The organism is Ferrovibrio sp., assembly GCF_046297595.1.
In the GTDB taxonomy this organism is placed as follows: Bacteria; Pseudomonadota; Alphaproteobacteria; order Ferrovibrionales; family Ferrovibrionaceae; genus Ferrovibrio.
Map to the genome: position 1 here is coordinate 57672 of NZ_JBKBHT010000007.1, position 56136 is coordinate 113807.

General features: G+C 57.9%; 59 protein-coding genes (2 of these 59 running past the window's edge). 37 read left to right on the forward strand and 22 right to left on the reverse strand.

What is annotated here, in order from left to right; translation table 11 throughout:
* Positions 1-99, reverse strand: the beginning of a protein-coding gene (locus ACK4FJ_RS16900) for a class II aldolase/adducin family protein (RefSeq protein WP_409767905.1). 867 nt of this gene lie to the left of the window's left edge; 99 of the gene's 966 nt are visible here — the first part of the coding sequence; it begins with the start codon at positions 97-99; the stop codon falls past the left edge of the window.
* On the opposite strand from ACK4FJ_RS16900, the gene ACK4FJ_RS16905 reads away from it, so the two are divergent.
* Both ACK4FJ_RS16905 and ACK4FJ_RS16910 read left to right on the forward strand, forming a co-directional pair.
* Complete coding sequence (locus ACK4FJ_RS16905; RefSeq protein WP_409767906.1) at positions 98-721, forward strand: GntR family transcriptional regulator; 624 nt, start codon at positions 98-100, stop codon at positions 719-721. The two genes, ACK4FJ_RS16900 and ACK4FJ_RS16905, sit on opposite strands and share 2 nt — an antisense overlap.
* A gap of 16 nt (positions 722-737) precedes the next feature.
* Positions 738-1766, forward strand: coding sequence for a histone deacetylase family protein (locus tag ACK4FJ_RS16910; protein ID WP_409767907.1), 1029 nt, complete (start codon positions 738-740; stop codon positions 1764-1766).
* Between the two features lie 198 nt (positions 1767-1964).
* Here ACK4FJ_RS16910 and ACK4FJ_RS16915 read toward each other — a convergent pair whose 3' ends face one another.
* Positions 1965-2966 carry an ABC transporter ATP-binding protein gene (locus ACK4FJ_RS16915; RefSeq protein WP_409767908.1) on the reverse strand — a complete coding sequence of 334 codons (1002 nt, stop codon included), beginning with the start codon at positions 2964-2966 and terminating at the stop codon, positions 1965-1967.
* Positions 2967-3137: 171 nt separating this feature from the next.
* Here ACK4FJ_RS16915 and ACK4FJ_RS16920 point away from each other — a divergent pair, with 171 nt between their 5' ends.
* From ACK4FJ_RS16920 to ACK4FJ_RS16960, 9 genes are read left to right on the forward strand one after another with little or no spacing between them, the layout of a single operon-like run.
* The gene (locus ACK4FJ_RS16920; RefSeq protein ID WP_409767909.1) at positions 3138-3605 is read left to right on the forward strand and encodes a hypothetical protein; all 468 of its coding nucleotides are present in this window, start codon (positions 3138-3140) and stop codon (positions 3603-3605) included.
* A 38-nt stretch (positions 3606-3643) separates the two neighbouring features.
* Complete coding sequence (locus ACK4FJ_RS16925; protein WP_409767910.1) at positions 3644-4369, forward strand: conjugal transfer protein TraL; 726 nt, start codon at positions 3644-3646, stop codon at positions 4367-4369.
* 14 nt (positions 4370-4383) lie between these two features.
* A complete protein-coding gene (locus ACK4FJ_RS16930) occupies positions 4384-4986 on the forward strand; it encodes a hypothetical protein (protein ID WP_409767911.1) in 603 nt (200 codons plus the stop codon).
* A gap of 15 nt (positions 4987-5001) precedes the next feature.
* The gene (locus ACK4FJ_RS16935) at positions 5002-5229 is read left to right on the forward strand and encodes a hypothetical protein (RefSeq protein WP_409767912.1); all 228 of its coding nucleotides are present in this window, start codon (positions 5002-5004) and stop codon (positions 5227-5229) included.
* On the forward strand, positions 5226-5636 hold the full coding sequence (locus ACK4FJ_RS16940) for a hypothetical protein (RefSeq protein WP_409767913.1): 411 nt from the start codon (positions 5226-5228) through the stop codon (positions 5634-5636). Before ACK4FJ_RS16935 ends, ACK4FJ_RS16940 begins: the two co-directional genes overlap by 4 nt.
* Before the next feature lie 26 nt (positions 5637-5662).
* Positions 5663-5986 (forward strand): TrbC/VirB2 family protein, encoded by a 324-nt coding sequence (locus ACK4FJ_RS16945; RefSeq protein ID WP_409767914.1) that lies wholly within the window; start codon positions 5663-5665, stop codon positions 5984-5986.
* Between the two features lie 2 nt (positions 5987-5988).
* Positions 5989-6306, forward strand: coding sequence for a hypothetical protein (locus ACK4FJ_RS16950; protein ID WP_409767915.1), 318 nt, complete (start codon positions 5989-5991; stop codon positions 6304-6306).
* 17 nt (positions 6307-6323) lie between these two features.
* A complete protein-coding gene (locus ACK4FJ_RS16955) occupies positions 6324-8687 on the forward strand; it encodes a VirB4 family type IV secretion system protein (RefSeq protein ID WP_409767916.1) in 2364 nt (787 codons plus the stop codon).
* Positions 8669-9412 carry a hypothetical protein gene (locus ACK4FJ_RS16960; protein WP_409767917.1) on the forward strand — a complete coding sequence of 248 codons (744 nt, stop codon included), beginning with the start codon at positions 8669-8671 and terminating at the stop codon, positions 9410-9412. Before ACK4FJ_RS16955 ends, ACK4FJ_RS16960 begins: the two co-directional genes overlap by 19 nt.
* A gap of 14 nt (positions 9413-9426) precedes the next feature.
* Here ACK4FJ_RS16960 and ACK4FJ_RS16965 read toward each other — a convergent pair whose 3' ends face one another.
* Both ACK4FJ_RS16965 and ACK4FJ_RS16970 read right to left on the reverse strand, forming a co-directional pair.
* A complete protein-coding gene (locus ACK4FJ_RS16965) occupies positions 9427-9888 on the reverse strand; it encodes a hypothetical protein (RefSeq protein WP_409767918.1) in 462 nt (153 codons plus the stop codon).
* 21 nt (positions 9889-9909) lie between these two features.
* The gene (locus ACK4FJ_RS16970; protein WP_409767919.1) at positions 9910-10404 is read right to left on the reverse strand and encodes a hypothetical protein; all 495 of its coding nucleotides are present in this window, start codon (positions 10402-10404) and stop codon (positions 9910-9912) included.
* Here ACK4FJ_RS16970 and ACK4FJ_RS16975 point away from each other — a divergent pair.
* The 17 genes from ACK4FJ_RS16975 to traI all read left to right on the forward strand — a co-directional run bounded on the left by ACK4FJ_RS16975 (position 10376) and on the right by traI (position 27199).
* Entirely contained in the window at positions 10376-11449 is a 1074-nt protein-coding gene (locus ACK4FJ_RS16975) for a hypothetical protein (RefSeq protein WP_409767920.1), read from the forward strand. The two genes, ACK4FJ_RS16970 and ACK4FJ_RS16975, sit on opposite strands and share 29 nt — an antisense overlap.
* A 15-nt stretch (positions 11450-11464) precedes the next feature.
* Complete coding sequence (locus ACK4FJ_RS16980; protein WP_409767921.1) at positions 11465-11710, forward strand: hypothetical protein; 246 nt, start codon at positions 11465-11467, stop codon at positions 11708-11710.
* Positions 11698-12441, forward strand: coding sequence for a VirB8/TrbF family protein (locus ACK4FJ_RS16985; protein ID WP_409767922.1), 744 nt, complete (start codon positions 11698-11700; stop codon positions 12439-12441). Before ACK4FJ_RS16980 ends, ACK4FJ_RS16985 begins: the two co-directional genes overlap by 13 nt.
* Positions 12438-13700, forward strand: a complete 1263-nt coding sequence (locus tag ACK4FJ_RS16990; protein ID WP_409767923.1) for a TrbG/VirB9 family P-type conjugative transfer protein — start codon at positions 12438-12440, stop codon at positions 13698-13700. The genes ACK4FJ_RS16985 and ACK4FJ_RS16990 overlap by 4 nt, the downstream gene beginning before the upstream one ends.
* Positions 13701-13873: 173 nt before the next feature.
* Positions 13874-14821, forward strand: a complete 948-nt coding sequence (locus ACK4FJ_RS16995; protein ID WP_409767924.1) for a TrbI/VirB10 family protein — start codon at positions 13874-13876, stop codon at positions 14819-14821.
* Between the two features lie 15 nt (positions 14822-14836).
* Positions 14837-16960, forward strand: a complete 2124-nt coding sequence (locus tag ACK4FJ_RS17000; RefSeq protein ID WP_409767925.1) for a hypothetical protein — start codon at positions 14837-14839, stop codon at positions 16958-16960.
* Positions 16961-16974: 14 nt separating this feature from the next.
* Complete coding sequence (locus ACK4FJ_RS17005) at positions 16975-17958, forward strand: ATPase, T2SS/T4P/T4SS family (RefSeq protein ID WP_409767926.1); 984 nt, start codon at positions 16975-16977, stop codon at positions 17956-17958.
* A complete protein-coding gene (locus tag ACK4FJ_RS17010; protein WP_409767927.1) occupies positions 17955-18629 on the forward strand; it encodes a hypothetical protein in 675 nt (224 codons plus the stop codon). Before ACK4FJ_RS17005 ends, ACK4FJ_RS17010 begins: the two co-directional genes overlap by 4 nt.
* Entirely contained in the window at positions 18623-20431 is a 1809-nt protein-coding gene (locus ACK4FJ_RS17015) for a type IV secretory system conjugative DNA transfer family protein (RefSeq protein WP_409767928.1), read from the forward strand. Before ACK4FJ_RS17010 ends, ACK4FJ_RS17015 begins: the two co-directional genes overlap by 7 nt.
* A gap of 44 nt (positions 20432-20475) precedes the next feature.
* Complete coding sequence (locus tag ACK4FJ_RS17020) at positions 20476-20634, forward strand: hypothetical protein (protein WP_409767929.1); 159 nt, start codon at positions 20476-20478, stop codon at positions 20632-20634.
* Positions 20631-22811, forward strand: a complete 2181-nt coding sequence (locus ACK4FJ_RS17025) for a zincin-like metallopeptidase domain-containing protein (RefSeq protein ID WP_409767930.1) — start codon at positions 20631-20633, stop codon at positions 22809-22811. The genes ACK4FJ_RS17020 and ACK4FJ_RS17025 overlap by 4 nt, the downstream gene beginning before the upstream one ends.
* Entirely contained in the window at positions 22808-23320 is a 513-nt protein-coding gene (locus tag ACK4FJ_RS17030; protein ID WP_409767931.1) for a helix-turn-helix domain-containing protein, read from the forward strand. Before ACK4FJ_RS17025 ends, ACK4FJ_RS17030 begins: the two co-directional genes overlap by 4 nt.
* Positions 23317-24522: a DUF1173 domain-containing protein gene (locus ACK4FJ_RS17035; RefSeq protein ID WP_409767932.1), complete on the forward strand. Its 1206-nt coding sequence runs from the start codon at positions 23317-23319 to the stop codon at positions 24520-24522. The genes ACK4FJ_RS17030 and ACK4FJ_RS17035 overlap by 4 nt, the downstream gene beginning before the upstream one ends.
* Positions 24523-24679: 157 nt before the next feature.
* On the forward strand, positions 24680-24880 hold the full coding sequence (locus ACK4FJ_RS17040) for a hypothetical protein (protein ID WP_409767933.1): 201 nt from the start codon (positions 24680-24682) through the stop codon (positions 24878-24880).
* Positions 24880-25137: a hypothetical protein gene (locus tag ACK4FJ_RS17045; protein WP_409767934.1), complete on the forward strand. Its 258-nt coding sequence runs from the start codon at positions 24880-24882 to the stop codon at positions 25135-25137. The genes ACK4FJ_RS17040 and ACK4FJ_RS17045 overlap by 1 nt, the downstream gene beginning before the upstream one ends.
* Positions 25124-25708, forward strand: a complete 585-nt coding sequence (locus tag ACK4FJ_RS17050; protein ID WP_409767935.1) for a hypothetical protein — start codon at positions 25124-25126, stop codon at positions 25706-25708. Before ACK4FJ_RS17045 ends, ACK4FJ_RS17050 begins: the two co-directional genes overlap by 14 nt.
* Before the next feature lie 15 nt (positions 25709-25723).
* On the forward strand, positions 25724-27199 hold the full coding sequence (gene traI, locus ACK4FJ_RS17055; RefSeq protein WP_409767936.1) for a TraI/MobA(P) family conjugative relaxase: 1476 nt from the start codon (positions 25724-25726) through the stop codon (positions 27197-27199).
* Positions 27200-27254: 55 nt separating this feature from the next.
* Here the strand turns inward: traI and ACK4FJ_RS17060 are convergent, their stop codons facing one another.
* The 8 genes from ACK4FJ_RS17060 to ACK4FJ_RS17095 form a co-directional block, all read right to left on the reverse strand.
* Complete coding sequence (locus ACK4FJ_RS17060; RefSeq protein WP_409767937.1) at positions 27255-27935, reverse strand: winged helix-turn-helix domain-containing protein; 681 nt, start codon at positions 27933-27935, stop codon at positions 27255-27257.
* 19 nt (positions 27936-27954) lie between these two features.
* A complete protein-coding gene (gene phoB, locus ACK4FJ_RS17065) occupies positions 27955-28677 on the reverse strand; it encodes a phosphate regulon transcriptional regulator PhoB (RefSeq protein WP_409767938.1) in 723 nt (240 codons plus the stop codon).
* The gene (gene phoU / locus ACK4FJ_RS17070) at positions 28674-29393 is read right to left on the reverse strand and encodes a phosphate signaling complex protein PhoU (protein ID WP_409767939.1); all 720 of its coding nucleotides are present in this window, start codon (positions 29391-29393) and stop codon (positions 28674-28676) included. The genes phoB and phoU overlap by 4 nt, the downstream gene beginning before the upstream one ends.
* A gap of 20 nt (positions 29394-29413) precedes the next feature.
* Positions 29414-30244, reverse strand: coding sequence for a phosphate ABC transporter ATP-binding protein PstB (gene pstB / locus ACK4FJ_RS17075; RefSeq protein ID WP_409767940.1), 831 nt, complete (start codon positions 30242-30244; stop codon positions 29414-29416).
* A gap of 19 nt (positions 30245-30263) precedes the next feature.
* Positions 30264-32000 (reverse strand): phosphate ABC transporter permease PstA, encoded by a 1737-nt coding sequence (pstA, locus tag ACK4FJ_RS17080; RefSeq protein ID WP_409767941.1) that lies wholly within the window; start codon positions 31998-32000, stop codon positions 30264-30266.
* Between the two features lie 10 nt (positions 32001-32010).
* Complete coding sequence (locus ACK4FJ_RS17085) at positions 32011-34635, reverse strand: ABC transporter permease subunit (RefSeq protein WP_409767942.1); 2625 nt, start codon at positions 34633-34635, stop codon at positions 32011-32013.
* A gap of 83 nt (positions 34636-34718) precedes the next feature.
* Positions 34719-35705 carry a PstS family phosphate ABC transporter substrate-binding protein gene (locus ACK4FJ_RS17090; protein ID WP_409767943.1) on the reverse strand — a complete coding sequence of 329 codons (987 nt, stop codon included), beginning with the start codon at positions 35703-35705 and terminating at the stop codon, positions 34719-34721.
* 259 nt (positions 35706-35964) lie between these two features.
* Positions 35965-36237, reverse strand: coding sequence for a hypothetical protein (locus ACK4FJ_RS17095; RefSeq protein WP_409767944.1), 273 nt, complete (start codon positions 36235-36237; stop codon positions 35965-35967).
* A 267-nt stretch (positions 36238-36504) separates the two neighbouring features.
* Here ACK4FJ_RS17095 and ACK4FJ_RS17100 point away from each other — a divergent pair, with 267 nt between their 5' ends.
* Positions 36505-37554, forward strand: coding sequence for an ArsO family NAD(P)H-dependent flavin-containing monooxygenase (locus ACK4FJ_RS17100; RefSeq protein WP_409767945.1), 1050 nt, complete (start codon positions 36505-36507; stop codon positions 37552-37554).
* Positions 37555-37580: 26 nt separating this feature from the next.
* Here the strand turns inward: ACK4FJ_RS17100 and phnE (ACK4FJ_RS17105) are convergent, their stop codons facing one another.
* The 8 genes from phnE (ACK4FJ_RS17105) to ACK4FJ_RS17140 all read right to left on the reverse strand — a co-directional run bounded on the left by phnE (ACK4FJ_RS17105) (position 37581) and on the right by ACK4FJ_RS17140 (position 46112).
* Positions 37581-38474 carry a phosphonate ABC transporter, permease protein PhnE gene (gene phnE / locus ACK4FJ_RS17105; protein WP_409767946.1) on the reverse strand — a complete coding sequence of 298 codons (894 nt, stop codon included), beginning with the start codon at positions 38472-38474 and terminating at the stop codon, positions 37581-37583.
* The gene (gene phnE / locus ACK4FJ_RS17110; protein ID WP_409767947.1) at positions 38471-39355 is read right to left on the reverse strand and encodes a phosphonate ABC transporter, permease protein PhnE; all 885 of its coding nucleotides are present in this window, start codon (positions 39353-39355) and stop codon (positions 38471-38473) included. Before phnE (ACK4FJ_RS17110) ends, phnE (ACK4FJ_RS17105) begins: the two co-directional genes overlap by 4 nt.
* 7 nt (positions 39356-39362) lie before the next feature.
* Entirely contained in the window at positions 39363-40313 is a 951-nt protein-coding gene (phnD, locus tag ACK4FJ_RS17115; protein WP_409767948.1) for a phosphate/phosphite/phosphonate ABC transporter substrate-binding protein, read from the reverse strand.
* A 46-nt stretch (positions 40314-40359) separates the two neighbouring features.
* Positions 40360-41130, reverse strand: coding sequence for a phosphonate ABC transporter ATP-binding protein (gene phnC / locus ACK4FJ_RS17120; protein ID WP_409767949.1), 771 nt, complete (start codon positions 41128-41130; stop codon positions 40360-40362).
* Positions 41131-41350: 220 nt separating this feature from the next.
* The gene (locus tag ACK4FJ_RS17125) at positions 41351-43051 is read right to left on the reverse strand and encodes a putative 2-aminoethylphosphonate ABC transporter permease subunit (protein ID WP_409767950.1); all 1701 of its coding nucleotides are present in this window, start codon (positions 43049-43051) and stop codon (positions 41351-41353) included.
* Positions 43038-44117: a putative 2-aminoethylphosphonate ABC transporter ATP-binding protein gene (locus ACK4FJ_RS17130; protein WP_409767951.1), complete on the reverse strand. Its 1080-nt coding sequence runs from the start codon at positions 44115-44117 to the stop codon at positions 43038-43040. The genes ACK4FJ_RS17125 and ACK4FJ_RS17130 overlap by 14 nt, the downstream gene beginning before the upstream one ends.
* A gap of 52 nt (positions 44118-44169) precedes the next feature.
* On the reverse strand, positions 44170-45189 hold the full coding sequence (locus ACK4FJ_RS17135; protein ID WP_409767952.1) for a putative 2-aminoethylphosphonate ABC transporter substrate-binding protein: 1020 nt from the start codon (positions 45187-45189) through the stop codon (positions 44170-44172).
* Between the two features lie 245 nt (positions 45190-45434).
* A complete protein-coding gene (locus tag ACK4FJ_RS17140) occupies positions 45435-46112 on the reverse strand; it encodes a helix-turn-helix domain-containing protein (RefSeq protein ID WP_409767953.1) in 678 nt (225 codons plus the stop codon).
* 215 nt (positions 46113-46327) lie between these two features.
* Between ACK4FJ_RS17140 and phnD (ACK4FJ_RS17145) the strand changes: the two genes are divergently transcribed.
* From phnD (ACK4FJ_RS17145) to phnE (ACK4FJ_RS17160), 4 genes are read left to right on the forward strand one after another with little or no spacing between them, the layout of a single operon-like run.
* Complete coding sequence (gene phnD / locus ACK4FJ_RS17145) at positions 46328-47302, forward strand: phosphate/phosphite/phosphonate ABC transporter substrate-binding protein (RefSeq protein WP_409767954.1); 975 nt, start codon at positions 46328-46330, stop codon at positions 47300-47302.
* A gap of 12 nt (positions 47303-47314) precedes the next feature.
* Entirely contained in the window at positions 47315-48178 is an 864-nt protein-coding gene (gene phnC / locus ACK4FJ_RS17150) for a phosphonate ABC transporter ATP-binding protein (protein WP_409767955.1), read from the forward strand.
* A complete protein-coding gene (gene phnE / locus ACK4FJ_RS17155) occupies positions 48175-48978 on the forward strand; it encodes a phosphonate ABC transporter, permease protein PhnE (RefSeq protein ID WP_409767956.1) in 804 nt (267 codons plus the stop codon). Before phnC (ACK4FJ_RS17150) ends, phnE (ACK4FJ_RS17155) begins: the two co-directional genes overlap by 4 nt.
* Positions 48978-49796 (forward strand): phosphonate ABC transporter, permease protein PhnE, encoded by an 819-nt coding sequence (gene phnE / locus ACK4FJ_RS17160; RefSeq protein ID WP_409767957.1) that lies wholly within the window; start codon positions 48978-48980, stop codon positions 49794-49796. The genes phnE (ACK4FJ_RS17155) and phnE (ACK4FJ_RS17160) overlap by 1 nt, the downstream gene beginning before the upstream one ends.
* A 325-nt stretch (positions 49797-50121) precedes the next feature.
* On the opposite strand, the gene ACK4FJ_RS17165 is transcribed toward phnE (ACK4FJ_RS17160), so the two are convergent.
* Positions 50122-50541: a LexA family protein gene (locus ACK4FJ_RS17165; RefSeq protein WP_409767958.1), complete on the reverse strand. Its 420-nt coding sequence runs from the start codon at positions 50539-50541 to the stop codon at positions 50122-50124.
* A 525-nt stretch (positions 50542-51066) separates the two neighbouring features.
* Here ACK4FJ_RS17165 and ACK4FJ_RS17170 point away from each other — a divergent pair.
* The 3 genes from ACK4FJ_RS17170 (at position 51067) to ACK4FJ_RS17180 (ending at position 55377) form a co-directional block, all read left to right on the forward strand.
* Positions 51067-52710: a recombinase family protein gene (locus tag ACK4FJ_RS17170; RefSeq protein ID WP_409767959.1), complete on the forward strand. Its 1644-nt coding sequence runs from the start codon at positions 51067-51069 to the stop codon at positions 52708-52710.
* Between the two features lie 307 nt (positions 52711-53017).
* On the forward strand, positions 53018-54508 hold the full coding sequence (locus ACK4FJ_RS17175; protein WP_409767960.1) for a SulP family inorganic anion transporter: 1491 nt from the start codon (positions 53018-53020) through the stop codon (positions 54506-54508).
* Between the two features lie 14 nt (positions 54509-54522).
* Positions 54523-55377 (forward strand): universal stress protein, encoded by an 855-nt coding sequence (locus ACK4FJ_RS17180; protein ID WP_409767961.1) that lies wholly within the window; start codon positions 54523-54525, stop codon positions 55375-55377.
* Between the two features lie 238 nt (positions 55378-55615).
* Here ACK4FJ_RS17180 and ACK4FJ_RS17185 read toward each other — a convergent pair whose 3' ends face one another.
* Positions 55616-55804, reverse strand: a complete 189-nt coding sequence (locus ACK4FJ_RS17185; protein WP_409767962.1) for a hypothetical protein — start codon at positions 55802-55804, stop codon at positions 55616-55618.
* A 146-nt stretch (positions 55805-55950) separates the two neighbouring features.
* Between ACK4FJ_RS17185 and ACK4FJ_RS17190 the strand changes: the two genes are divergently transcribed.
* Positions 55951-56136, forward strand: partial view of a TraR/DksA family transcriptional regulator gene (locus tag ACK4FJ_RS17190; RefSeq protein WP_409767963.1) — the 5' portion only. 147 nt of this gene lie beyond the right edge of the window; the window shows 186 of its 333 coding nt (coding positions 1-186); its start codon is at positions 55951-55953; its stop codon lies off the right edge, out of view.

Sequence of the window (56136 nt, forward strand, 5' to 3'; positions counted from 1 at the left end):
ACTAGATGAATCAAGGACATAATCGATGCGTCTCGCCTCAAAACCGGTCGGATTACCCGCCGTCACGAACCAGGATCTGGTCAGCCAGATCGCGGCCATGCTTACCGACGCCATCATTGTCGGCCGTCTGCCACCTGGCGCCAAAGTGGCCGAGGCCGCCATCGCCCGTGAGCTCGGGGTCAGCCGCGCACCGGTGCGCGAAGCCGGTCGCCTGCTGGAAAGCCAGGGCCTGCTGGTTGCGATCCCCAGCCGCGGATTCTTTGTGCGCACCCACGCGCCGGAGGAAATCGACGACCTTTACGATCTGCGCATTTGCATCGAGAAACATGCCGCCGCACTGACGGCGCAACGCCTGACGCCGGAAGGCCGTGCCGCTCTGCGACGGCAACTGGACGTGCTGTACGAAACCGCCGCCATCAATGACCCGGCCCGGCAGGTTGAGGAAGATTATCGCTTCCACCGTCTAATCTGCGAAATGTCGGGCAACCGCCGCTTGCTCAAGCTGTTTGACGATCTAGCCTCAGAATTGCGGATCGTGATTGGCCTGATAGGCCGGCTGTATGACGATCCGCATCGCATCGCGGAGACACATGAGCCTCTGTTGGCCGCGATTGAAAGCGGCGACATAGCCCGCATCCATGGCAGCGTGGAATACCATCTTGGCGATGCCTGGCGCGGCGTCTCCAATCTGGTGCGTACCCTGCCGCCGAAACAGCCTTAGCCAATGGAGACAACCCGTGAAAGCGGTCTACAGCGACGCCCATCAAAGCCATGATCCGGAATTCTTCCTTGTGCGCGGCAAGGTACGCAAGACCACCGAGCAGCCCGAACGCGCCGCCCGCCTGCTGACGGGCCTCGATGCAGGCAAGCACAGCATAATTCCAGCGCAAAGCTTCGGCCCTGGTCCACGTGCACGCGTGCATAGCCCCGATTATCTGGCTTTCCTCGCCGATGGCTACGCCGAATGGAAAGCGCTAGGCGATGCCGGCAGCGAGATGATTCCCAATATTCATGGCATGCGCAGCCAAATGTTGAGTTATCCTACCGGCATCGTCGGAAAACTAGGCTGGCATACCGCCGACACCGCCTGCCCGATCGGCGCCGGCACTTTTGCCGCGGCTTGTGTCGCTGCCGATGTCGCCACAACCGCTGCGCAGATGGTGCTGGATGGCGAAGACAGTATCTACGCGTTATGCCGTCCGCCTGGCCATCACGCCTACCGCGACATGGCAGGCGGCTTCTGTTATCTCAACAACAGCGCGATTGCGGCGGCGCACCTGCGGCAGAAATTCGAGCGCGTCGCCATTCTCGATGTCGATGTGCATCACGGCAATGGCACTCAGGGCATATTCTATGAGCGCGCAGATGTGCTGACCGTGTCGCTGCACGCCGATCCGTCCAGCTATTACCCCTTCTTCGTCGGTTACGACCATGAGCGCGGCGCCGGCCCCGGCCTCGGCGCCAACCTGAATATTCCGCTGCCCCTCGGCACCGGTGATGCCGATTACCTGCAGGCACTGGAAAGAGCGGTGCGGACCATTCGGGCCTTTGCGCCAGGTGCCTTGGTGGTGGCACTTGGGCTGGATGCTTCTGAGGCAGATCCCCTGCAGGGTCTAAAGGTGACGACCGCAGGCTTTGAGCGGATTGGTCAAGCTCTGGCCAGAATCGGCCTACCCACCGTTCTGGTGCAGGAAGGCGGCTATCTTTCGGACATCCTCGGGGTCAATCTGGCAGCAGTGCTAAAGGGGTATGAAGCCACGCGCTAAACCACGATACAGCGCCTGCCCCGTTGCCCAACCGGCCCCCACCGGATTCAAAATGCTCTATCCCGCTCCCCTGCCTGCCCCTCTAATGTCTGGATAAGACTCTAGGCTCTGGTCAAAAACAACGCCGAAGATGGAGCAACCAGTCCCCACAACATACTGTCCGGCACAAGTGCAACAGTACATAAAAACTAGCCGAGTTCAGACCCTAACGCAGCGCACCAGGTGCCCTGCCGCAACCGTCTTGGCCAGCGGCTGGCTAGTCAGGCAGGATGCCTCGGAATGTCGGCAGCGCGGCGCAAATGCGCAGCCCGGCGGCAGGTCGGCAAGATCAGGCGGTGCACCCGGAATCGCCTCCAGCCGCGCCGCCGCCATGGCACCATGAGCGCGCGAGGCTAGCAGGCCCTGGGTATAGGGATGACTGGGATTGCGAATCACGTCCCGCACTAACCCGGTCTCGACAATGCGCCCGGCATACATCACCGCCACACGGTCGGCTACCTCGACAGCGACTCCGATATCGTGGGTAACCAGAATCACCGACAGGCCAAGCTCTCGCTGCAACTCGCGCAGCAGCAGCAGTATCTGGATTTGAACGGTGGCATCCAGCGCCGTGGTCGGCTCATCGGCCAACAGCACTTCGGGGTTGCAGGCCAATGCCAGGGCGATCATGGCGCGCTGGCGCATGCCCCCGGACATTTCATGCGGAAAAGCATCCAGCCGCCGCTCTGGCGACGGAATCCGCACGCGCCGCAATAATGCCAGGGCACGAGCGCGGGCAGCCTGCCGTGACACGGATTCATGGCGAAGAATGGTTTCCGTGATCTGGTCGCCCACCGTGTAAACCGGATCGAGGGCAAGCAGCGGTTCCTGGAAGATCATCGAAACGCGGCGCCCGCGGAAATCGGCCAGCGCCCGTCCGGACAGGGTCATCAGATCCTCACCGGCAACCTGCATCGCACCAGCGATTTGCGTGCGCTTCTCCGGATGCAGACGCAGCAGTGATCGCAGCGTAACACTTTTGCCGGAGCCTGACTCGCCCAGCAGCGCCAGAACCTCGCCGCGCTCAAGCCGCAGGTCGACACCACTCACAGCATGTACCGGTCTGCGCCCACCGGTGAACGTGACTGTCAGGTTACGAATGTCGACGATCGGTGCGGCAACAGCCGAAGCTTCCCCCATAACTCCGGTAGCCGCGCTCACGATGCAGCCTCCGGAAGCACCGCCGACTGCAGGGCCGGAGCGTGACTGTGGCCGGAGCCAAGGTGATTCTCGGTCTTCTCTAAGCGGGAAGATCGAACAACACCCCCCCGCTGCCGTCTAAGTAGAACATGATTCGCGCTTTCCGGTCAATCGTTTATCGGGGGACCGGTCATGAGCAGTCTGGCTTGGGGGAGGGCAAAGCGCGAGATTCTTGCGCTTAGGCCAGAGATTGCCACCCTCATCAAAAGTGGGGCCACGCTTGTCGAGGCCTACAAGATTCTCTGTGGTGCCGGCCGTCTCACGGTAGGCGAGAGCACCTTCTTCCGCCACGCGGCGGTTATTCGGGATGAGACTCTGGCCGAGCCTAAGCAGGCAAAACCGCCAGTCGAACTCACAGCCGAAGTCCTTGCCTGGCTCGCAGCGGCCCCGAAGCCGGCCCAGGCAGCACCCTCACAACAATCGAACGCCGATGAACCCGCTGCTGCCACCCAGGCTGTGGCGCGCATCGATTCGCCCTCAAAGCCGGCCCGGCCGGCTGGAGCTGCCCCGGCAAGCCCAACACGGCTGCCGGTAGGGGCAGGCACGGAACCCGAGGTTCTGAAGTTCAAGGGCCTCAAGTCAGGTGGGGACCACTGGTGACAACGAACAACAAACGGCAACCAAGGAGACGACAGATTATGAAGCAAGTTCATCTGATCCTGCAGGGAAAGGGCGGCGTCGGCAAAAGCCTGGTCGCCTCTCTGATCACCCAGCACTTCCTGGCCAAGGGACTGGCTCCGATCTGCTACGACACGGATCCGGTAAATCAGACCTATGCCGGCTACAAAGATTTTGGAGCCATCCGTCTTGAGCTGATGCGCGATGGCAACATCGATCAGCGCCAATTTGACCAGCTGATCGAAGCGATCATCAACGCCAAGGACGATGCCACATTCATCGTCGACAACGGCGCTGCGACCTTCGTTCCGCTCTGCGCCTATATGTTCGAGAACGACGTTGCTGGCTTCTTCAAAGAGCATGGCCTGCAGCTGGTCATCCATTCGGTTCTCACTGGCGGTCAGGCCCAGGCCGACACCATGGATGGCCTTGCCTCTCTCCTGGATCACTTCAAATCAGTCCCCGTCGTTGTTTGGCTGAACGAGTTCTTCGGCCGCATCGAGCGCGACGGCCGGAAGTTCGAGGACAGCAAACTGTTCCGCGACAACCAGGAACAGATCCAAGCCCTGATCCGCATTCCTGAAGTCCGCAAGGAAACCTTCGGCGCCGACATGGATCAGATGCTCCGTCAGAAGCTGACGTTCAAGGAAGTCAAAGAGGCCGCTGGCTTCACGGTGATGGCAAAGCAGCGCCTCGCGATGACCTGGCGGACAATCGACGGCCAGATCGCCGCAGCGAACCTCTGAGTTAGGCGGGGACAATGGAAGTGATCGAAAAAGAAAAACCATATCTGCAGACCGTGTCAGCCGGTGGGTTGGACTTCAAGTTTTCCAGCCGCAGCAGCAACCAAGAAATCAACGCACATACCAAAGGCGTCGATGGCCTGCCGTTAATCCTGTCCATTTCGCACTACTACATTGGTGAAGAATTGCTTGCCTCGGCCTGTCATTTCTTAAGCGAGGAGCATGGACCAAGTGGCTATACGCCGATGCTGAGGTTGACCGCAGCTCGGGGGACTGACCTTCAACAAGTTGCAGATCGACTGGTTGCCGTCAAATTCGAGCGTGTCCGGCATCTCGGCACCGATTGGTTGCTCAGCTCAACAGGGCATGCTGCGGCGCTGGATGGTCAGGGTGAAATGATCACTGTTTCACCCGGTCTGATTGACGACAGCTGGAGCTGGGAACGAGAGAGCCTAGCACTGGAAGCATTCAATCAGGCAACCAGCAGCTTTTACCGGCTGCAGGGCATGAATTGCCCCAATCGGGAAGCTGCAATGATCCAGGCACTCGCGGCTAAAGAAAAGCTTCGTAGCTCCAGTGTGGCTCTCGCACTGGCCATCGGCCTTACCGTGATTTCGTGACGGGAGGGCATAGCGATGAGTGATGCCTCCAAGTTCAAGGAACTTACCCTGGCAGCATTAAGTCCCGCCAGCCGGAAGGCCATCGATCAACAAATCTCGATGTACAGCCTCTCCACCACCATGGAAGCCGTCGGCCTGCTCCGCAAAGTCCAGGTCGCCTATGGCAAAGGCTCATGGCCGAACATCGATGACTTCCTGTCGCGCCTGGACGCGCAAGGCACAACCGTTGGGGTCGAGCCATGACGGACCAAGCTGCCTTTGAGCCGATATCGAAGCAGGAGGTTCGCACTCTGCTTCTAGCTGAGCATGGCGTGGCAGTCGGTGAGGACGATCCGATTCTCATGTCTGTGACGCTGCACACCGCATTCATGGGTGATCTGGCGCGGTCCCTGGAAGCACATCGCAAATCCCAGAATGACATCTTCGAGCAGGCCGTGGTCGGTGTGGTGGAGTCTGTAACGCAGTCCGCTAACAAACTGCGCGATGCCTTGCTCGATGGTGCAGTCCGCAGCGTCCTTAACGGTGTGGCTCAACAGTCGGAAGCACTTGGTACGCTGCAGAGCAAAACCAAGTCTCAGCTGATCGCCCAGGCTGTTCTCACTGCTCTGAATTGGGCAGCCGTCATCGCCTTCTTCTTCATCCTGAAATAGCAACAACAAGCCGGGGGAACCCACAAATGCGTAAATCGACTGAATACCTGCCGTCGTTGATCCTTCTGGCCGGGATGGCATTCGTCATGTTCGTGGCACCGCAAATCGCGCTTGCTGCAGATGACTCCTGGGTGGAACCAGGCGTTGAAGCTGCCGGCAACATCGAAGCCGGCCTGGTTACGTTAGGAGCCGTGCTGGTGGGTATCGGCGTTATCGTCGCCGGCATTATCGCGGTAGTGATGGGCAAACTGGAGTGGCCCCGGCTCATCTACTGCATCATCGGCGGTATCTTGATCATGGCCGGTCCGGCGATCATTCGCGGCCTGATCAACCTGAGCAAAGTGGCCTGACCATGAAGGCCACGAGTTTTGTTTTCACCGGCGTACAGAAGCCCATGACACTCTTTGGGCTTCCGCCGAAGGTGATGTTCCTGGTGATCGCAGCAATGGGATGCTCTTTTGGCATCCTGGTTGCGGTCGGTTTGGCTCCCCTGGCAGTGCCAGCCTCTGTTGTGCTTGTCGTCGTTCTCTGGACATGGCTATGGCGCAAGAACAACCGCGATTGGCATTTCGGCAACTACCTGTTCTCTACGCCAAGGTTTTGGGCGTCTAGGGGACAGGCAGCTTTCTTTCTCGCCGGCCGCAGCTCGCGTCACGACAGGATAGTGTGATGTGGGGTGAGGTATTTATGACCAGCCTTGCAGCGCTATCGGTGGGGGCGCTGGTAGAGCCTTCGACACGCAAGCTGTTCCTTGGCGATATCAATCAGGACTGGATTGCGAACGAGCTGGAGATCGATGAAATCGATCCCGACCTGCAGGGCGTCCGCCTGAAAAATGGCGGACAGTTTCGCGTTTATCAGATTCGGGGAACCAGCTATGACGCCAAGGTCATAACGCAGCAAGAGCAGATGCTGCTCGGCCGCGCGGCCCTGCATCATGCCCTGGGCAAGCTAGGTATCCAGCACTGGATATTCGGCGTTAAGCGCCAACGCGATATCGGCTTCGAAGCAATCTGGCCCAGCAAGACGCTATCTGAAATTGGCGACGCTGAACGTCGGGTCTTTCAGTCCGCCTATTTCGTCAACTGGTATGTCGTGGTCGGCGGTCGAACCAAAACAGCCCTGGTCGAAGCCTGCGATAAAGTTACCTCGATGATGGAGCAGTATAAGCCAACGCTCCTGTCATCCCCGGAATCATCGGAAGAACCTTGCCCACTGACCTGCTTCGTCAGCTACCTGGTCTCAGGTGAGTATCGGGACGATCTGACGCGCCACTCTGGCAGCATGTCCGGCTGCATTCCTGCCGCAGATTTGATCATTACGACAGATGGAACGATTACCACTCGTGTCCCAGCACTTAAGATCCACCGGACTATTGCTATCCGGGATTGGCCGGAGAATTTATCCGGCCAGATCTTCGCCGATATCCTAGCGATTCAGGGCGATCTCGAAATTGTGCAGATGTGCGAGCCTTGGGATCGTGACGAAGCAATAGCGCTCTATTCACGCCGCAAGAAGGAACTGGAAAGCTCGTTCATCAAAAACGATGAACTGCTTGCCCAAGTCATTGCGACGCTCGCTCTGCTTGCCTCAGGCAATACCACTGTATTTTCGACCCAACTGCAGATCACAGCCCGTGGATCCAGCGCCTCTGAGCTGGACCGACTTGTAAGCGATATCTGCAAGTCCCTTGGCGGTCGTCGGATCGAATATTCGGTTGAAACCAAAGGCGCAGGGCTTTGCTGGTTTGCGCGCATTCCGTCTTTGAAACCGCGCCGGATATCAAGTTCCACCAGCCTGCTTCGCCCGCTGATTCTGCGTGAGCAAAACATCGCAGCAATCTGGCCCTTTCACCATTCCTTCACCGGGCAACCTACCAGCCCGCTTGGCGATCGGCCGGTTCGCTATTTCCGGACGCCTTCAGGCCAGGCCTATGCTTTTCAGTTTCATGTTTCCTCTAAGCCACAATCCAAGGGCCACTTCCTCTGCTTTGGCCCGACAGGTGGCGGTAAAACAACACTCGTCATCCACATACTGAGCGGGTTTGCCAAATTCTCAGGCGTCCGTGGATTCGTTTTCGATTCCAAGGAAGGTGCCCGCTACATGATTGAGGCCATGGGCGGTCTCTATCAGGGCTATGACGAACTCCAGCTCAATCCGCTCGATGTTGGCGACGATACTGCCAAAAATCGCCAACGCATCTACACCATCCGTAAGGCGCTCGCTGGTTCGTATGAGCGCGGTGAAAAGGATGACGAGATCCTGGCTCATGCCGTCGAACTCGCATTCAAAACTGAAACGCCTAACCGGACGCTCAATACGATCTTTGAGTTTGCGTTCCCGCGTGGAATGCCGCTGCGCCGTGCGATTGCCCCTTGGGTCGTGGACGGTAAAGGATCCAGAGGCATCCGATCCCACCTTATGAATGCACCAACCGACAGCCTGGGCAGCTTCCTAGCTTCTTCGCATCTGGTGGGTATCAACATGAACGAAGCGCTCGATGACCCAGCCACAGGGCCCGGCGTCGTAACGCACATTTCGTCCGCCATCGGCCTTTCAGCCGCAAGAAACTCCAAGGGTTTCGGCATCTACATCGATGAGGCGGCGAAGCTGCTGCAGAACGATGGCTTCAAGGCCCTGGCAATCGAAATGTTCCGTGAATACCGCAAGCTCGATGGCTTCGTGGGCTTGGGCTTCCAGGATCCGAAGGCATTGTTCGACTCTGGCGTCAGCGATGCCATCCTGGACAACACCGCAACCCTGATCTTCCTGCCGAACAGCCAGGCCCGCCGCGACAGCCTGGAGCGGTTCAACCTGAATGAAGAGCAAATCGGCTTCATTCTGGGTGCCGGCAACACGAAGGAAGGCCAACGCCAGGCTCTTATCGTCCAGCGTGACGCAACAACGGGTCTGGACGAGAGCGGCATCATCGATGTGAACCTCGCGATCCTGGGGAACGCGCTGCGGTTCTATCGCTCCGGCCCGGAAGCTAACCGCGTCATCGCTGATCTTAAAAACCAATGGGGGGCCGAATGGCTAAACCATCTGTGAAGTCCGTCGCAGCAGCTCTGCTGCTTTCTGCTGTCGTGTCAGCCGCAACGCCGGCACGTGCCCTAGACGCCGTTATCGACCAGGCAGCGATTGCGAAGCTGGCCGAACAGCTCACCAAAATGCAGCAACAGATCGATGCGTTAACCGCAATCATGAACGCCACGCGTCAGCAGGCCAACGCCATCGGGAAGATGGGCCAAATCTCGATCCCGATGCTGAATCTGCAACGAGTGGCAAGCAGGCTTCGGCAGGATTCAGAATGCCTCATGCCTAATTTCGACAAGCTGATGCCCGGCGTCGATATGGATGACGTTTCCTGGGGTTCCATTTGCCATGCTTCCAATGGCTACCGGACCACAATGTGGCTGGATCCCAAGAAAATGAAAGGCCAGTCATTTGACAAGCAGGATGAAATGCGTCGTGCGGTCGAGGCGCGCCGAATCAATATAGCTGTGGACGCAGCCGCGAAAGGCAACGGCCAAGCTGATATGGCCATTCGCGGCGGAGAGGACATGAACAAAGCTGCATCAGATTTGGAGACCGCCGTACTGGCCGCGAAGGAAAGCAATGAGTGGCTTGCAACAATCGCCCAAGGCCAAGTCGTTATCGCCAGGGCGCATATTCAGCAAACACAGATTCTCGCTCAACTTCTCAAGGTTCAGTCCACTTACATGGCTCTGACTGCATTGCCGCCGCAAAGCGTTCTGGCTGCAGAAGAGGAATGATCCGAGTGAGCGCGTCAATCTACAATGCGATTCCGCAGCATCCGTGCGATCTTTATCGCCGCTCTATCCTCATTGGGATCGAGGTCGAGCAATATACCTTCGACGACTTTGTTGCCACCAATAGGACGGTTCTTGTCCTTTTTTCGGCTTCGCTTCTTAGCCATGTCGAGCCCAGGCTGACTACCCAAGCGATTCCATTCAACAATGGCCGGCTCGGCTTCGCCTTCTCGAAACAAGTAAACCACCAATGGAAAAAGCGGGAAGAACAGAATGATTGGCAGCACTGTCATGGGTATGTGGATTATCCCCAACAGAACTCCCTTCAGCTTCGGACTTCTGGACAGTGCCCTTTCAATCCTAGCCAACACGAGTTTTCTCAACCGTGCATATGGCAAGAGGACGAGCAGGGCCCCAACCAGGTAAGCCAATACTGCCCAGGCCGGGTCTGCGAGCAACAGGATGATCCTGTCGAACATCTCCGCGCCCCAGTATGGCATTTAGTTTCCAACTCGCCACTGCTGCCAGTCCGGCAGATCATTGCACTGGCCTGTGAAGATGTTGCTTCTTCGTATTGCTGCGCAGGCATTGCTTGCCTGTTCCAGGCCGTTCCACTTCCTGATCCTACTGGGAGCAGCTCTCCAGTAACCCCAAAGTTCGTCCCACTTGTACGCCATCAAGTACAGGTCGTGGCATCGCTTAATCGTCTCTGCATTCTGTTCTTTATCGAGATCGCTCATAGCTGCTTTGCGATCCACATCAAGTCTCTTCGCCCACCGCTCGTACTCATTCCCGGCAGGGCAATTTGCCTTCCGATAGTTTTTGAGCTGTTCGTCGCTTTTCAGGGCTGTCCAATTCGCTTTGGCCGAGGCGAAATCGAAGAAGCTGTCTCGATAGACATTGTGGCCATAGCGCCAGTCCTGAGCGCTCACCGACGCCGTTCCCAATACAGCCAGGATAACGCCAATGAATAAGGAATGCTTCACCTGCGCCATCGTTGCCGAGTATGTCGACCTCGCAAATGGATACACCCAAGAGCTGAGTACGGCTCTGGTCAGCGCCATGCAAACTGCCTTTCTTGCATACATTGGAATCTGGGTAATCGTTCACGGTTATCGGATGATTCTGCTCAAGGCAACAGTATCTGACCTGGGCAAAGAAAGCATCTATGTGTTCATTTCGGCGTTGCTTCTTTTTGGCTCCGGACCCGGCTTAGTCAACGTCATTTTCATAGCTGCTTTGAAGATGATGGGCGCTGCAGCAGCTACGGCGCTTCTTGTTGCCAACAAGAATATCGATGGTGCACCGGAACCCTCTACTGAGACGCTCGGCGCTGGCATGACCGAGCTTGTACGGGTTGCGGAGGACGGAGTGGTTTCCGTTATCCAGATGGCTTTCAAAATCGCCACGACAGTCGGGTGGACGAACTGGCTACCTGTACTCTTCGCGATTGTTTTGATTGTCCCGTATTTTCTAGTCCTGATCGTCTACTTCTCACAGGTCGTTGTATCGATCTTTCGTATTACGATGTTAGCCACCCTTAGCCCATTCATGATGCTTGGCTTCGGCTTTGGGTGGGGCCGTGAGATCGCGACGAAGGGCATTCGTACCGTAATCTCGTCGTTCATGGTGCTCTTTGGAAGCACTCTTGCCCTAGGCGTCATGCTTTACGGGGTTACTCGTCTTGGCCTTGACGATATGCCTCTTGATCAAGCCGCCGACTTCGCTCGCATAAACAACGCAAAATTTGTCGTAGCAGTCGCTTTGGGCTGGCTCGGAACCGCCTTTATGACGGAAGCGACGAGCATTGCCAATTCCATCACCGGCTCTCAGCTCACAAACCAGGCGGCTGCAATTATCACGACAGGTGCCGCGGCGACCGGGGCGGCCATGTTCAAATTTGGCCGCCAGGGATTGTCCATGATTCCGAACATCGGAATGAACTCGCAAACCGGTGAACTCAAGTTCAACGGCCAGAGCATCGGCGATCACGTCCAGGCGCTGCTGCAAAAGGCCACCAAGCAAACCCCCAAGCCGTAAGCCAGGAGAACTGCGTTGAACACATTATCCCTTATCCACGCCGCGCCACGTAAGGCAGGGATCCTGCGGAAGGCAATCTCGGCATTGTCTGGCGGGTTCGCTGTCGGCCTGATCCTGATCCTCCTGGTCGGCTGCACCGTTTCAGGCAAGAGCGTCGAAATGCCTGCCAATGACGGCAGCGGCAGTGATCTCATGCGGAAAAGCCCCTGCGCCTGTTCCGAGATCGATTTTAACAGCAGGGGCTTCGTATGGGCCTCCTGAAGTTCACACTGCCTCCACTCCGGAAGCGGGCGCTCGGCACGGCAGCCGGGGTCGGCACTGCCGTATCCACTGATCAGCACCAATCAGTGAATGAAGCGGATCCATATAGCTTTCAGGTAGCCCATCGCCGGTTGGCCTGGCTGCTTAGGATTTCGGCGGGCACCAACATCGCGCTGCTGTTTACCATTGTCGTTCTGGCCAATGCCATCGCGACGATGCTTCCCCTGAAGTCAACGGAAGTAGCATTGGTCCGTTCCTACGATTCCAACGATAAAATCTATCGTATCGAGCCCATCGCGAAAAACGTCTACGGCTTCGATGTGGCCATGGAAGGCATTGCGAAGCGGTATGTCCGCGAATGCCTGGAAATTGACTCGGTTACCCAAGTCGAGCGCATGCGGTTCTGTTCGCGCGTGGCAGATGGCAAGCATTTCGAGCGATTTACCAAGGACCGTAAGGCCGAGGTCGAGAAAGAGATCAAGGGCGGTCTGACGCGCTCAATCATGATCGAAACCGCCGAGCGCATCGAGGCAGTCGGCAATACCTACAAGTATTCCGTCGAGCTTCTGCAGATCGATAAGCGCAATGGCGTCTTGGTCGAGCAAAGGAAGCTGCGCGCATACCTCAACATCACTACCCGACCGCATCGGGTCCATCCCGTCGACAAGTACGAAAACCCGCATGGTTTTACCGTGCTGGACATGTCTCTCAAGGAGAGGGCTAACGCATGAAATACTTAGTTCTGATTGCTGCTCTGGTGTGCCTGGCGGCCGGCATGTTCGGGCTATTCGTAGACGACCTGTATCTCATGCGCTGGTGCCTACTGGTCGGCTTCGTTCCACTCTCTCTCATGGCGTACCAGCTGCACCGGTCGGAGAAGCGGGCTGCCGATTACCGCCGCCCCGAGCCGCTGTTCGCATTGGACTTTGCGGTTTTCTGGGTTGTCGTCGCCGTTGGCGTGTTGGTGGCTGCTGCATCGGCCACAGCACAGACGGCGGTTGGCGGTCCGCGTGTGCTCGGCGGATCCTCGTCAGGAGTTCCGACGCCGGCACCGATAGGGCCGGTCACGGCCGTCCCGGTCCCGGATTCCATGGTGCGCCAGGCGGCCGACCAGGCTGAGGGCAAGTTTACTGCAATGAAGCGTGGCGCGGTTGGCGGCCAGGTTCAGGAAGCCTGGGACAGCGACAAAGCCAAGGGCACCTTCAAAGCGCAGATGTGCAACGACTGCGAATATAAGGTCCGCCTGCGCGAATACATGGTCTCCCTGATCGAGCTGCCGACAGGTGAGCAGATCGAGAATTGGGACAACGGCGATACTGAGAACTTCGAAGTCGTAAAGCGTGGTGATCGTCGGATCGCCGTTCGGCCACAGGGCTTCGGCATCGATACCAACCTTATCGTTTACGGCAAATCCGGGCAGACCTATCCGATCTACCTTCGCACGGAGAGCATCAACAGTAGGAACGTCCCGGACCTGCGATTCGTGATCGAGGGGCATGTTCGCATCGTCAAGCCGGCACCGCTGGCGAGCGAAGCCGAACCCACGAAGGACTCTATCGACCAGGACACGACAGAACCTGCAGGAACCGGGACCAGCAAACCACGCAATCAGAGCAGTTCCAAAACACCATCGCCGGCCGCACTGGCGGATGCGGCCAAGGCCGTCAGCAGCTCGCAAAAGAAGCCGGACTTTGTTCAAACGGCTGCCTTCAGCCCCGACAAGCTGCGGGGTTGGGGCCATTACAGCCTGCGCGGTAGCAATGAGCTGAAGCCGGAGACCGTCTTTAGGGATGATTATTTCACTTACATCCGGTTTGGCGATAAGTGGAAGGATATCGAGCTTCCAACCGCCTATATCGTCGTTGACGGCATCGATGAGACCGTCAACACCCGTGTTAACGGGACAACTCTGGTCGTTGAAAGCACGCAGCGCCTCATCACGCTGAAATCCGGCCTGAGCTTCATCTGCATCGAATACAGGGGCGTCTGATGGCCCTCTGTGACGTTCTAGTGGCCCTTGGCTTGACGTTCGGTGGCATGTGTGGACCGCAAGCGCCGGATCGGCAACCGGCGCTGCCGGCCGACGACCAGGCAGCGTGGAATTTTAAGCCCGCGCCGCCCGCGCCGCCGCCGCCTCCTCCAGCGCCGGCAATGCCGCCTGTCGTGATCGAGCGCACTGTGTCGGCACCGCAGCCACCCGCACCGGCCCCGGTCGTGACACCTCCGCCAAATCCTTATCGCCTGGCCTTGGCGTCAACACTGGCCAGGCGTGCCTCTGGCGGCTTCCAGCTGGCTCCGCACACTGCCGCTGAATCGATCATCACGTCCGGCATGCCCAACGCCGGCATTCAGAATGTCAACCTGTCGCCACCACCACCCCAGATCCAGGAGAAATACCATCACGACGGCAGGATCTCAGGCCTTCCGGTCGACAGTTCGCGGATCCTCACGACCGACCGCTATATCAGCGTCATTTTCGAGACCGGCGTTAATAGCCAAATCGAGAGCAAGAACGGTGGCCAGGTCATCCTTCAGGTGAGCCGGGACGTGTTCGGCTATCACGGCCGCAATCTCCTGGTTCCGAAAGGCTCCCGCATGGTCTGCGACTACAGCAGCCCGCGCCGGCAGGGTGATTCCAGGCTGTCATTCAACTGCGCCCGGATCCTCATGGCCGAATACCGCTCGGAGATTCTGCAGCTCGCAGCGCCAGTGGCTGACGTACAGGGCCGAGGCGGCGTTACCGGCGATGTAGATAACCGCTTTTGGGAGCGTTATGGCACGGCGTTCATTCTCGCCGGCCTCTCTGCCAGCGTGCGCCTGGCTACTGCAGTCGGAACGCAAACCACCACCACGACTGCCACCACGACATCTGGAAGCACCACCTCGGCCATTGCCGATAAGGGCTCCCAGGAGCTGAGCCAGAAGCTGGGCGAGATCGCCGCCTCCGATCTGGAGCGCAACATCAACCTCATGCCGATCATCACAATTTCGCAGGGTACACGGGCGCAGATCCGGCCTGCCCAGGACTGGTACATCCGCCGAATCGAGGATGGCCCTGCTCCGCCACCAGCCGACCTGGCCAGCTCGGCCGCCAAACCTTCAAGCAAGTAAGCAAAGGGGTAGACCATGACTAGAATTGTCATCAACTGCATTGCCGCCATCGTTCTGACGATCATTGGAACATTGGCGATCGGGGCGCACGCCCAAACCAAGCCTGTTTCCGCTCTGCCGGAGGCACCTTCTCTGGCTGAGAAGGTGGAGATCCTGACTAAGGCTAGGACCGCCATCGATGTTCCGCTTAACGAACCGCGCGCCATCGATCTGTCACTGCTGAACGTGCCAGGGATCGAGCGGACATTGACTGATGGTGTTACTGCCAAGGGCTACACCCGATATGTCGACGTGAACAGCAAGAAAATCGGCCAGGTCGTCCTGGTCGGTGTGGAGAAGAACGGCCGCCAGGAAGCTCTGAACTCGACCGATTTCACCGCCCAATTCGATATGGCAAAGCCGCAGCTGGATCCTGCGGCCGACGTGCTGGTGAAGGGTGATCGTGCTCAGCTCCGGGTAGCCCTGGAGAAACTTGCCGCCGCCAAGCAGGAGGAGAAAAGGGAAGAGCCGGCCAAGGCAACTCAGCAGGCCGCCGCTCCGCAGTCGAATAGCGGCCAGCGCCAGAACGACCTTGCCGGCAACTATCAGACGCCTTCTGCAGTTTCAGTGGCACCAGCGCCGGAGGAATCCGTGCGCGTTTCATCGGATGGTTGCCCGATACGCGTCGACCTGGCGCAGCTGCGGGCTGTCCAGCAGAACAAGTCGATTACCTCAAAGGGCGGCACGGTCCAGTCAGAGACCGAATGCAGTGATTCCAGTAAGGGGTTCCCGCTGCTGCGCAGCTACAGCGTTTGCAGCGATCAGATCGATCTGGAAGCCCGGAAATCCCAGGCGCGATTCAAGCTCTATTATGTTGATGAGGGCGGCGCGACCAAAGAAGTCACCGACTGCACTCCGGATTCCGACAAGATTTTTCCTATTGTTGAGAAGTACGACTCCTGCACTGTCTCGCTTGATTATGTAGGCAAGCTGGCGACGCCCAGAGCGACGCTAGTCTACATGGATGCCAGCAACCGTGAGGTTCAGGTTCGTGGTTGTGAGGCTTCAGAGGCAAAACCAGCCGTTCAGCTGGTGGCGACAACGAACGGCTGCTCAATCCGCCACGATTTCGCCAACTCGAAAAGCTTCCAGCAAGGAACGCATCATTACACACTGGAAGGCGTCACCTATCAGGCCGGCGCTTGCGCGGACAATGGCACTGAGTATCCGCAAACCAAAGTCTACACGGATGCCGGTGGTGCCTATATCTGCCAACCCGTCATCGATCAGAACGCCAGCACCGTTGCCTTACAGAGCAGGCTGCGGATCACCGTCGGCTCTCTCAGCCAGTTCATCACTGATTGCACGCCCGACACTTCGACTTTGGCGGTCCAGTCTACGACTGACGGTTGCACAGATCCGTCACTGTGGCAGCACGATATGGCGGCAGCGCGATCCTACGGGCAAGAGCGGTTCTTCTTCCTCGACAATGGCAGCCGGAAGTATCTCGGCCAGTGTCAGAACTCGCAGTCTGTTTACGTCCATAAGGTACAGATCACCGGTTATCAGAACCATGATGGCCAGCTCTATAGTTTTGCACAAACGACCGTCTACATCGAACCTTTATCTGGGCGGTTTGATATCAAGGTGAGCGAGGTTCTGCCGGGCGCTGTGCAGATTCCCTACGAGCTGCAGGGCACCAGCACCGCTCTAACCGGAACCTCGACATACCAAGGATGCGATGCGCTTCGCGAGACCAATAAGGTTGAGCAGTGGAAGCGCCCGGACAACACAATCTACAACAAGATTATCGGCGCCGGCACACCGGTTGGTCCAGTCGATGTATGCGTGACCACACTCATAGATAACAGGCGGCTCACGACCGGATATTCCTACCAACTGTTCCACACCGTTGGAGACAGCAACCAGCAAGACTACTGGTATCAGCGAATGTGGGTGACTGGCTTAATCCAAAAGCACCAGCTCAAAAACACCGAGACAGGCCAGATCGTGGGCAACACCTGTTCGTTCGATTCAGGCGGTTGGTACTCTGGCAACGGCGCAATCATGGATAGCCAGCAGCTTAACTGGCATTGGACTAACATCGGGGCTCCCGGACCTGCGGTGCAGCAGATGTTCCTGCCACCCTGCCCGTACTGAGCCTGGTCAGCGCCATGAATGCTTCCGTTCATGGGTCTGACCTGATGCTGCGCCGGCTGCTAGAGCCGCTGGCGCAGCATTACTCAGATCCCAGCACTATTGAGATTCGGATGGTCCGGCAGGAAGTCGTAACGACTGACCGGCGCGGCGATGGTAAGCGGCAGATTGAATGCCCTGAGCTATCGCTGTCGGTGATCGAAACGATCTGCAAGGCTCTCGGCAACTGGCATGGCTTGGTATTCGATCCAGATACTAAGCCGAAACTGTCGACGGTCCTGCCTGGTGGTCACCGCTTCGAGTGTTTGGTTGGTCCTTCCGTCCAAACCGGCCTTTCCCTGGCTATCCGCTGCAAGCATCCGTTTAGCCCCAGCTGGCAACAGCTGGGGGTGAATGATGCTGTGAGGAATTATCTCATCGGCGCTGTCAGCTCCGAAAAGAACATCATTGTTTCGGGTGCAACAAATACTGGCAAAACGACCCTTCTTAATAAGCTCCTGGAATGCATCCCGGAGGATCGACGCGTTATCGGCGTCGAAGATACGCCTGAGCTGCATCTGGGCAGGTTCTGGGATAGGGTTGGTTTAATCGCCGCCCGCGAGGAAGGCACAGGTGCGGGCATGATCACCTGGCGGCAGATCTACGACCATCTGATGCGCGCCACACCCGATCACCCCATCCTGGGCGAGATCTCCACCCAGAATGCATTTGTCGCACTGGCAATCCTCAACAGCGGTATGACGGGCTTCATGTGCTCGATCCATGCCGAAAGCACGCACCAGGCGATCAACCGGAAATTTGAGCAGAACATCGCCTGGTCAGGCAATCACATGCCGAAAGTACCGGAGTTTCTGCGTGAGCTGGTCGACGTGGTTGTGCAGATCAAGCGCAGCGCCGACGGCTGGCGGCGCATCACCGACATTTACGAGCCCAGAAACGACCGGTTCGTGCTGCAGGACGGAGAAATCGTCCTGCACGATCCAGACAGGAACGCCGCATGATCCAGAACGCCTTTGCCTGGCAGTCGTGCCCGGTTGATCCCAAGATTCTGCCTCTGGTCGATGCCATGAATGCAACCGGCTTGATTCGCACCTGGGCATCGTGCCAAGGCCACCTGACCGGCACTAGCTGTCCGTATGTCGCGTTTTTCTGCGATGTCCCTGTTGCCGAGACGCTTGCGGAAAATCTCTGGACCCTCCGCCGATCTAGTCGCCTCAATTTCAATTGGCACATCGAAGGCGGCTTCAATTATCAACATCGGCTGATCTACAGCCTAAGGTCGCACGAACTTTCGCACGCCAACGGTATGGCGAAGGTTCTTTGGAATTATGCGGTTCTACGCTCCAGAATTGACGAAGACCTTAAACGCCTCGCAGAAGAACTGCTGAACGGACGAATTCTGGCCAGGAATAGGCCACCACCAAAGAAAGGCCAGCATTCCGACGACCACTGCGAAGAAGAGGATCTTGTTCCAGCGCGCCTTGAAGTTTTTTCGGCCGGTAGGATCAGGTGTTTTGCATTTCGGGCAAGCCTCTTCAGCATCCCTGGCAACGAGATGCTGACACGCACGGCAGGGGACAAGCATAGCGGACACACTGAATCTCCCATAAGTGGCGACAGAACCATCATACCAAACCCAGTCTCGATTCGAGAAGGAACGGCATCATGCTGATCCTTCGTTTTGTCGTATTCCCGTTTTTGCTCTTTGCCACAATTGCCGCCATTTTGTTGCAATGGCACTGGGCGGTGGGCTTCTACGCCTTTGATTCGCGTTGGTGGCTTTGGTCGTTAAAGACCATTATGGCGACGGGTGGCCTTCCATCCGAGCTGCTTTACCCAGTTTGGTGGACCGGGGCTGCCGGCATCGTTCTCATGGGCGCTGCTGCTGCCATCTCATCCCGCGCTGGATCGAAAACGCTCCATGGCGGCCGTGATGCCCGGAATACCCATGGCTCCGCCAGGTGGGCGAATGTGGGCGATGCCAGACGAGCCGCCCTGCTTGGCTCAGTTGGTGCCGTGGTAGGTGGCTGGAAAGGCAATCTGCGGGTCCGCCCCCTGCACCATAACGGTCCAGAGCATATTCTGGCTTATGCGCCGACCAGGTCGGGCAAAGGCGTCGGCCTGGTCGTCCCCACCCTGCTCTCCTGGCTCGAAAGTGCCTTAGTGCTGGATATCAAGGGCGAGAATTACGCCCTGACTGCCGGTTGGCGAAACGCTATCGGCCACCGCGTCCTGCGCTTCGACCCCGCCGCCCTGAGCGGCTCAGCCAGGTACAACCCGCTTGCCGAGGTCCGCATCGGATCGCCGTACCAGGTGGCCGACGCCCAGAACATCGCCAGCATGATCGTGGATCCCGAGGGCAAGGGCCTAAAAGACTTCTGGATGAAGGAGGGTTGGGGCTGGCTCACGGCTGCCATCCTCCATGTGCTGTATGTTGTTCATCGCGATAGCGGCGGTGAGAAAATCGCCACGCTCGCAGATGTCCATGAATTTATGTCCGTTGGCGGTGACCAAATTGAAGTCGCCGGCAGCGATGGCGATGCCAGCTTTAAAGCGCTGCTTGACGACATGACGCAGTATGAGCACGGCGACGCCGTCGCAGACAGGGTCGTGAGAGCTGCGGCAAGCGGCATGAAAAAACGCGCACCGAATGAACGCAGCGGCGTGCATTCGTCAGCAAAGGTAGACCTGTCGCTCTACGCCGATCCGATTGTTGCCCGGAATACCTCGATCTGTGACTTCCGCATCGCGGATCTGATGAACAGCGACAAGCCTGTTTCGCTCTACCTCGTGATCCCGCCGAAAGACATTAAGCGCCTGCGGCCGCTTTACCGGCTTATGCTGAACCAGATCCTCAACCGGCTCATGCCGGAATTAACGTTTAGTGCTGGCCAGCCAACTAAACATTATCGGTACCGCCTGCTCCTCATGCTCGATGAGTTCACGTCGCTTGGAAAACTAGACATTTTCCAGGAAGCGCTGGCGTACATGGCCGGCTATGGCCTCAAGGCATTCATCATCGTCCAGGATATTGCCCAGCTGCAGAGTCAGGACGCATACGGAAAAGATGAAGCGATCACCAGCAACTGCCATATCCGTGTGGCCTATGCGCCCAACAAGTACGACACAGCCAAGGCCCTGTCGGAATTGACGGGTAAAACCACGCTGGTACAGCGAAAGCGGTCCAGATCCTCAAAGGCTGGCGAGCTGACCGGCAATATCTCGGAAAGCATCTCTGAGGTCGGACGCAATCTGATGACGCCCGATGAGTGCATGAGTCTGCCCGGCCTTCGCAAAGGCCGGTTTGGCCGTGTTGTGCCCGGCGACATGCTGATTTTCGTAGCTGGCCAACCAGCCATCTATGGCCGGCAGTTTCTATTTTTCAAGAACCGCACGCTAAGGCAGCGGTCATCGATTCCCGCACCGTCCAATGCAACCAACGAAGGAGAAAATGCATGTCAGGTGGCAGCGTGAGCAACCCTCTACCTCCCAAAGAGCTACGGAATGTAGAGGCAGCTATGGTCGCCCAGGCAGCTTCCCAGGGCTTCGTCGTGGCCGTCGATCCCGAACTGGCCATGGTCATGGGCGCTTTCCGTGATGAAGCGCTCGATGGCCAAGCGGCGGATGACAGCCGCCTGGCAGCCGTCGCCGGCGACGACCAGGGAGGCGGCGAATGAGCAAGGATAAATCCACTCAGCGGCCGTCCTGGCGCGACGAAGTCGCAGACGAAATCTACAAGCAGATTGAGGCAGGCACCGCACCCTGGCAGAAGCCCTGGAAACCGGGGATCGTCGCGGACCGAGCATTCAATCCGGCGACCAATAAGCCATACCAGGGCATCAACCGACTCTGGCTGGAAATGAAGGGTTATTCAGATCCTCGCTGGTTGACCTACAATCAAGCCGAGGCTCTTGGTGCCCAGGTTCGCAAGGGCGAGCGCGCCACCACCATCGAATACTGGAAATGGTCGGAGCGTGAGCCCGTTCGTGACGACGCCGGCAATCCGGTTCTGGATGCCCGAGGCGAACAGTTCTACCGCGACTTACAGCTCACCAGGCCATCGGTATTTTACGCCAAGGTGTTCAACGCCGAACAGGTCGAGGGAATGCCGCCTTACGTGGCAAACCAGCTATTTTTCGACCCGATTGTTTCAGCTGACGGCATCCTGCAGGAATCTGGCGTCAAGCTTCTCAATGATCAAAGCGATAGGGCGTTCTACAGCCCCATGTCAGATCAGATGCATTTGCCGCCCATGTCGGCTTTCGATACTGCCTATGACTACTACGCCACGGCCCTCCACGAGCTGGGCCACGCTACTGGTCACCGCTCCCGGATGGATCGCGAATCTGGACCGTTCGGATCGGAAGTCTATGCGCGCGAGGAATTAAGGGCGGAGATCTCCAGCTACATGGTGGCTCGTCAGCTTGCAATCGGCCATTTCCCCGAGCGGCACGCCTCCTATGCCGCCTCCTGGCTAAAAGTGCTCAAAGACGACCGGAACGCTCTGTTCCAGGCTGCCCGTGATGCGGATCGTATTGCGACCTGGATCCTCGATCCCAGCAAACGCCAGGAAATCGAGCAAGAAATGCAGGCGCAGAGAAAGGCGACGAAGATGGAAGAACAGCAGCTCGAAGCGCCCGAGCCGGCGCATACCCTGCAGCGGCAGCCGAAGATTTGGCTGCAGGTACCATTCAAGGAAAAGGAGGCCGCCAAGGCGGCTGGTGCCAGGTGGGATGGCATCAATAAGAGCTGGTATGTCCATGAAGGACAGGACATTGAAGCCGTCAAGCAATGGCGAACTGGCAATGTACCTGCACGCCTCACGGCACCGTCGCCGGCAGAGCAATTCGGCGCATTCCTTCGCGAGCATGGCGTTGTGCTCAAGAATACCCCCGTCATGGATGGATCCTGGCACCGGGCACCGCTGGAGGATGATAAGCCAGGCGTACTGACGGCTTCTTATCGTGGCTTCCCAGACGGCCGCGCTAACGGGCAGCTCAAGAACTTCAAAACCAATCAGCTGCACAAGTGGGTTTCAGATATTGAAGTGCCAGGCCCGGCTGAGCGTGAGAACCTGAAGGTTGAAGCAAAGAACCGCAGCGAGCAGCGGGGCAAAGAGTTGATTCGCCAGCACGAGTTGGCCGCACATAACGCAGTGGATATTTGGGAACGCGCCTTCCCAGAAGAGCGGGCACCCATCCTCGGCCTCAGCAACACCTACCTGGTATCCAAGGGCGTCAAGAACCATGGCCTTAAGTACAATGAGCGTGGCGAGTTTCTTGTACCCGGCCGTGATGTCAACGGCGAGCTGCATACGCTTCAAAAGATCGCCAGTGACGGAACCAAGCTGTTTTTGAAAGGCGGCCGCCAGAAAGGGGTTATGTTTTTAATAGACCCAGACAAGAAACTCGGCCGCGACACAGCCATCATCTGCGAAGGTTACGCAACCGGTGCCACATTGCATGAACGGTCAGGAAAGCCAGTCGTCGTCGCATTCAATGCCGGGAACATTCTTTCTGTTAGCCAAGCATTGAGAGACAGGTATCCCGACGGCAAGTTTGCGATTGCAGCGGATAATGACCACAAGTTGGAAAGTCGGCCGATGGGGAACGTCGGCGTTCTTAAAGCCCAGGAAGCGGCCGAGGCTATTGGAGCGCAGGTACTGATCCCACCGCTCACGCCTCAGGAAAAGGTTAAGGGGCTAACTGACTGGAACGATCTGCTGGATGAACGTGGGGAGAAGGCCGTCGAGGCCGAACTGAAGAAGCAGCTGGGCCAATCACCGGACAAACAGAAGCAACCGGGGCTGTTCCAAAAGGCCACGCAGCTCGTCCGCGAGGGCATCGGGCTATGAATGCGCTGATCGGGCGGCCGGCTTCGTCGGCCGCCCCTTCCCTTTCTGAAAAGCAAGCCTGCGTGCTGCAGATCATCGCCTATGCCTCGCGCATATTCGAGGTGTCGCACTCCCAGCTCGTCGGCCGCGACAGGAGCACGCCGGCATTCCACGCTAGGGCCGCAGCGATTCATGTTGCTCGAAGGGTTACCGGCCTTAGCTTTCCTGCTCTTGGCGAGTTGTTCGGTGACCGCGACCATACGACCATCATGTATGCCGAAAGCCAGATCGAGATTCTCAAACTGCGATCACCACGATTTCAGCGTCGGCTCGGCCGGCTTCTCGACATTTCAGAGGCCGTCGCCGGCAACGCCGGCATTCTGGCTTTAGCGGACGACAACGCAGAGCAGGTGTTTTCCGACCTGGCTGTTGCATTTGCCAAGGCCAGGCGGATGGACGCAAACCGAGCGGCCGATCTAATCGCCGCCCTGGTCGTCGCTATCCCTCACAAAAACGAGACCCCACGATGATGTATCTGGTTGGCAATACTCGGCTGCGCTCGGATGATCCCAGCATCGACCAGGCCTTGGCTGCAGTTCGTGGTTCTAAGACCAGGCCGCGTTGCCTATGCGTCGCTACCGGCGTCGAAATGTACGTCGCCCGGATCCAGGGAAAGCACGTCATCAAGCGGATGCCGGACTCCGGCGGGTCTCACCACCCTTCGTGTGATTCCTACGAACCGCCTGCAGAGCTGTCCGGACTGGGCCAGGTGATTGGTTCGGCCATCCAGGAAAGCCCAGACACAGGCATAACAGCCCTCAAATTCGATTTTTCACTTTCCAAGACTGGCGGCCGTGCCGCGCCGGTTCCCGGCGACGGCGAGGCCGACAGTGTCAAGACCGATGGCAGCAAGCTCACGCTGCGCGGTGTACTTCACTATTTGTGGGAGCAAGCCGGCTTTAATCGCTGGTCGCCCTCGATGGCGGGCAAGCGGAGCTGGTTCGTGATCCGCAAATATCTCCTGCAGGCTGCCGCTGAGAAATCGGCAAAGGGCGTCAACCTAGTCGACATCTTGTATATGCCGGAAGCCTTTAACGCTGAACGTCACGCCGACGCTACCGCACGCCGCATTGCCTATTTTGGCAAGGTGGCCAGCCCGACAAAGGGAACCAGGCGGCTGATGATGGTGATTGGGGAGGTTAAGGAGCTGTCCCCCAGCCGATACGGCCACAAGATCGTCCTCAAACACCTTCCTGACTGCCATTTCATGCTCAACGACGACATACACAAGCGGCTGGTGAAGCGGTTCGCGGTCGAGCTGGGACTGTGGGACGGCATCGAGGGCACGAAGCTGCTGGTAATCGCCACATTCAGCGTTGGGCAAACCGGCATTGCTTCTGTCGAGGAAGCTGCCCTGATGACCGTTACGGATAGCTGGCTCCCGTTTGACAGCGTTTATGAGAAAATGGTGCTGGACGGCCTGGCTGCCAGCGGTAGGCGCTTTATGAAGGGCCTGCGGTACAATCTGCCATCTTCCAAGCCTCTGGCTTGCGCGGTGGCGATAGACACGCAACCGGCTCCAACTGCGCTGTACGTCGTGCCGCCAGGCTCCAGCGACGAGTATTCGGCCGAGGTGTCCACCCTCGCCCAGGATAGCAAGCTGGCGTCCTGGATCTGGTCAGCAAGCTCCGGCGAAATGCCGGCGTTGCCGTCCAACCAGGTCAGCGCTTAACGCGCCGGCAGCAGGGTCAGAGAATGCCGCTCAAGAATCGCGTGCTGGCGAAATTCTACCCCACTCCGCATGACAAGGCCGATCTGGAAGCCCTGGCCAAGCGCACAGGCAGTCATTCTCTGAGTTGGTCTGTAGGCTTACGTCAGGCCGGCAGCCCATGGCAGCGAACGACAAGCATCTGATCGTCCGCGATCTGTTGAGGATCAATGCCGATTTGGCCCGTCTTGGGAATCTTATGAAGCTAATTCTCGATGATGAGAGCCTAGTCCTACCCGACGGTATGGATTTTCGCGGCCTCTTTGATAGCATCCGCGAAACACAGATTCTGCTTAAATCGAAAGTCAGGGAGCTGAACTAATGGCTGAGTATTCCGAAACTGATCTGAATCGTTTTGCTCGGAATGATGAGCTTCTACCGCTGGTGCTCGACGCTGCGCGTCGTGGCGATGAAGCTGAGGAAGATCGACTGATGCGCCAGATGATCTACCCCGCAGAGTCGCTGCTCTGGCTGAAGGACTTTCTGGGAGCCGACCAGGTGCGGGCCATGGGCCTGCGTACCGATGAAGCCGACCGCCAGTTCGGCAAGGGCTGGCTGGATCGCCATGTCGACGCCTGATACCGACCAGGGGCTTCTGGTCCGCCTGGCTAAGAGCATGGTGAATGAGCGCGCCGCCTATATTGGCCGCGAGCGCAGCAAGGAAGCAAAGCAGTACCGTCTCAGCCAGGACATGCTTCTGCAGGCCACAAAGGCTATCGGCAAGTCGGGCGATGTCGACCTGATCCTTTCTGCAGAGGCCGGCTTCCTTAAGAACGATGCGCGTTTTTACAGCAACAGCCCCTCGATGCGTTCCAGCTTGGCAGCTGCTCTGACCGAGCTGGGCCAGGCGCAGAAAATGCTGCCTTTGGTAAAAGACCCGGATTTGTACCTCGCCATCGATGCCAGCCACGGAAACGCCAAGAGCCGAATTGGCGGCGTGCCGCGCGATGCAGCCCGGCAGTTCTTTCAGTCGCACAACGCGCGCCTGCTGAATGCCGACAAGTCACGGCTGACGGACACAGAAAAGCAGATCCTCGATGCACGACGGCACAATATTCGTGTTGCCGCCCTCGCCTACACCGCTCAACAAGAGCAAGCCTTGGGTGTCGGCCTTGTCGCCCAGGTCCGCGAACGCGTCCTGTCGATGTGATCTGTAGCCGCTGCCGTGATTCCCAAGCGTATCGATATCGAGCCTGAAAACGACGATTTCGCCGGCCTGGCGAATTACATCGCTGCTGCCAAGGATGAAGGCGAAAAGCTGGAATCCTTTTGGATTGAGAACTGCAATGCCGGCGACGGCCTCGATGACCTAGATCTGGCCATTGCTGAGGTCAAGGCGACGCAAGCACTTAATCAGCGCACAAAGATCGGCAAAACCTACCACCTAATGATCTCATTCCGGGACGAGCATCCGCCGCTCGATGTCCTGAAGGATATTGAGAGCGAGTTTGCCAAAGCTCTCGGCTATGCCGACCACCAGCGCGTTATCGGCACGCATGTGAATACTGATAACTTCCACATGCACATTGCGATCAACAAGATCCATCCTGACACCTTGAAGGCGCATACACCGCTGCGTGATTTCCAGACGCTGGAAGCTGTCAGCCGTGAGATGGAAATGAAGCATGGCCTCAAGGTCGATCTCGGCCGCGCTGACAAGCTGCAGTCCGAACGGCGGCCGCAGCGCGCCCTGGATAAAGAGGCGCACACCTGGGAGCAGAGTTTCGACGGCTATGTGCGCGAGAATAAAGCCGAGCTGATGGCCGCCCTCGATCAGTCGTCGACCTGGCAGGATCTGCATGACGGCATGGCGCGTTTCAGCCTTCAGCTGCAGCCTTACGGCAATGGCCTGGTGATTGCTGACGCGAATGGGAAGCATCGTGTAAAAGCCAGCTCGATTGACCGCCTTCTGTCGATGAAATCTCTCGAAACTCGGCTAGGTCAATTTCGGCCGCCAGTTGCCGATCGCACGGCGGAGCAAGCCGCCGATCGCCAGCTCGATCGCTCTGGCGCTCGGACTAACGATCGTCAACCAGGTCAGGCCGGATCCGCGCCGCAAAACGACGATCTGGCTAAAGTCTTTCGTCAGTCCGAGTCATGGCAGGATCTGCATGTCGGCCTGGCACGACATGGGCTAGAACTGCGGCTGCAGGGCAACGGCCTGGTTCTGGATCCTGGTAAACGTGGCGCATCGATCAAAGCGAGCGCCGTCGGCCGCGCATATTCCAAGGCCGCCCTGCAGAAGCGCCTGGGAGCGTTCCAGGCCCCTTCCCGCCAGGCGCAGCAGATCCTGGCCACGAGGCGCGCGGCCATGCACCGCGCTGCGCCGCGCGGTCCTGCCGCCTGGTCTGCCCCAGGCGCGCGCCAGAGGTTTCAGTCAGGTCCACGTAAGCATTACCGGAAGCGGCCGATTACGACACATCCAGGGCAGGCCAAGCTCTGGCGCCGTTTTCTGACCCTGCAGCGTCAGCGTAAATCTCTGTTGGTGCTAGCTTTCAAGACCTGGAAGGATTTCCTGATCTACGAGGCATCGACAGATCCGTTAGCCATGGCCATTGTCGTTTCGCAGCGGCAGATTTTAAAGGCCATTAACCCGATCAGCCTGGATCCGAAGCGGCCCGATCCGGCTATATCCCGATAGGCGGCTGCCTTAGTTAACTGATTTGCGCCTTAACTCAGTTTCAGGGGGAATCCGCTTACACCCTACACGAATAGCCAACACCGCGAATGGCTTCGAACTTCCCACCCCAACCAACTGCAGAAAGTTTTTGGGAAATACGCATGATGTATGTCGCCAAAGATGACGCGCTGAGTGCATCTTGATCAGGAAGAGCTGAAGCTGCTTGCAGAACTTTTTTTGCTACAACTTCACCTGCTGCAGCGACCAGCTGCCACAGAATTTGGCTCTCGACTGCTGAAAGTGCGACCTCCCTCCGGCGCCACCAAGCCAAACCCATCGCCCTTGAAACCCTTAGCGCCCCTGCCGACACGGTGTCACACGCAGGGGCATAGCCCTTACTGGACAATTTCCTGGCAATCCTGATGGAAAAACTCCGCGGTCCGCCCAACATTGGAATCACATCGTAACGGACATGGTGTAGGAGATGGTCGGGCGTACTCGGCATTTGAATTGCCAGCACCCGATTAGATAACTCGCCTTTTGGATCGCAAACACCGGCAACGTCGACATCGTTCGTGTATAACGACTCGATGTCCATCAATCCGACAGTGTTCTTGGTTTGCGCAAGTAAACCGAAGACCTGTCGTGAACTATCAAATGATTTTGCCTGATATCCCAGGCTCTCAAGCCTGACTGGCACAGCGTTTGATATCAGGATTCCACTGCCGGCGACCAAGACTGTTGCCTGATAGATCAAGCTTTGAGCCCTTAGTCCTTTAGGCCATGGCACCAGCAGCGGCCGATGTCAGTTCCAGGGCGTAGCCAGCCGAACGCACGGTACGGATCACATCGGCTTCGGAATCGCCGTTGAGCGCCTTGCGCAGCCGGCGGATATGCACGTCGACGGTGCGCTGCTCGACATAGATATCACGACCCCAGACTGCATCCAGCAGCTGGTCGCGCGACAGCACGCGGCCGGGATGCTCGAGGAAATAGCGCAGCAGACGGAACTCGGTCGGGCCAAGATGGATGTCGCGGCCGTTGCGCGTCACCTTGTGGGTGGCGACGTCCATCACCAGTCCGCCATAGGTCAGCACCTCTTCCGCCAGCGCGGGGCGGATGCGACGCAGCACGGCGCGGATGCGCGCCAGCAGTTCGCTGGGCGAAAACGGCTTGGCGATATAATCGTCGGCACCGGCATCCAGACCGCGCACGCGGTCGGCTTCCTCGCCGCGCGCCGTCAGCATGATGATCGGCACATTGCGGGCATTGGGATCGCGGCGCAGCTGGCGACAGACTTCCAGGCCGGACAGGCGCGGCAGCATCCAGTCGAGCAGGATCAGGTCCGGCATATGCTCGGCCACCTTCAGCAGGGCCTGCTCGCCATCCATCGCCTCGTCGACGGTGTAGTTTTCCTTTTCCAGATTGTAGCGCAAGAGTGCCAGCAGTGCTGCTTCGTCCTCGATGACGAGGACGCGCGGCTTGATCGCGATATTCATCGCTGGCCTCCCGGGGCATTCATCACCGCATAGGCGGTGTCATCACCTTTCGGGCGGTCTTCCTTCGGCATTTCGCCCAGAACCGTGTAGTGAATCAGTTCGGCGATGTTCGTGGCATGGTCACCGATACGCTCGATGTTCTTGGCGATGAACAGCAGATGCGTGCAGGGCGTGATGGAGCGCGGATCTTCCATCATGTAGGTGAGCAATTCGCGGAACAGGCTGGTGTAAAGGTCATCAACCTCTTCGTCGCGCGCCCAGACCGCATCCGCCTTGGCGGCGTCGTCGGTGATATAAGCATCCAGCGTGTCCTTGATCAGCGCCTGCACCAGGGCGGCCATACGAGGGATGGCATGTACCGGCCGCACCAGCGGCGCCTGATTCAGAGCAACCGCGCGCTTGGCGACATTCTTGGCATAATCGCCGATACGCTCGATCTCGGACGAGATGCGCAGCGCCGCGACGACCACGCGCAGGTCGGCGGCCATCGGCTGCCTGCGGGCAAGCATCTCGATGGCGAAATCATCGACCTGGTTGCGCAGGGCATCGATCTTGGCGTCACCCTGCACCACTTCCTCGGCCACCTTGCTATCGCGCTTGACGATGGCATCGACCGCGGCAGCCAGCTGGGATTCCGCCAGGCCGCCCATCTGCACGATCAGGGTCGACAGCTTCTTCAGTTCGTCGTCGTAACGCTGAACGATATGTTGCGGCATTTTCTAAATCCTCGTTCTGATCAGCCGAAGCGGCCGGTAACGTATTCGAGCGTCTTCTGCGACATTGGATCGGTGAATATCTTCTTAGTGTCGCCGTACTCGATCAGCCGACCCAGATACATAAAGGCCGTGTTATCGGATACCCGGGCTGCCTGTTGCATGTTGTGCGTAACAATTACGATGGTGTAGAGGCCACGCAATTCGTCGATCAGCTCCTCCACCTTCGCCGTTGCGATCGGATCGAGCGCCGAACAGGGCTCATCCATCAGCAGGACTTCCGGATCGCCGGCGATCGCCCGCGCGATACATAACCGCTGCTGCTGCCCGCCGGAGAGCCCTAATGCGCTGTCATGAAGGCGATCCTTGGCCTCGTTCCAGAGTGCCGCGCCACGCAGGCTGCGTTCTACGGTTTCGTCGAGCAGCGTCTTGTCCCGCACGCCATCCACGCGAAGCGGGTAGATAACATTCTCATATATCGTCATTGGGAACGGATTTGGCTTCTGGAACACCATGCCCATGCGCTTGCGTAAGGAAATCACGTCTGTTCCAGACGCATAGATGTCCTTACCTTCCAACTCCACTTTTCCGGAGACCGTGAGGTTATCGATCAGGTCGTTCATACGATTGAGCGAGCGCAGAAGCGTTGACTTTCCGCAGCCGGAAGGACCGATCATAGCTGTGACCAGACCAGCCTCGACATCAAGATTGACATCGTAAAGCGCCTGGCTGGAACCATACCAGAGACAGAAGTTCTTGATGTCCAGTGCGATCCCGTTCTCACCGCGTTTGACATGATAGATCGTTGGATCGAAGCCAACCGCAGGTTTCTTTTCTTCCAAGGCCATTGCCATAACTTCTTCTCCGGGGATCTTAGAACTGGCTGCCGGCAAACTTCCGGCGCAAACGATTGCGGATAACGATGGCGCCGATATTCATCGCCGCGATCAAGGCAATCAGCAACATCGTGGTAACGAACACCATTGGCTTTCCTGCTTCGGAATTGCGCGACTGGAAACCAACATCATAAATATGAAAGCCCAGATGCATGAAACTGCGTTCCAGATGGATGAACGGGAAGAACCCGTCGATCGGCAACTCCGGCGCCAGCTTCACCACACCAACCAGCATCAATGGCGCCACTTCACCTGCACCACGGGCCATCGCCAGAATGAGTCCCGTCATGATGCCAGGCATCGCCCGGGGCAGGACGATGCTGCGGATCGTCTGCCACTTTGAGGCGCCACAGGCAAGCGAGCCCTCGCGCATCGACCGGGGCACCGCGGCCAAGGCCTCCTCAGTCGCCACGATGACAACCGGCACTGTCAGGATTGCCAAAGTCAGCGAGGACCACAAAAGTCCGCCAGTTCCGAAGGTGGGACTCGGTAGGCGTTCAGGGAAGAACAGCTGGTCAATCGACCCACCAAGGATATAAGCAAAAAAGCCGAGGCCGAAAACGCCATAGACGATGGAGGGCACGCCGGCGAGGTTGTTGACCGAGATGCGTACGATAGATACCAGACGGCCTTGCTTGGCATATTCACGCAGATACAGAGCCGTGATCACGCCGAACGGGGCAACAAAAACCACCAGCAGGAGCGTCATGGTGAAAGTGCCGAAGATCGCCGGCAGCACACCGCCCTCGGTATTGGCCTCACGCGGCTCGTCGGACAGGAATTCCCACCAGCGCGAAAGGTAGATTCCCATCTTTTCCGGCCAGGAGATATCGTTTGCGGCGTACATCCGAACAATGGTGGACAGATTGGCGGTTTTTTCCTGGCCGCCGATTTCTACCAACGCAATCTGCACTTTTGCATCCTCGGCTCGGATCACCTGAGCCTCGGCTGAAAGTTCTTCATACTGTTTCTTGAGTGCAACCTCCCGGCTTGCCGCTTCGTTGCGCGCCTCACGATACTCGGCGCTGCCATCCCCATAGCGAAGGAAAGCGCGCCTGACCGCCAGCCGATCGGCATCGATGCGGTGGTTGACCTCGCCGATCAGGCTGCGCTCGATGTAGAGGATTCTCTCGCGGCGCTGGCGCGCGGCATCATGGAGTTGTGTCAGCTCGGCATCGGATAAGGTGGCGCCATCTAGCTCACGGCCATCAATGCGGACAGATTTGATACGACCGAGAAATACACCCCACTCGACACGTTCGAAGAGGCGCAAATCATTCGGTCGCTCGGTTCTCACGACGTCGTAATCGGGAACCCAGCGGAAATCCTCGTTATAAACGTCGTAGTTGCCGGTACGGTACAGCGTTCGAACCGCGAATCCCTCATCCGCACGAACTTTGGCCTGGCTGGCCGGATCAAGCGTTCGCAGCTGCTCGGCGCCAAGGCGAAAGTCTTCGCGTCGGGTTGGCTCACCCACCACCTGCGTGCCGTCTTTGAGTACAACCAACTGGATCGGCTTGGGCCAAAAAGTGATGGCTCCATTCCAGAAAACCAGCAGCAGAAAGCCGGTAATCATCAGGACGCCAAGCGAAAGAGCGCCACCCAGACCCCAAAGGAAAGGTTCGCCGATCGCCTTTACGTTGGTGTGGCGAGAGCGCCGCGCCACCGGAAGAGCCGCAGCCTTTTCCATGTCGATAGCTTGATTGATCGTCATGATGAGGGCCTCAGAGCTGTGCGGCGCGCTTGCGGAAGCGCTGACGGATAATTTCTGCGAGTGTGTTTACAACAAAGGTCATGATGAAAAGCACCAAAGCAGCAAGGAAGAGCATGCGATAGAGTGAGTCGTCACGCACAGCTTCGGGCAACTCGACGGCAATATTCGCCGAGAGGGCGCGCAGACCGTTGAACAGATTCCATTCCAGAATCGGGGTGTTGCCGGCCGCCATGACCACGATCATGGTTTCACCAACCGCCCGGCCCATACCGATCATGATGGCCGCGAAGACGCCGCTCATCGCCGTGGGCAGGATCACCGATATCGAGGTCTGCCAGGGCGTGGCGCCGCAGGCAAGACTGGCGGCACGGAGATGCTCCGGAACCGCATTCATCGCATCTTCGGCAATGGTGTAGATGATGGGTATGACGGCAAAAGCCATGGCAAAACTGACCACGAGCGTGTTGCGCTGGACATAGGTATCGACGAAACCACCGCGCAAATCGAAGCCGATGGCTCCCAGCAGGCTGGCGACAATGTAAGCCGTAAAGCCGGCCAGCACGAGCTGAATCAATCCACGCAGCAAATCCACGCCTCCAGCCTGAACGGCGGGCAGGGATGCCATAATCTTGCCCAACCTTTCATCGCCATACCGACGCATGAGCATAACAATTGCCGTCAAGCTGAGCGGGAACAAGATCATGGCTAAAAACGGCGTGCCGCTGCCAATCGACCCGTTTGCCCACTGGCGGAGATCGCCAGCAAAGAAGATGGATTCAAAGGTCGGGCTCGCCTGTACCGTCAGCCACATCGCAAAGGCGATCACCAGGAAGAAAAGCGCGAACTTCGGAAGGCCCTCCAACCGCAACGCAGTGTCTCTCGGCAGAAGTTGCCAAAGATAGGCAGCCAAAAGCAGCGCAACCGGGACGAACAGGAATGCTAGTATGACGGCGGAAATCCACACCTCGACAAAGGGCGCCAGGATCAGCGCAGCAATGAAGCCCAGCACCACTGACGGCAACGAGGCCATCATTTCCATAACCGGCTTTACCGTGGCCCGCACAGATTTGTGAACGAACTCCGACGTGTAGATTGCGGCAAACAGGGCGAGCGGCACCGCAAACAGCATGGTGTACAGCGTTGCTTTGATCGTGCCGAAAATCAGCGGTACCAGGGAGAATTTCGGCTCGAAGCTGTCCGTGCCCGACGATGATTGCCAAGTATAGGTCGGCTGCGGATACCCCTCATACCAGATCTTGCCGAAGATCGAAGCCCAGGTGGTTTCAGGGTGCGGAATTCTGACCCGCCACAGCGCGCCCTTGCTGCCCGAGAGAGCCAACACAGCATCGTCGCGCGGGGTCAGAACGATATCGTCCGGCGTTGCGCCCAGCGCCGCTCTGACCAGAACCTGTTCGCTTGTGGAATGGCGGATCCAGACGTTGCCATCCGCATCCGCCGTGGCGAAGCTCTTGCCGCGCTGACTCTGGCTCACCGCCACTACAGCCGATTTGTGCCGCTCCAGTGTGTGCGCACGCACCATCTTGTAGCGATCCGTCGTATCGGCGTCCGCCCGCTCGAGTCGGAAATACACATTGACCGAGCCATCACTGCCGCCAGCAATAATCGACTGTTCGCCGATCAGGAATGCGAAGACCCGCAACTCGGTATTGCCATCTGTGAGTTTGGCGGTCTCAGCCAGAACCGGCTTTCTGAAATCCCGCACATCGTAGCGGAATACGCGACCTGAGAGGTCCGCGATATAGACCTGATCGGCCTTGTCCGTCATCAGCACATCGCGCACCGAAACACCCGCTGGCAACGACGGCAACGTAGTGGAATTGACCGTGGTCGTGGCCCTGCGGGTGAGCATATTGAGGCGGCTCTCCGCGATGCTGAGCTTGGCCTCGCCATTCTTATCGACCGTCACAAAAGCGCGAGTTGACCTCTCGACCGTGCCGCCTACCCGATAGTCTACGGCGACGATAGGTGCTTTCGCCTCGGAAATCTGCTGCGGCTCATCAAGCTGCGCATCGATCGTAATGCGTCGGACCTGATTCCCAGGCACAACGTCGAACAGCGCGGTGCCGTCTGTAGACGCGGTTTCACCCAGACTGCGAACTGTAGCCGGAACTTGATCGCGCGGCAGGACCGACACGCCAAAGCCCAGCCTGGCGAACTGGATTGAGCCGTCTTCAAATCCGAAAATGATATTTCTGCCGTCGATGGTGGCCGCGACCGTCGAAACGACGCGCCCCCCGAAATCGAAGGTCGGTGCGGTCAGGCGCTGCCCGCTGGCCGTATGGGAGGCAACAATTTCTCCCGAATTCTTCACCTGCACAACTATTGAGCGATATTCATCCATGCGGGTGAGCAGCACTTGCCCCGGAACAGTTGGCAGGCTGATCTCGCGCCGCTCTTCAATACTGCCGCCGGTGAACAAGGGAACGACCACTTCGGCAAGAAAGGCCATGATGCCGAAAACGGCCAGGATGACCAAAATGCCGCCGACGGAGATGATCCAGTCTGCGGCCTTGTCGATGATAATGACGCTCTTTCGCGTGGAACGATTGCGGCGCCTGCGCGGGATAACCCCGGACTGCTCGTTCTGGTTTTCGGGGAGGGCGGCGTCGCTCATGAGCAGTGTTCCGGCGATAAGAAACGATAAAACGAAACAAAATAAATGGTGCAGCGGGAATGACCCCGCTGCACCATCATCAGTTAGTTCATCAACTTCATCACTTTGAGGTCTTCATCAGCGATGGCATTCACGATCGGGAAGTAGCCATCCTTGACCACGGCCTGCTGGCCCTGCTTCGAATAGATGAACTTGATGAATTCGGCGCGGGCCGGATCCATCTTCTCGTTCGGGTTGGCGTTGACGTAGATGTAGAGGAAGCGCGACAGCGGATAGTCGCCGGAATATGCGTTTTCCGGAGTCGCATCGAAGCACTTGTCGCCTTCCTTGGCGGACAGCGGCACGGTGCGCACGTCGGCGGTCTTGTAGCCAACGCCCGAATAGCCGATGGCGAACTTGTCGGAAGCCACGCCCTGCACCACGGTCGACGAACCGGGCTGCTCCTTCACGGCATCCTTGTAGTCGCCGTTGAACAGCGCGACTTCCTTGTAATAGCCGTAGGTGCCAGAGGCCGAGTTACGGCCATAGAGCGAGATCGGCTTGCCAGCCCACTCGCCGGCCACACCGACATCAGTCCAGTTGGTGACATCCTTGGCATAACCGCCCTTGCGGGTCTTGGAGAAGATCGCATCGACCTGCTGCATGCTCAGGCACTTGATCGGGTTGTCCTTGTGGACGAACACGGCCAGCGCGTCGACAGCGCCGCGAATCAGGGTCGGCTTATAGCCATACTTCTTTTCGAAGGCGTCGATCTCGGCGCCCTTCATCGGACGCGACATCGGACCGAACTGGGCCGTACCGGCAACCAGCGCCGGCGGAGCGGTCGACGAACCCTTGCCCTCGATCTCGATCTTCACATTCGGATAGGTGCCCTTAAAGCCTTCGGCCCAGAGGGTCATCAGGTTGTTCAGGGTGTCCGAGCCGATCGACTTGATGCTGCCCGACACGCCGCTCACCGGCTTGTAGTCCTTCAGAGCCGGGTCCAGAGCCACCTGGGCGGAAGCCTGCGAAGTGAAGCCGAAGGCGGTGGTCGCCATCAGGCTCGCGATAAGAAGTGCCTTCTTGGTCACGGTGTACCTCATTTTTGTTTCAGTGACGCGCCATTGCGCGGCGGGATCGACCGTCAAACTGAATGATTTCGTCCCGACGATCGGTGCGGACCCTACCCATCGGCATTTGCATATATGTGACATGTAGTTTGCCGTTTTATGACAATGACCGCTGGCGCAAACGTCTAGATGGTTGGATTAACAGGAGGCGCGTTAAGTTGTTGAAAATAATAAAAAAGGCGGGAAATCCCGCCTTTTCACTGGATTGATCCAGATTCAGTCACTTCGCCTTGAGGTAGTCCTCGATGACCTTGCCGTCATTTGATTTGATCGTCATGCCGTTCGGGCCTTCACCGATTCTGGTGACAACCACCTTGGGCTCCTGATTCTTCGACACCAGGTCGATTTCTTTGTCGCCGGACTTCAGCACCCAGAGACGACCGTCATGGACGTGGGTATAGAAGCCAGGCTTGGCATAGGACGAACCGCCTGAGGCACAGGCAGCGACCGCCCCCATCATAACCAGTGCAGCCGCGATATTCATGAAACGCATGGGACACCCCTTCGAGCTTTGTTTTTATGCAGAGCCTTAATCCCGGAGAACAATGTCGATGGGATGTCAGTTTGATGAAGCTTCGATGAATGGAGCGCACGCGTTATGGTGGTCGCGGCGTGACTCGCAGGTTCCGACCTATCCCGTCTTATCTTTAAAAGGGCCCTGGGCATATTCCGACCCGATGACTGGGCAAAGCCAAGTCTGGCCTCAAAAAATAGGAAGGACCGTTGATTCTTTTTCGCGATAAGCCTGTCGGAGCAGCATATGAGTAGTCCTGATCCTGACGTGATCGTTATCGGCGCCGGCCAGGCCGGACTGGCCGTGGCATACTACCTCCGCCGTACCGCGTTAAATTATCTGCTCCTGGACGCTGGCGAGGCTGCTGGTGGGGCGTGGGCCCATACTTGGGACTCTTTGCGGCTCTTCTCGCCTGCAGCCTATAGTTCGCTCCCAGGCTGGCAGATGCCACCCAGTCAATTTGAAGGCTATCCGTCGCGCAAGGAGGTCATCGACTACCTTGCCCGATACGAACAGCGTTACGACGTCCCAATTAGCCGAAATTGGAAGGTTAAAAGCGTAACGCGAGAAGGCGACTACCTCCGTGTTGGGCGGGCCGATGGCACCAGCCTGAATGCCCGCGCGGTCGTCAGCGCCACCGGCACGTGGTCCGCGCCCTTCACACCAGACTATTCGGGTCGGAACATCTTTAAGGGTGTGCAGCTTCACTCGGCGCACTATCGGAATCCCCAGCCCTTTGTTGACAAGCGCGTACTGGTTGTGGGCGGTGGCAATAGTGGGGCACAGATTCTGGCAGAGCTAAGCGAGGTTGCCCGAACGATCTGGGTGACGGTGAAGGAACCGGTATTTCTACCGGATGAAATCGACGGTCGCATCCTCTTTGAACGCGCAAGCGCCCGTGCTCTGGGTAACGCCGACGCAACCGCAAACACGACCCTTGGCGACATAGTCATGCTGCCGTCGGTGAAGAAAGCTCGTGATCGGGGTGCACTCACATCGGCCCGTCCTTTCGACAGATTTACGGAGTCTGGTGTCGTTTGGAAAGATGGCTCGGCAAGCGTCGTGGACGCTGTGCTCTGGTGCACGGGGTTCCGACCTGCGACCCATCATCTTAAACCGCTTGGACTCGTTGAAGCGGACGGACGCATTGAGGTGATCGATCAACAGGCCAAAAACGAACCACGCCTCTGGCTTGCTGGATACGGAAATTGGACGGGTGCTGCTTCAGCCACACTTTTGGGTGCCAGCAGGACTGCTCGCGCATTCGTGCCACGCCTCGCGAAAAGCTTGTTATAGCCGGCAAAGAAGGCGGAAAGGCTCGTTCACACCGCCAGCGGAGTAGCCTCGGGTAAATCCCGCTCCGCACGCCCGGCGATCAGACGGCGGCGCAGGAACTGTGACAAGGCATCGATCAGCGCCACCGCGCCAATGACCAGGATGATAATCAGGCTGGCCTCGCCGAACTCATACACCCGCAGGCGGTCGGCCAGCTGATAGCCGATACCGCCGGCGCCGACGATCCCGAGGATCGTTGCCGAGCGGGTATTGGATTCCCACATATAGAGCGTCGCCGACAGCATATTCGGCAGAACCTGCGGCAGAATTCCGAATCGAACGCCATCCAGCCAACTACCGCCTGAAGCGCGAATGCCCTCCACGGGGCCCTTGCTGCTGTTGTCAAAGGCCTCTGAATACAGCTTCGACAGGGTGCCGAGGTCGACGAGGGCGATGGCCAGAATACCGGCTAGCGGACCCAGACCGATGGCGCGTACAAAAATAAGCGCCCAGATCAGGTGATCGAGTGAACGCAGCGAGTCGGAGAACCGCCGGAAGCCGAATTGCAGGATACGCACCGGCAGCGTGATGCGGGAACATAGCATGGCCAGCGGAATGGCAAAAACCGCGCCGAGCAGGGTTCCCAGAAAGGCCATCGAGACGGTTTCGAGCAGAGCCCAAAGGAATTCAGGCAGATACTGGAAGCCCGAGGGGACCAGCATCATGGCCAGGGCGCCGCCGAGCTTGGGCAAGCCTACGAAAAATTTCGGACCAATGAGTTCGCAAATCCAGGCGGCATACAGCAGGACCACTATCGTCGCACCCCAGATCAGTACGCGCCGTGTAGCGCGTCCCCGTGGCGCGGCAATCGCCGCGGCTATCCTGACCTGACGATCTTCATCCGAGGCTATTCTGGCAGTTGAATATGCTTCCATGATCATACCTGATGGCCGTTCCCGTCGATTCCAGCCAGTTTCAACCGCGCCCACTCGCTCAGCATGTCGATCAGGATGACAGCGATGAGGATGATCAACAAAATTGCTCCGGCATCGTCGAAGTAACTCAGCCTGATCACTTCATAAAGTTCCATACCGATACCACCAGCTCCGACAAACCCGATGATGGTGGCGCTACGCACGTTCAGTTCAAACCGCCACAGGGTATAGGAAACGTAATTCGGCAAAACCTGCGGCAAGACACCGATAACGATCTCGTCGAACCAGGTACCGCCGGCGGCGCGGACGCCTTCGATCGGCTTGCGGTCGATGTTTTCATTCACCTCGGCGAATAGTTTGCCCTGCGCGCCCACAGTATGAACCATGATGGCGAGGAAGCCTGCCAGCGGTCCTAGGCCGAAAGCGAAAAGGAAGATCAGCGCCCAAACGAGATCCGGGACCGTGCGGGAAACCTCGAGGACGCGCCGCACGATGAAAATCAAGCTCTTGCTCTGAACCAGATTCGCCGATGCGACAAAACTCAGCGCACCGCCGATCATGGCACCGACCGCCGTAGCTAGGATCGCCATCAGCGCCGTGGTCCATAGCAAGCCCAGCCATTTCCCGAGCCCCCAGTACCACTCGCCGATGTCGGACAGCACGGAACCGGCTCGGATTGGCGGCACCATGCCGGAAATAAAATCGCCAACCTTGGGCAGGCCATCGATCAGGCGGAAAATATCGAACTGGCCGATATGCGCCGCGAAAGCGCAGGCGCCTAGAAAGATCAGGGTCGCGATGGATCCCAGGCGCAAGGATCGAGCGCGCTCCGCATTCCATGCGTGATTGAAATCAAGCAGCGAGGTTCGCACGAGGCTTATGGTCATATGCCGATCACAAAAAAACGGACGCCGCGCGGCGATGCCGCGCGGCGCCGAATGCGTAGGAATTATTTCGGGTATCTCTGAGTATCTTGCGCATCTCAACCGTCGGCTCATAGACCTTGTGATCGACCGGAACGAAGCCCTGCGTCTTGCCATGTGCCACGGCTTCTGCCGCCTGCATGTCTTCCTTATGCAGCTCGACAAACAGCTTGGTTAAATCCGCTTTCAGATCCTTGGGCAGATCGGCACGCACGATCACCGGCGGCGGCGGAACGAGCGAGGACTCCCAGATCACGCGAATCTGCTCGCGCTTCAGCATATTCTTGTCAATCATGGTCCGAATCTGACCGTAACCGTCGCCCTTGGTCGTCCAGGTAAACGCCGCATCATAGGTACCGTTCAGGACGCCTAGCACCGACTGGGTATGGCCACCCGAAATCGGGGAATTGAAATAGGTCTCGACAGGTTTTCCCATGCGGGAAAAGTCCACCGTCGGCACCAGATAGCCGGACTGTGAATTCGGCTCGGTGCGCGCCACGATCTTACCCTTGAGATCTTCGTAGCTCTTGTAAGGGCTATCGGTCTTGACGATCAGAACCGAGTTATAACCCAGATTGCCGTCCTTGTCGGTGGCCGTCACGATCGGCTCGACGCAGGCTTTGCATTCGAGCCAGGTGCCTGCATAGGCCGACGGGCTGGTCCAGCCGAGCTGGATCTGACCTGCCACCAGCGCGTTGTTGATGCCGATAAACTCCGTCGCGGTGAAAATCTTGACCGGCACGCCCAGCTTCTTAGCTGCATAGGCGGTGAAACCGTCAAATGACTTCATCGTCTCGGTTTGGGTCTCGACCGGGATGATGCCGAAATTCAGTTCTTTGTACTTGTCGCGCCACGTCTGCGCTTCAGCCTGCCCTGCCAGCAGGGCAACGGATAATGCAAGCCCGAGAATAGCCTTGTTCATCGCTCTCTCCTCAACCTGTTGGTACAGAAATTTCTGCCTGAAAGCCTTATGCGGCGGCCATGGCCGGTTCGCTCTCCACCGGCACATCGCCACCGTAGATATTCGCAATTGCTGTATCGGTGAGCTGATGCAAAGGCGCATCGAACACCAGCGTGCCGTCGCGCAGCCCGATGACGCGGTCGGCGTATTGCCGTGCAATCTCGATGCTGTGCAAATTGCAGATCACGGAAATGCCGCGTTCGGTGTTGATACGTTTGAGCGCATCCATCACCGTGGCGGCGTTGTGCGGATCCAGCGAGGCAATGGGTTCATCCGCCAGCACCAGGCGTGGTTCCTGCAGCAGGGCCCGCGCAATCGCCACACGCTGCTGCTGGCCGCCGGACAGACGCTCGGCGCGTTGCATGGCCTTATCGAGCAGGCCAAGATCGTCGAGAACCGTCGCCGCCTGCATCCGCTCGTTGTCGGAATAGAGTTTGAATAGCCGGCGGTATTGCGGAACCCGCGTGCTGGCACCCACCAGAACATTGGTCAGCACATCCAGCCGCGGCGCCAAGTTGAAGCCCTGAAAGATCATCGCAGCCTGCGAACGCCATTCGCGGAGCGCAGGTCCTCGCAGGCTGACGATATCGGTGCCATTGTAGTAGATGCTGCCGCCGGAGGGCTCTGCCAACCGGTTGATCATGCGCAGCATGGTGGATTTTCCTGCGCCGGACCGGCCGATCACCGCGATCATCTGGCCATCGGGGATGTCCAGCGTAATATCGTTGACCGCGACAACAGCGCCAAAGCGCTTGGTCAGATTCGAGATACGCAGCATGTCTTGGCTCCCTGCTCCGGTGCTCGGGGAATCGCGTTCCCTCAATCCAGCGCGTGGCCACCTTGCGCGCTGCCCGTGACAGGCATGTTGCAGATCAAGCGGTTTCTTCGCAGGAGCAAGATTCCGTCTCGACCTTTGCTGCGGTGATCAACCCAGCTTAACTGCCGGCTTTACGGGCACAGGGAAATACGCCTTGTTCCACTTGGTCTTACGGGACGAATCACGCCATCCAGGCCCGGCTGCGGCGCAGCAGCCCACCGGTCAGCACCCCGTGCAGGGTTCGGATCGCGGCCGATGTAAAGACAATCATCATCGCCATGGCAGCAGCACCGGCGATTTCACCGGCATCATCCATGTTTAAAACGGCGACAGAGGCCAGCGCCGTCTGAGCGGAATAGATGAACACCACCGCCGAAACCGTGGTCATGGCATTCACGAATAAATAGACCGAGATATCGAAGATCGCCGGCAGACACAGGGGCACGGTGACGCGGAAGAAGGTGACGACCAGCGGAACCTTCAGCGATGCGGAAACCGCTTCAAACTCGCGGTCGATCTGGCGTAGCGCGGTGGCTGCTGTCAGGTGGGCCACGGTATAGAAATGGGCGACGGTGCAGATCACCAGGATTGCCAGTGTGTGGTACAGCCCATTCAGCGGATTCTGTGGGTTGTTGAAAAAGAAGATGTACCCGAGCCCCAGCACCATGCCCGGTACGGCCATGGGCAGCATGGCCAGAAAATGAAACCCGCTCGCCAGCCAGCCCGGCGGCCGCGCCTTCTCGGTCAGATAGGCGCCGACGAAGACTAGAGCTGCTCCGAACACCGCCGTCAGACCTGACATGATCAGGCTGTTCCAGTAGGCACGCCAGCCGCCGCCATCCATGTTGTCGAAATCATAATGTCTGAGGCTGATATCGAGGTTATAGGGCCATAGCTGGACCAACGAAGCGTAAAAGGCCATGCCAAGAATCAGCAGGATAAGGCCGGCAACCGCCACGCATACAGTCAGCAGCAAGCCGTCCCGCATGGAATCCGGCTTCGCGCGATATGGGACAGCGCGGACGGAAAGCAGCGCCGTCTGCCGCCGGCGCACGATCTGGTCGACGCCGAATGCAAGAATCGCCGGCAGCAGCAATATGATGCTGACCACCGCGCCCATCTGGAAATTCTGCTGCCCGATGACCTGCTTGTACACATCGGTGGCCAGCACATTGTAGTTGCCACCGATCACCTTCGGCACGCCGAAATCCGTGATCACCAGCGTGAAGACCACGAAGATCGCGGATATCAGGCCATACTTGATGCCCGGCAGGGTCACGGTCAGCAGAATTCGGAACCGGCTGGCGCGCAAAGTCCGCGCCGCCTCGAATAACCTGGCATCGCTGATCGACATGGCCGTGACAAGGATCATCAGCGCATGGGGAAAGCAGTAAAAAACCTCACCGATGACGATGCCTATCGGACCATAGATGCTGTATTCGCCCAGAAGATTGCGCAACCAGCCTTGTTTTCCGAACAAATAGACAAGGGCGATGGCGGGGAGCAGAGATGGCGCCAGCAGAGGTGCCAGCATGATACCCCGAAGAATCGCCTTGCCCGGCATGCAACTGCGAACCAGGCCGTAGGCAACCATAAAGGCCAGACCAACTGTAATGACTGTACTCAGGACAGCGATCAACAGGCTGTTGCCAATTGACGCCAGCAAGGACGAATTCGAGAAATAGGCCGAAAAATTTATCAGCCCGACAAAGTCGCCCGCCTTGTTTTCCAGGCTCTGCCCCAATAGCAGCCCCAATGGCAAAGCCAGGGCAACAATCAGGAACGCCGCGATAGCAAGCAGCAGGGCAACAGTCGCTATGCGCTCAAGCGAGAAAGGGCCGGCGACCCGCAAGCGCCGCGTCAGCGGCTCAATGACTGCCATGGAAACAGATTAGGCGCTCGGGCGGCAAAGCGATTTCGATGCGGCTGCCCGGTTTGATGTTCAAGTCGGCGACAGCATTGGTGGAAAAATCCGCTCGCAGGCGCACGCCCTCGCCGTCTCCGGCTCGCAGTTCCGAACGGAAGAACGAGCCCATAAATTCCATGTCATCGACCTGGGCCTGAATGCGATTCGCCGCATCCGGCAAAAGATTGCGCACGACTACGTCCTCTGGCCGGATACAGACCGTCAAGTGACTGCCCCTGGTCATTCCATTGGCATGGCCGTTGACCGTGAGGCATAGCGAACCCAGTTGCGCCTTGCCGGCATCGACCATATGTCCGCGCCAGAAATTCATAGACCCGATGAACTCGGCGACAAAGGCAGTTGCCGGTCGCCGGTAAATCTCTGCCGGCGTGCCAATCTGCTCGATTACACCCTGGTTCATCACCACGATGCGGTCGGCCATGGTCAGGGCTTCTTCCTGGTCGTGGGTCACCATGATGGTCGTGATGCCAAGCCGTTCCTGCAGGGCGACGATCTCATGGCGCAGGTTCTGCCGCACACGAGCGTCTAGCGCCGAGAGCGGCTCGTCGAGCAGCAGCAGGCCGGGCGATGGCGCCAGGGCCCGCGCCAGCGCCACCCGTTGCTGCTGTCCACCCGACAGCTGGGAAGGATACTTGGTGCCGATCTCCGGCATCCCGATCAGTGCCAGCAACTCCGCTACCCGCGCGTCCTTTTCACGGCGCGACAAGGCCTTGAGGCCATAGCCGATATTCTGGGCAGCCGTCAGGTTTGGAAACAGGGCATAGGACTGGAAAACGATGCCATAGTCTCGCTGCCCGGCGGGTAACTGGGAAATGTCGGTATCCCCGCGCCAGATGCGCCCTTCGTCCTGGGGATCCAGTCCTGCGATTGCCCGTAGCAACGTGGTCTTGCCGCAACCTGACGGGCCAAGAAAGCAAACGAACTCGCCTTCTTCGATCGAAAGTGAGATATCGCGCAATGCGGTGAACGAACCGAAACGTTTTGTCAGTCGGTCAACGCGAAGATAAGGGGTTTGTGTCATGGCTCGATCCACCGCACGGGGCCTGCTCGAAGCAGGCCCCGGCTTTGATCCGTTACTTCTTTTCCGACTTGCCGTCGTAACGCTTGCTCCATTCGGCCAGGATGCGCTCCCGGTTCTTGGCCGACCAGGTAAAGTCGTTCTTGATCAGCCGCTTCTCAAAATCGGCCGGGATATGCGGCAGCGGCTGGGCAATGCCGGGCATCGCCACGATGGCGAAGTTCTTGGCGTAAAGTTCGTTGGCCCGTTTGGTCACTGACCAGTCAGCCAGCTTCTTCGCACCTTCCGGGTTCTTTGCGCCCTTCAGGATCGCGAAGGCTTCCATGTCATAGCCCAGGCCTTCGGACGGGAAAATCAGATCGATCGGCGCGCCCTTGGCCTTGTTGGAGGAACCGCGATACTCGAACGAAATCCCGATCACATATTCGCCCGATGCCGCGAGGTTGCAGGGCTTCGAGCCGGAATGGGTGTAGACGCCCATATTCTGGTGCAGGGCATCCATATAGGCCCAGCCCTTGTCCTCACCCATCAGCTGCAGCCAGGATGACACGTCGAGGAAACCGGTACCCGAAGAAGCCGGGTTCGGCATAACGATGCTGCCCTTGTACACCGGCTTGGTCAGGTCGGCCCATGAAGTGGGCGCCGGCATATCCTTCTTCTTGGCTTCTACTGTGTTGAAGCAGATTGTCGCCGCCCAAATGTCCATGCCGACCCAATGCGGCGGCGTGCGGCCGTCTACATAGGCCTTATTGAGCTGGTCGACGCCCTTGGGGGCGTAAGGCGCGATCATACCTTCCTGGTCCAGCACCAGCAGGCTGGTTGCCGCCAGACCCCAGACAATATCAGCCTGCGGGTTTGCCTTTTCGGCCAGCAGCTTGGCGGTGACGATGCCGGTGGAATCGCGCGTAATCACCAACTCCACACCGGGATTGGATTTCTCAAAGGCTTCCTTGTAGGCCTTGATCTGATCGGCCTCGAGCGCGGTGTAGACATTCACCTTCGACTGCGCAATTGCCGCCTGGGCGAAACCGACCGCCAGCAGCGCCGTCGCCGCAAGGAAAGAAAAACGCTTCATGGATTAGCCCCCGAGATGTTACTGGCGCCTAGCGCCGTTTCTCATTCCGCAACCTGATGATCTTCCGGCGTCGGCCGGGCAGCGAACACCTTCAAGGGATTCGCAGTATCCGGTTTTTCTTCGCGCGGAAAACGCATGGCAAGCTATCGCCGGATCGTGACACTAATATTGCGATGAGAAGTATACCGCATGACGCAGCGCTAATTTGCGCCGCCCCCGCTTGTGCGGGCCTCAAGACTGCGGGGTTACTTTAACAACCTGTAACCTCTACGCAGATCGTAGGAGACGCTGAGATCGGGATGCAGCGCCGCCAGCTGTCGGTTCAGTCGGTAAATATGAGACTTTATTGTATCCGGCCCGCTGCCACCCGCCTGCCCCCACACAGCTTCCTCAAGCTCGATGCGATCAACCGGACGATGACTATTGAGCAGCAGGACACGAAGCAGGATTGCCAGGATCGGCGACAGCTCGCGTGATGCGTTCCGCGCTAAGGCAACATTCTGAGGCCATAACAACCTCAAGCCAGATTCGGCTATCAGATCGAGCGTATCATTGGCCTGGCCGGCATCGATCGCATTCATGAAATCAACCAGCAGTCCGTCGGCTTGTGCCGGAAATCGCCGTGACACACTGTTGGTGAGCGGCGTTTCAACAAATTCGATCATTAGCCGGGCATTCTCGTATTTTACCGCCAGCCCGCATGCGCCGGATACGTCCGTTGGCGCTGGACCGGTCGCCTCGCGACCAATGACCACGATATCGGTTCGGATATGACCTATCGCCGTCGAGACATCGACGCCATACGGGACAATCGTCACCGAATAGCCGAAGTAATACAAATGCCGCTCAAGGAATATCCTTGTACGACGATCGTTTACCGCGAGCAGAATCGATTGATTCCGAACTTGTGTTGAAGTCGCCATGTGGATGTTTCGTCGAGTTGTCCGGGAGCGCCGCCTGAATGCCTGGGGTGAACTATACCGCAACTTCACCACAAAAAGAGCCGCTGCAACATTAATGTCATTATTTGGAAATCCCATCGTCACTCCGCGATGGCACCTCACTTGATCAGCGCCCGGCCTAAAGCGATCAGCTCAATCGGTCAGGCAGATATCGGATCACGGATACAGAGGCCAAGATGATCTTCCGCAATCTCATGCTTGCGATCGGCATAGCTGCAACTGGCGCGACCCTCCTTCAGGCTCTTCCTGCGGCGGCACTCGACAGCCGATACAAGGATGCCAATGGCGATCTGGTCGCCGATGCCCCGACCGACCCGAAAGACTGGGTCGATCCGTCCACACTGGTTTTTGCCTACACTCCTGTCGAAGACCCTGCGGTCTATGCCAAGGTTTGGGAAAGCTTCCTGGATCATATGAGCAAGGTCACCGGGAAGAAGGTGCAGTTTTTCCCCGTTCAATCGAATGCCGCGCAGCTTGAAGCGATGCGTGCGGGCCGCCTGCATGTCGCGGGTTTCAATACCGGATCGAATCCGCTGGCCGTGAATTGCTCGGGTTTCACGCCGTTTGCCATGATGGCGTCTAAGACCGATGAATTCGGCTACAACATGGAAATCATTACCTTCCCCGGCAGCGGGATCGAGAAGGTAGAAGATATCAAAGGCCGCAAGATGGCCTTCACTGCGGAAACCTCCAATTCCGGATTTAAGGCGCCATCGGCCCTGCTTCGCGACAAGTTCAACCTGGAAAGCGGCAAGGATTACGAGCCGGCTTTCTCGGGCAAGCACGACAATTCGATCATCGGCGTTGCCAACAAGGATTATCCCGCTGCCGCGATCGCCAACTCCGTCATGAAGCGGATGATCGCGCGCGGCGTGATCAAGCAGGAGCAGGTGAAGACCATCTATAAGTCGGAGACCTTCCCGACTACCGGCTACGGCTACGCCTATAACTTGAGGCCTGAGCTGGCAGAGAAAGTTAAGCAGGCCTTCTTCACCTTTAAATGGGAAGGCTCTGCCCTGCTGAATGAGTTCGAGAAGTCCGATCCTCCGCAGGAGAAGTTCATCCCTATCACCTACAAGCAGCATTGGCAGGTGGTGCGCGACATCGACAAGGCTCTGGGCGTGAATTATTCCTGCCGCGGCGCGAGCTGAGTCTTCTCTCGCATGCTTCGCATTGAAAACCTCGGCAAGCGCTACAAGACCGGAGATCTGGCGCTTGCCGATATTCGCCTAGAGGTGCCGGCCGGTCAGGTCATGGGCTTGATCGGCCCTTCAGGCGCCGGGAAATCCAGCCTGATCCGCTGCATTAACCGGCTTGTGGAGCCCACGAGCGGCCAGATATTCCTGAACGGCGCTGAAATCACCGGCATCGACCGATCTAAGCTTCGCCTCATGCGTCGTAAAATGGGCATGATTTTTCAGGAGTACGCCCTGACTGAGCGCCTGACTGTGATGGAGAATGTGCTCTCGGGCCGTCTGGGCTATGTGAGTTTCTGGCGTAGCTTTTTTCGCCGGTACCCCGCGCAGGACGTTGCGCGCGCCTTTGCAACGCTCGATCGCGTTGGCCTGCTAGATCATGTCGATAAGCGCGCGGATGCATTATCCGGCGGCCAGCGCCAGCGCGTGGGTATCGCCCGCGCCTTGCTGCAGGACCCGGATATCCTTCTTGTCGATGAGCCGACGGCGTCACTGGACCCCAAGACGTCACGCCAGATCATGCGCCTGATCTGTGAGTTATGCGCGGAAAGCAATATCGCTGCCATCGTGAATATCCATGATGTAGGCTTGGCAAAGATGTTCCTGCAGCGGATCGTCGGATTGCGCCAGGGCCGTATCGTCTATGATGGCCCACCCGAAGGCCTGAGCGCCGACACGCTGACGCTGATATACGGCGAAGAGGACTGGAGCGGGTCGAGCGGCCAAGGCGATGAGAATGATGATGCCGACCGTCATGCCGCGACAAACGCGGTTTCTCTGCATCCTGCGAATGCCGAACCCGAGCGGGAACGCCTCGCCGGCCTGGTATGATGCAAGCCGCCCACCCCGTCGTCTGGCGTAAACCGCCCTTTATTCAGCGACGATCGCTGCGCTGGCTGATCATCGGCGGCGGGCTGCTGTATCTCGTCCTCGCAATTGGCAGCCTGGAAATAAATTGGGCGCGGGTGAGCGAAGGCTTGGAACGCGGCTGGCGCTTTGTCGTCGCCTTCAGTCAGCCTGATTTTGTCTCGCGTTGGAGCGATATCGCCCTTGGCATGCAGGAAAGCCTGACCATGGCAGTAACATCCACGGTGGTTGGAATCCTGCTCTCCATTCCCATCGGAATCGGTGCGGCTCGCAATCTCGCTCCCCCGCCTGTTTATTATTTTTGCCGCTCGATTATTGCCCTCTCGCGCACCTTCCAGGAAGTTCTGGTCGCCATTTTGTTTGTCGCCATGGTCGGCTTTGGCCCACTGGCGGGCTTTCTCACCCTGTGCTTTTCCACCATCGGCTTCATCGGCAAGCTGTTGGCCGAGGATATTGAGGATATCGACGAGGGGCAGGCGGAAGCGATCCGCTCAAGCGGAGCCTCATGGTTTCAGTTGCTGGATTACGCTGTTCGGCCGCAGGTCATGCCGCGGCTCATCGGCCTGAGCCTCTATCGCCTGGATATCAATTTCCGCGAGTCAGCCGTTGTCGGCATCGTCGGTGCCGGCGGAATCGGCGCAACCCTCAATACGGCGCTGGACCGGTATGAATTCGATAGCGCTGCCGCCATCCTTCTGATGATCATCGCCATCGTGATGGTGACCGAGTATGTGTCCTCGATGATCCGCAAGAGGATTCAGTAATGCCTGTCTCTGTCGCTCCGGACGTCCAGAAATCCTGGCGCCTGAGGACCAGTAGAGCGGAATTGTTGTTGTGGTTCGGCTGGTTCTGCCTCCTAGCCGTCACGGTGTTCTGCTGGCAGATCATGACGAAAGACACCATCTGGGCTTTCGTTTCGGATGCGCCGGCGCAGGCAGCCGATCTGGCCGACCGCATGATCCCGCCGCGCTGGGACTATATCGGCAGGTTGTGGGGCCCGCTTTGGGACACCCTGAATATCGCTACCTTGGGAACCCTGCTGGCCATTGTGATCTCAGTGCCGATTGCGTTCCTGGCGGCGCGCAACACCACCCCGAGCGTTGCTTTCGTGCGCCCCATCGCTCTGGTGATCATCGTTTCCTCGCGATCGATCAATGCCCTGATCTGGGCCCTGCTGCTGGTTTCGATCCTTGGTCCCGGCGTGCTGGCCGGTATTCTGGCCATTGCCCTGCGGTCGATCGGCTTCATTGGTAAACTGCTATATGAAGCCATTGAGGAGATCGATACGAGCCAGGTGGAAGCGATCACCGCCACCGGCGCCACACCGGCACAGGTGATGGATTATGGGATCGTGCCCCAGGTCCTGCCCGCATTCGCCGGCATCACGGTTTTTCGTTGGGATATCAACATCAGGGAATCAGCCATTGTCGGCTTGGTTGGCGCCGGCGGCATCGGCCTGCTGCTGGAATCTTCCCTGAACATCCTCGCCTGGCCCCAGGTCAGTCTGATCCTGCTGATAACCCTGGCCACTGTGATCGTGAGCGAATGGATTTCCGCGAAACTGCGGCATGCGTTGATCTGAGGGCACATCGGGGTTTCTGCGGCCTGTCCCGAAACGCGCAGCCTCTCTCCCCGGAGGGCGATTGAGGGGTCCTTACTGATGGTCACCGCAGTATGCGAATAATAGACGGCGCTCGGCACCATCGAGGTTGGCTGCCATAATGTTTGACCACGGCGACATCAACTCGGGAAACATCTCAATCATAGAGTTCGATCTCTCAGTCTTTGGGATACGGAACAGCACCCATCGTTGTTGCTGAGCACTACGACCGGCCGGCCTTCCAGGTGGGCGAAAACCCGCTCGTAGCTAACATAGAAATTGTTGCCGTCGACCAGGTCGAACATGCTCACCAGCCAAACATCGTGGTCGCAGATGTGACGACGCCGAAGATCACCAGCTCGGCATCCTCCCGGACCTCAATCGGCGGGTAGTTGTGATTGCCGGTTTCCAGCCAGATACGGCCGGCCCGTCGGCTGAAGCGCTTCAAGGTGACCTCGCCATCGATGCTGGCAACGACAATTTTTCCATCGGCCGGCCGGAGGCTCCAGTCGACCAGGACCACATCGCCATCGTAGATCCGGTACTTGATCATGGAATCGCCAGATACACGCATGGGGGAAGTGGCGGCTGGTTGCCGGACTAGCAGCGTAGCCAGGTCGATGCGCTCTTCTTCATGGTCGGCGGCCGGAGAGGGAAAGCCGGCCGGAATCGAGCCGACGATCTCTGGCAAGTCCAAGGTGGAGCAACTGGCTGGCAGCGGGGTCATAGCGGGGGTCATAAACCCGCCCCCAGCAGAAAACGAAAGCGGAACATGCGCCTCCAGCTATAGCGCAGAAATGGCTAGGGGAGGCCTCAGCTCAGTTGCCTGCATACGGAGCAGCCAAGGCGGGCTCACTGCCTCTCAGGGGCCCTGAAAACCGCCTTGCCGTGCACTCGTAAAGGGGGCCGTACCCCGTATCCGTCGTCAACAAAGACACCCGTTGAGCGCCGAAGGTGCGAATAAGGTTCTCGCCACTAGGAGAGCAGGAATAGCGGTGGGACCACCGCGCCTATCCTGCCGTCCTCACGACAGAGAATTGGGGAGCGGCAAGTCGAAGAAAGTCAGAGAAAATGGGAGAAATTCTCTGAGTATGCCGACGTTAGAGAGAACACGGAGAAAGATAGAAAATAATTAGATAATCCCGGAGAATGATAGAGAGAATCCGAGACACCCCTATTCTAGCGTGCATCACTATTGCGAACCGCCCTAACCGGCTGATATTGCAGAGTGTTTCATGGGGGTTTGGTATTCATGCGGGTGGCGATCTACGCCAGGCATTCCACTGACAAGCAGGAACACTCCACTAGGGACCAGATCGCCCGCTGTGAGGCGTTCTGCCGCCGGGTCGGATACGAAATCGCAGCCACCTTCTCCGATGAAGGCATCTCAGGCGCTGCGATGCAAAATCGCCCGGGCATTCGCAAGCTGATCGAAGCGGCCCTGGATGGCGAGTTCAACAGGATCATCTCCGAAGATCTCTCCCGCATCAGCCGCGACCAGGGCGATCTCGCCCATTTCTACAAAAAGTTGCTGTTCTTAAACATCAACCTGGAAACGATAGCCGAGGGCGATGTTTCAGAGCTGCATATCGGCCTCAAAGGCACGATGAATGCTCTCTACCTGAAAGACCTGGCCGACAAGACTAAGCGGGGGATGCTCGCAGCTGTGCTCAACGGCTCGATCCCGGGTGGTCGCACATTCGGCTATGACATTGTGCATCGCCTTAACGAACGCGGCGAGCCGATCCCGGGTCTGCGAAGGATCAACCCCGTCGAGGCTGAGATCGTCAGAACGATTTTCACTAGGTACGACCAAGGCGAAACCTTGCTTCGCATCTGTGAACACCTGAACGACAACGGCGTCGCCGCACCGAAAGGTGGCACCAAATGGCAAAAATCGGCGCTGATCGGGACATTTGCCAGGCAGACCGGCATTCTCCGCAACACGCTCTATAAAGGCGTGCTGACTTTCGACAAGATGGCTTATCGAAAACATCCGGAGACTGGTAAGCGGGTGTCGATGATCCGGCCGGAGCACGATTGGATTCGTGTCCCTGCACCGGAGCTGGCGATCTTGAGCGAAGATCAATTCGACAGCGTGCAACGGCATATCGAGGAACGGTCTAATAATTTCCGTCAACGCCGCCTGATCGTTCAGGTGATGACCGGAGAGGAAAAGGCGAAGCGCCAGCGCGGATATGTTCGCAAATGGCGCGCACGGCAAAAGACTGCAAAGAAAGTGCCTGAGCAGCCGTTTTACATCACGTCAGGAAAATTGTGGTGCTCGAAACACGACGCAGCATTTATTCATCGCCGCGCGAAACTGAACGGCTGCCCACACAAGGGCTGCCCGAATCAAAATCTTCCGCTGGAATACATTCTGCCTCTCGTCCTGGAAGATGTGCAAAAATTCACCGAGGCCGATCTGAACGCATATTATCAAGAAAACAAGAGCAGGCGCGCATTTCTTGAAAGCGAACTGCAGAGCCTCATTGCTGAACGCAGCCGCGTGCAATCGGAGATACGCGCATTGCTGGAAGCAATTGTCCGTTCACAGCGCGGCCCTGAAACGCTTTCGCATATCCAAGAGCGTGAGAAAGAGAGCGGCAGATTGAAGCTTGATACAGAGCAGGCGAAATCAGAGCTGGAAAACATCACAGCTGTGCCGGATGCTGACATGAAAATGATTGCACGGCGCGTGCAGGAAACAATCAACAAATGGCTGGCATCTGATCACGACAGCACCAAGATCCTGCACGATTGCGTCTACAAGATACGCATCATTCCATTCTGGAACGAAGTGGATCAGAGCATGCAGCATCGTGCAAAAGTCGGATGGGATATGCCGGCGGTGATAAGGGCATTTTCTGCATCGTCAGCTAAGATAGCAGCGTGACTAGTTGCAGCAGTTCCTGAATTGCAGGGTTCCAAATCTGGCCGTCGGCGCCAAAATCCTATTGACCGGGCGAAGTCGAAGCAGTATCTAAGCTACCAATGCTGCATCGCAGCATTACCCCGACAATTCTCTTCGGTTTCGAGCCAATGTAGTTCTCAGCCACATATTAATACGCACCACCACCATTTCCGCATACGGAGTGAGGCGGTGCGTCTGGCTGACTCTACCTGAATTATCGTTTCCCTATTTCCCAGACATTTAGACATCCGCCCACAGAGGCGGAGGCACATATTTTGGAGCCCTCCCTGTGAATACGAAATTCCTGTCGCAACTGCGATCCGAGTGGTTAGGCAACATTCGTGGCGACGTACTCGCCGGACTGGTTGTCGCCCTGGCCCTTATTCCCGAAGCGATCGCCTTCTCCATCATCGCCGGCGTGGACCCGAAAGTCGGGTTATACGCGTCGTTCTCAATTGCGGTGATCATCGCGATTGTCGGCGGTCGGCCAGGTATGGTCTCTGCGGCCACAGCCGCCACGGCAGTTCTGATGATCACGCTGGTCAAGGACCACGGCCTGCAATACCTGCTCGCGGCGACCGTGCTGGCCGGTATCCTGCAAATCGCGGCGGGTTTTCTCCGCCTCGGCTATGTCATGCGGTTTGTGTCGCGGTCGGTGATGACCGGCTTTGTCAACGCCCTGGCAATCCTGATTTTCATGGCCCAGTTGCCGGAACTCATCGGCGTGACCTGGCTCACCTATGTGATGGTCGCGGCAGGTTTGGCGATCATCTACTTGCTGCCGCGCGTCACCAAGATCATCCCGTCGCCTCTGGTTTGTATCGTTGTGCTGACCGCAGCCGCGATGTTGCTGAAGCTGGACGTGCGAACGGTTGGCCATATGGGAGAACTGCCGTCGACCCTGCCGATATTCCTGCTGCCCAACATCCCCGTGAGCCTCGAAACCCTGCTGATCATTCTGCCGTATTCGGCTGCGGTTGCCGCTGTCGGCCTGCTGGAGTCGCTGATGACCGCCACCATCGTAGATGACCTGACCGATACGACCAGCAACAAGAATCGCGAATGTGTCGGCCAGGGTATAGCCAATGTGGCCACAGGCTTCCTTGGTGGAATGGCGGGCTGCGCCATGATCGGGCAATCTGTGATCAACGTGAAGTCCGGCGGTCGCGGACGACTTTCTACCTTCTGCGCCGGCACTTTCCTGTTGTTCATGATCCTGGTGCTGGGAGATTGGGTTAAAGCTATTCCGATGGCTGCACTGGTCGCCATCATGATCATGGTCTCAATCGGCACCTTCAGCTGGACCTCGATCAAGGCCCTGAAGCTCCATCCGCGCAGCTCCAGTGTGGTTATGCTCGCTACTGTGTTGGGTGTTGTGGCAACGCATAATCTTGCCATTGGGGTGCTGGCTGGCGTCCTGCTTTCCGCCGTATTCTTTGCCTGGAAGATCTCACAAATCTTCCGCATATCATCTGTTCTTTCCGAGGATGGTACGCACCGGACCTACACTGTCGAGGGGCAGCTGTTCTTTGCCTCGGCAGATGATTTTAATGCCGCCTTCGATTTCAAGGAGGCGCTTGAGAAGGTAACCATTGATCTACGCCACGCGCATATATGGGACATTTCCAGCGTTGCGGCATTGGACATGGTCATCCTGAAGCTTCGCCGAGAGGGTGCGGAGGTCGAGATAATCGGCCTCAACAAGGCCAGCGAAACGATTGTCGATAAATTGGCCATCCACGACAAACCCGGCGCGCTAGAACGCCTGATGGGCCATTGAGAGGAAATGCCACAATGAGAAAAATTCTGGCTTTTATTGATGCCTCCCCGTACGGGGCGAGTGTTTGCGATCATGCGGCATGGGCTGCACAGAAGACGGGCGCAGCAGTTGACGTTTTCCATGTCCTTGGCCGTCGCGAGATACCCAGCGCGCCGGCTGATTATACCGGCAGTCTGGACGCCAATTCCCGGGAAGACTTGCTGTCGGAGCTGTCCGCACATGATGAGGAGAGATCTCGCCTGGCGCAAAAGCGCGGCCGCCTTATTCTCGATCAGGCCAAAGCACGGCTCCTTGCCACCGGGGTGAGCCAGGTTGAGACCAAATTGCGGCATGGCGACATACTCGAAACAGTTGAGGAATTCGAGAGGACTGCCGACCTCATCGCCATTGGCAAACGAGGCGAAGCGGCCGACTTCGCCAAGCTGCATCTGGGCTCAAATCTCGAACGAGTGGTGCGAACCAGCCAGAAGCCGGTACTGGTCGCGTCGCGCGCCTTCAAGCCGATCAGCCGCGTTCTCGTCGCCTTCGATGGCGGACCAAGTATTCTGAAGGCCATCGACTATTTGTCGAGAACGCCATTGCTGCAGGACGCTGCCTGCCTGCTTTTGCGGGCGGGTACCGCCACACCAGAAGCGACCACTCCGTTGGAAAGGGCTGCAAGTCAGCTTGTGGCCGCCGGCTATTCCACGGAGATCGGTGTTCGTCCGGGGTCACCCGAGACCGTCATCAGCAGCGCCGTCGAAACCAGCCAGATCGACCTGCTGGTCATGGGGGCCTATGGGCATTCGCGCATCCGCAATCTCATTATCGGCAGCACCACAACGGAGATGATACGCTCTTGCAAAATTCCGGTTCTGCTGTTCCGCTGAGCAAGTAATCTTCCCGAAACATGCCGCTTGAGATTGGCCGGAGTTATGCTTTCGCTTCGAGACACTGGCGGATGCTGGCGATCGGAATACAGCAGGACGTGAGCTGGTAGATATCCAGAATATTGGCGACGCTCTGCGCTATCGGAACCGTTATCGCCGTTGCGACAGCAATTTATGATTTATCGCTATACCGGAGAACCATGCAGTCTCCGGACTGATCCGGCAGACGTATTTGCGATTATACGGCGGGGTTCTCGGGCCCGGCCGCCATTCGCGCAGCTTTCAGGGCATCTTCGCTTGTCTTGCGTTCCTGAAGTAGCTGAAGAACGGCGTCTTCCACGGAGGTGAATTGCCGCGCTGTCGTCTGATCTCCAGCGTCGTCCAAAACTACAGTAACGCGGCTGCAACTCTTGGCAGAATCGCTCATCGTTTCCTCCAGCTTTTATATTTTAAGCTACAATGAGTTGTTGGATGCCCCCTGTCCAGAAGTATCCTGTGCCGGACGAATGGATTTTCAGACATTGGGGGCGATGCGGATCAAATTGCCCCACGCGTTTGATGGAAGATTTTAAGATGAACCTGAGCGGCTTTGAGCAACGCCTTCGCGAGGAACGAGCGCAGTTGCAGAATCTTCGGGATATCTCGGACGCTGGTCGCAAACCGGTCGAGTTGGATCAGGCGAGTGTCGGCCGGCTTTCCCGCATGGATGCCATGCAGATGCAAGCTATGGCCGCCGCTTCCGAGCGCCGACGGCAGATG

Coding starts and splice junctions, on each gene's coding strand:
- ACK4FJ_RS16905 (WP_409767906.1), top strand. CDS start 98: ATGCTTACCGACGCCATCATTGTCGGCCGTCTGCCACCTGGCGCCAAA.
- ACK4FJ_RS16920 (WP_409767909.1), top strand. CDS start 3,138: ATGAGCAGTCTGGCTTGGGGGAGGGCAAAGCGCGAGATTCTTGCGCTT.
- ACK4FJ_RS16925 (WP_409767910.1), top strand. CDS start 3,644: ATGAAGCAAGTTCATCTGATCCTGCAGGGAAAGGGCGGCGTCGGCAAA.
- ACK4FJ_RS16930 (WP_409767911.1), top strand. CDS start 4,384: ATGGAAGTGATCGAAAAAGAAAAACCATATCTGCAGACCGTGTCAGCC.
- ACK4FJ_RS16935 (WP_409767912.1), top strand. CDS start 5,002: ATGAGTGATGCCTCCAAGTTCAAGGAACTTACCCTGGCAGCATTAAGT.
- ACK4FJ_RS16940 (WP_409767913.1), top strand. CDS start 5,226: ATGACGGACCAAGCTGCCTTTGAGCCGATATCGAAGCAGGAGGTTCGC.
- ACK4FJ_RS16945 (WP_409767914.1), top strand. CDS start 5,663: ATGCGTAAATCGACTGAATACCTGCCGTCGTTGATCCTTCTGGCCGGG.
- ACK4FJ_RS16950 (WP_409767915.1), top strand. CDS start 5,989: ATGAAGGCCACGAGTTTTGTTTTCACCGGCGTACAGAAGCCCATGACA.
- ACK4FJ_RS16955 (WP_409767916.1), top strand. CDS start 6,324: ATGACCAGCCTTGCAGCGCTATCGGTGGGGGCGCTGGTAGAGCCTTCG.
- ACK4FJ_RS16960 (WP_409767917.1), top strand. CDS start 8,669: ATGGCTAAACCATCTGTGAAGTCCGTCGCAGCAGCTCTGCTGCTTTCT.
- ACK4FJ_RS16965 (WP_409767918.1), bottom strand. CDS start 9,888: ATGTTCGACAGGATCATCCTGTTGCTCGCAGACCCGGCCTGGGCAGTA.
- ACK4FJ_RS16975 (WP_409767920.1), top strand. CDS start 10,376: ATGAATAAGGAATGCTTCACCTGCGCCATCGTTGCCGAGTATGTCGAC.
- ACK4FJ_RS16970 (WP_409767919.1), bottom strand. CDS start 10,404: ATGGCGCAGGTGAAGCATTCCTTATTCATTGGCGTTATCCTGGCTGTA.
- ACK4FJ_RS16985 (WP_409767922.1), top strand. CDS start 11,698: ATGGGCCTCCTGAAGTTCACACTGCCTCCACTCCGGAAGCGGGCGCTC.
- ACK4FJ_RS16990 (WP_409767923.1), top strand. CDS start 12,438: ATGAAATACTTAGTTCTGATTGCTGCTCTGGTGTGCCTGGCGGCCGGC.
- ACK4FJ_RS17000 (WP_409767925.1), top strand. CDS start 14,837: ATGACTAGAATTGTCATCAACTGCATTGCCGCCATCGTTCTGACGATC.
- ACK4FJ_RS17005 (WP_409767926.1), top strand. CDS start 16,975: ATGAATGCTTCCGTTCATGGGTCTGACCTGATGCTGCGCCGGCTGCTA.
- ACK4FJ_RS17010 (WP_409767927.1), top strand. CDS start 17,955: ATGATCCAGAACGCCTTTGCCTGGCAGTCGTGCCCGGTTGATCCCAAG.
- ACK4FJ_RS17015 (WP_409767928.1), top strand. CDS start 18,623: ATGCTGATCCTTCGTTTTGTCGTATTCCCGTTTTTGCTCTTTGCCACA.
- ACK4FJ_RS17020 (WP_409767929.1), top strand. CDS start 20,476: ATGGTCGCCCAGGCAGCTTCCCAGGGCTTCGTCGTGGCCGTCGATCCC.
- ACK4FJ_RS17025 (WP_409767930.1), top strand. CDS start 20,631: ATGAGCAAGGATAAATCCACTCAGCGGCCGTCCTGGCGCGACGAAGTC.
- ACK4FJ_RS17030 (WP_409767931.1), top strand. CDS start 22,808: ATGAATGCGCTGATCGGGCGGCCGGCTTCGTCGGCCGCCCCTTCCCTT.
- ACK4FJ_RS17035 (WP_409767932.1), top strand. CDS start 23,317: ATGATGTATCTGGTTGGCAATACTCGGCTGCGCTCGGATGATCCCAGC.
- ACK4FJ_RS17040 (WP_409767933.1), top strand. CDS start 24,680: ATGGCAGCGAACGACAAGCATCTGATCGTCCGCGATCTGTTGAGGATC.
- ACK4FJ_RS17045 (WP_409767934.1), top strand. CDS start 24,880: ATGGCTGAGTATTCCGAAACTGATCTGAATCGTTTTGCTCGGAATGAT.
- ACK4FJ_RS17050 (WP_409767935.1), top strand. CDS start 25,124: ATGTCGACGCCTGATACCGACCAGGGGCTTCTGGTCCGCCTGGCTAAG.
- phoB (WP_409767938.1), bottom strand. CDS start 28,677: ATGAATATCGCGATCAAGCCGCGCGTCCTCGTCATCGAGGACGAAGCA.
- phoU (WP_409767939.1), bottom strand. CDS start 29,393: ATGCCGCAACATATCGTTCAGCGTTACGACGACGAACTGAAGAAGCTG.
- pstB (WP_409767940.1), bottom strand. CDS start 30,244: ATGGCAATGGCCTTGGAAGAAAAGAAACCTGCGGTTGGCTTCGATCCA.
- pstA (WP_409767941.1), bottom strand. CDS start 32,000: ATGACGATCAATCAAGCTATCGACATGGAAAAGGCTGCGGCTCTTCCG.
- ACK4FJ_RS17085 (WP_409767942.1), bottom strand. CDS start 34,635: ATGAGCGACGCCGCCCTCCCCGAAAACCAGAACGAGCAGTCCGGGGTT.
- ACK4FJ_RS17095 (WP_409767944.1), bottom strand. CDS start 36,237: ATGCGTTTCATGAATATCGCGGCTGCACTGGTTATGATGGGGGCGGTC.
- ACK4FJ_RS17100 (WP_409767945.1), top strand. CDS start 36,505: ATGAGTAGTCCTGATCCTGACGTGATCGTTATCGGCGCCGGCCAGGCC.
- phnE (WP_409767946.1), bottom strand. CDS start 38,474: ATGATCATGGAAGCATATTCAACTGCCAGAATAGCCTCGGATGAAGAT.
- phnE (WP_409767947.1), bottom strand. CDS start 39,355: ATGACCATAAGCCTCGTGCGAACCTCGCTGCTTGATTTCAATCACGCA.
- phnD (WP_409767948.1), bottom strand. CDS start 40,313: ATGAACAAGGCTATTCTCGGGCTTGCATTATCCGTTGCCCTGCTGGCA.
- phnC (WP_409767949.1), bottom strand. CDS start 41,130: ATGCTGCGTATCTCGAATCTGACCAAGCGCTTTGGCGCTGTTGTCGCG.
- ACK4FJ_RS17125 (WP_409767950.1), bottom strand. CDS start 43,051: ATGGCAGTCATTGAGCCGCTGACGCGGCGCTTGCGGGTCGCCGGCCCT.
- ACK4FJ_RS17130 (WP_409767951.1), bottom strand. CDS start 44,117: ATGACACAAACCCCTTATCTTCGCGTTGACCGACTGACAAAACGTTTC.
- ACK4FJ_RS17135 (WP_409767952.1), bottom strand. CDS start 45,189: ATGAAGCGTTTTTCTTTCCTTGCGGCGACGGCGCTGCTGGCGGTCGGT.
- ACK4FJ_RS17140 (WP_409767953.1), bottom strand. CDS start 46,112: ATGGCGACTTCAACACAAGTTCGGAATCAATCGATTCTGCTCGCGGTA.
- phnD (WP_409767954.1), top strand. CDS start 46,328: ATGATCTTCCGCAATCTCATGCTTGCGATCGGCATAGCTGCAACTGGC.
- phnC (WP_409767955.1), top strand. CDS start 47,315: ATGCTTCGCATTGAAAACCTCGGCAAGCGCTACAAGACCGGAGATCTG.
- phnE (WP_409767956.1), top strand. CDS start 48,175: ATGATGCAAGCCGCCCACCCCGTCGTCTGGCGTAAACCGCCCTTTATT.
- phnE (WP_409767957.1), top strand. CDS start 48,978: ATGCCTGTCTCTGTCGCTCCGGACGTCCAGAAATCCTGGCGCCTGAGG.
- ACK4FJ_RS17165 (WP_409767958.1), bottom strand. CDS start 50,541: ATGACCCCGCTGCCAGCCAGTTGCTCCACCTTGGACTTGCCAGAGATC.
- ACK4FJ_RS17170 (WP_409767959.1), top strand. CDS start 51,067: ATGCGGGTGGCGATCTACGCCAGGCATTCCACTGACAAGCAGGAACAC.
- ACK4FJ_RS17180 (WP_409767961.1), top strand. CDS start 54,523: ATGAGAAAAATTCTGGCTTTTATTGATGCCTCCCCGTACGGGGCGAGT.
- ACK4FJ_RS17185 (WP_409767962.1), bottom strand. CDS start 55,804: ATGAGCGATTCTGCCAAGAGTTGCAGCCGCGTTACTGTAGTTTTGGAC.